This is a genomic window from Rhizobium halophilum (assembly GCF_021648825.1).
GTDB lineage: Bacteria > Pseudomonadota > Alphaproteobacteria > Rhizobiales > Rhizobiaceae > Neorhizobium > Neorhizobium halophilum.
The window spans coordinates 615230-671581 of record NZ_JAKJHS010000001.1 but is presented as its reverse complement, the minus strand read 5'-3'; the positions used below and the strand labels follow the sequence as shown (position 1 = coordinate 671581).

Here is a 56352-nt window from a genome sequence, read left to right as displayed (position 1 = left end):
GCCGGATGTCGCGCCCTACGAGCACATGAAGATCCGTATTCTCAACGGCGGACATGCAGCGATCGCCTATCCGGCAGCGCTCCTCGACATCCACTTCGTTCATGAGGCGATGGAGCATCCGCTGATCCGCGCCTTCCTGGAGAAGCTTGAGAAGGAAGAGATCATCCCGATCGTCCCGCCGGTGCCGGATACGGATCTCAACGAATACTACGATTTGATCGAGCGCCGCTTCTCCAACCCGAAGATCGGCGACACCATCCCGCGCCTGGCGCAGGACGGCTCCAACCGGCAGCCGAAGTTTATCCTACCGTCCACGGCGGACCGGCTGCGCGAAGGCAAGGACATCATCGGGCTTTCACTCGTCTCGGCGCTCTGGTGCCGCTATTTCGAAGGCACCAGCGACAGCGGCAAGCAGATCGTCTTCAACGATACGAGCGCCGACAAGCTTCATGCAGCGGCGAAGGAAGCACGGGACAACCCGGATGCCTTCCTTGTCTTCGATGAGATCTTCGGCGAGGTTGCCGGATCGGAACTCTTCCGCCAGCGGTTCTCGCATGCGCTGAAGACGCTCTGGGCCGAGGGGACGGCAAGGACGGTAGAGCTCTATCTCGAGGATGCTCTGGTCAAATGACTGGGTGAGGGTGGTGGAAGCGATGCGGCCGCTGGTGATTTTTGATTGCGACGGGGTGCTGGTCGACAGCGAGCCTCTATCGGTTCAGGTCCTGGTGGAGGCACTCAGCCGCCGCGGCGTCGTCATCAGCGAGGATGAGGCTTATGAACGGTTCCTCGGCCGAAGCCTTTCGACGGTGGCGCAGATCCTGCACGACGATTTCGACCACAGCATCGATGCGGCCTTCCTCGAGGATCTTCGCCATCATCTTTACGCACGCTTTCGCCGTGAGCTGCAGCCCGTGGCGGGTATCGCCGATGTGCTGGACGCCCTTGACTGCGAAAAATGCGTGGCATCCTCCAGCCAGCCCGAGCGCATCCGGCTTTCGCTTTCGCTGACGGGGCTCCTGCAGCGGTTCGAGCCGCACATCTTCAGCGCCTCCATGGTGGCACAGGGCAAGCCGGCACCGGACCTTTTCCTGCATGCGGCCAGTTCGATGAGCGCCGATCCTTCCGCCTGTATCGTGATCGAGGACAGCCCTGCCGGCATCGAGGCGGCGCAGCGGGCCGGCATGGCGGTGTTCGCCTTTGTCGGCGGATCCCATGCCGCAGCCCCTGGGTACAGCGAGCGCGTGACGGCGCTTGCGCCGGACGTCGTATTTGACGCCATGCCGGAATTGCTCCACCTTGTCCGCAAACACAGAGAGGGGCCCAAGGGGCGCCGCGCCCATCACGCCATTTAATGGCCGGCAGGAGCGGTCACAAGGGCACCCGGTCGGGCAGGGGAAACACGTCCTGATGCGAGATCACGTCGTTGCGGTCGATATCGGCACGGCCAGCGCCCGCGCCGGCGTGTTTGACCGCAGCGGTCGACTTCTTGCGCGCGCCAAGCACCCGATCATGATGCAGAGGCCCGCTGCAAATCATGCGGAGCATGACTCGGAAGACATCTGGCGATCCGCCTGCGAGGCCGTTCGTCAGGCGCTCTCGGATGCAAGGATTGCGGCGGAGCAGGTGGCTGCCATCGGCTTCGACGCCACCTGTTCGTTGGTTGCACGCGACCGGGAAGGGCGGCAGCTGACCGTGTCGACCACCGGTGAAGATCGGTTCGATACGGTGGTGTGGCTGGACCATCGTGCGATTGCCGAGGCCGGGGAGCTTTCGGCGCACGGACATCCTGTACTGGACTTCTCCGGTGGCTCGCTCTCTCCGGAAATGGAGATGCCGAAGCTGATGTGGCTGAAGCGCCACCTGCCGCAGACATGGGCGCGCGCCGGCTACTTCTTTGATCTTGCGGATTTCATGACGTGGAAGGCCACCGGCTCGTCCGCCCGCTCCCGCTGCACTGTAACCGCCAAATGGAATTATCTGGCGCATGAGACGCCGGGCTGGCAGCCGGATTATCTGGCACAGGCAGGGCTCGAAGACCTGCTGGAGCGGGCAAGCTTGCCTGCCGGCACAATCAACGCCGGCGACAGCATCGGGATGCTTTCGACCGAGGCGGCGCGTGACCTCGGCCTGGATACCGAGTGCCGGGTGTCCGCCGGGCTCATCGATGCCTATGCCGGTGCCTTCGGCGTTCTGGCCGGCGCCGGCGAGGGCACGTCTCTGGAGCGCTCCGTCGCGCTAATCGGCGGCACCTCCAGCTGCATTGTCTCCTTTTCGTCGGAGGCAAAGCCTGGCCGCAGCCTCTGGGGACCTTATTATGAGGCCGTTCTTCCGGGACACTGGCTCGTCGAAGGAGGTCAGTCCGCGACGGGTGCGCTTCTCGATTACATCGTCCGCATGCATGCGGCGGGCGGTGAACCCTCCGCCGACCTCCTCGCACGTGTCATCAAGCGTGTTCAGGAGTTGCGGGCGCAGCATGGCCCGAACCCGGCGTCCGACCTGCTCATCCTGCCGGATTTTCACGGCAACCGCTCGCCACTTGCCGATCCGCATGCCACGGGCGTTGTCAGCGGCCTGACGCTCGATACCTCCTTCGATGGTCTCTGCCACCTTTACTGGCGCACCTGCGTCGCCATTGCGCTCGGCATCCGGCATATTCTGGAAACCATGAGCGGCTACGGCTACAGATTCGAGACGCTGCACCTGACCGGTGGGCATGTGCACAATCCACTGCTCGTCGAACTCTATGCCGACGTGACCGGCTGCACCGTGGTGATTCCTGAAACGGAAGACGCCGTGCTGCTCGGCACGGCGATGACGGCCGCGGCCGCCGGCGGGCTCTACGACAGCGTTGCTGCTGCCGGCGAGGGAATGGCGGCGCATGGCCGGGAGCGGCAGGCCGATGCCGAGGCCGCGAAGCTCTATGAGCGGGACTATCGCCGCTTCCTGGCGATGATCCGCCATCGTGCAGAGCTGCAGGCGATCTGCTAGCGCTTGTTCCAGTGGGTTCCCGCCCCTACATCCTGCCCGCCCACAGGAGACGCCTATGATCATCGAAGCCGCACGACTTTCGCTTCTCAACCTTTTCGCCGCTGAAACGCGGGCCGTGTTCTGGAAGGTTTTGGGCCTGACGATCCTCGTACTCGTCGGTCTGTGGCTGGCGCTGCGCCAGACCTTCGTCGCGGTCGTCTGGCCCTGGTTTGCCATCTATCTGCCGGATGTGCCGGACTGGGCGGGATGGTTGACCTTTCTTACGGCGATCCTGGCGGGCGTGGGGCTGGCACTGGCGCTTGCGCTGCTGATCGCGCCCATCACCGCGCTGATCGCTGGATTGTTCCTCGACGATGTCGCCGAAGTGGTTGAAAAGCGCGATTATCCGACCGAGACGCCGGGCAAGGCGATGCCGCTCGGCCAGGCCATCATCGGCTCCCTCCAGTTTCTCGGCGTCGTTATCGTCGGTAACATCGTTGCGCTGCTGCTCCTCTTCATTCCCGGCATCAACCTCGTCGCCTTCTTCCTGGTGAATGGCTATCTCCTCGGGCGAGAATTCTTCGAATTCGCCGCCATGCGCTTCCGCCCGCCGCCGGAGGCGCGCGCTTTCCGCTTCAAGCATCGCTCTACGGTCTTTCTCGCAGGCCTGCTGATCGCGGGCTTCCTGGCGATCCCGATCGTCAACCTGCTGACGCCGCTCTTCGCCGCAGGGCTGATGGTGCATCTGCACAAGCTGATTTCTCGGCGCGATCCCGGCTTTCGCCTCGATGCGGTGAAGGCGCGGTAGCCGTGGGTCGATGATCTGTTGACGCCGGGCGCTGCGGCTCCCGCAACGGCCCAGGATGGGGTATGGATGAGAAAACCTCCCTCCCATGAAAGCGAAGCATGCCCTTATCCACGAACACCACCGCAGCCCTGTTCAATGGTGAGCAGCCGAAGGATCCGCGAGCGGTCCTGAAGCAGGTGTATGGCTATGACGGCTTCCGCGGCAAACAGGCGGCGGTGGTTGAGCGCGTCGTTGCCGGTGGCGACGCTGTTGTCCTCTTCCCGACGGGGGCTGGCAAGTCACTCTGCTATCAGATCCCGGCACTTTGCCGCGACGGCGTCGGTATCGTCGTTTCGCCCCTGATTGCGCTGATGCGCGACCAGGTGGAGGCCTTGAAGCAGCTCGGCGTGCAGGCGGCGGCGCTCAACTCGTCGCTGTCGACGGAAGAGTTTGCCGAGGTTCGTCAGTCGCTTCGGCAGGGCACGCTTGACCTTCTCTATGTAACGCCGGAGCGCATCGTTACACCGGGCTTCCGGGAGCTGATCGGCGGGGCAAAGATCGCGTTGTTCGCGATCGATGAGGCCCACTGCGTCAGCCAATGGGGCCACGACTTCCGCCCTGAATACCGGGAGCTCGGCCGGCTGGCGGAGCTTTATCCCGACGTGCCGCGCATGGCGCTGACGGCGACGGCCGATCCGCACACCCGCGACGACATCATCGATCGGCTGGCGCTCCATTCGGCGGAGGTGTTCACCACCTCCTTCGATCGTCCCAACATCGCCTACGAGATCGTCGAGCGTGACCAGCCGCGCCAGCAGCTGCTGCGGTTTCTCTCCCGTCACAAGGGATCGAGCGGCATCGTCTATTGCCTGTCGCGCGCTAAGGTGGAGGAAACTGCGGACTGGCTGGATGCTCAAGGCATCCGAGCGCTTGCCTATCATGCCGGCATGGATCGCGCGGCCCGCGATGCAAACCAGGATGCTTTCCTGAAGGAAGAGGATCTCTGCCTCGTCGCCACCGTGGCGTTCGGCATGGGCATCGACAAACCCAACGTCCGCTATGTCGCTCACCTCGACCTCCCGGGTTCCGTCGAGGCCTACTACCAGGAGACGGGGCGGGCGGGGCGCGACGGCCTGCCGTCGGAAGTCTGGATGGCCTATGGGATGACCGACGTCATCCAGCGCGGGCGAATGATCGATGGTGGCCAGTCGAGCGAGGAGGTGAAGCGCGTCGAGCGTGCCAAGCTGAATGTGCTGCTCGGTATCTGCGAAACCGCCGGCTGTCGGCGCCAGGCGATTCTCTCGCATTTTGGCGAGGCGCATCCCGGTAACTGCGGCAATTGCGACACTTGTCTGAAGCCGGTGGAGACGTGGGATGGAACGGAAGCGGCGATCAAGGCGCTCGCCGCGATCTATCGCACCGGCGAGCGGTTCGGCACCGGCCACCTGATCGACGTGCTGACCGGCAACGAAAACGAAAAGACCATTCGTTTTGGCCATGTCGACATGCCGGTCTTCGGCGCGGGCAAGGAGCATCCGCCGAAAACGTGGCAGTCCGTTTATCGCCAGCTGCTGGCAGCGGGCCTCGTCAGCATCGACAATGAAGCTTTTGGTGCCCTGAAGCTCGGGCCGGATGCGCGCTCGGTGTTCCGGCGCGAGCGGGAGGTTCGCTTCCGCAAGGATCGGCCCAAGGCGAGCAAGTCATCAAGAGGGGCGTCTTCCTCTGCCGGCGCAAGTCGCTCTGCATTGGAGGGGGCGGACGCGGAGCTTTTCGAGGCACTGCGACGGACGCGGCTGGAGATTGCGAATTCCCTGGAGGTTCCGCCTTACGTGGTCTTTCCCGACACCACGCTCGTGGCCTTCGCCACCAGCCGCCCGACGAGCCGCGACGCACTGCTCGGCATCTCCGGCGTCGGGCAGTCGAAGCTTGAGCGCTACGGCGACGATTTCCTTGAGGTCATCCGCTCATTCGAGCGCTGAAACGCCGGAAAGCTGTTCGACCACCTCGCCGATCCGCTGGGGTGGCAGTTCCACCAGCGGGGCCGGGATGTCGCAGGTCTTCTCCGGCGACTTGCACAGGTCGGCGATGACGCAGTGCTCGCATTCAGGCTTGCGCGCCTTACAGGTGTAGCGGCCGTGCAGGATCAGCCAGTGATGCGCATGGAAGAGGTAGGGCTTGGGAATAACCTTCAGAAACCGCTCCTCCACCTCGTCCGGTGTCTTGCCTGGCGCCATCAGAAGGCGGTTGCCGATGCGGAAGACGTGGGTGTCGACGGCAAGCGTTGGTATGCCGAAGGCCATGGACATCACCACGTTGGCGGTCTTGCGCCCCACACCCGGCAGCGTCACCAGTTCCTCTCGCGTCTTCGGAACCTCGCCGCCGAAATCGGAGATCAGCTTCTGCGACAGGGCGATGACGTTCTTTGCCTTGTTGCGGTAGAGCCCGATCGTCTTGATGTATTGGGTAACCCCTTCCTCCCCGAGCGCCAGCATCTTCTCCGGCGTGTCGGCGATCTTGAACAGCGCACGCGTCGCCTTGTTCACACCGGCATCGGTCGCCTGTGCGGAAAGCGCCACGGCAACAACGAGGGTGAAGGGATTGGTGTGCTCCAGCTCCCCCCTCGGCTCCGGCCGCTGGACGGAAAAGCGGCGGAAGATCTCCTCCATTTCCGCTTTTGTGTACCGGCTGCGGATGTGCCTGCGGGCAGAGCTGCGGACTGGATCGGACTTTTGTGAAGACGTCGTGCTGGACTTGGTTTTCGGAATGGCCATATCTTTCTATTGCCAGCGCACGCGAGGGAAGGCAACGTGCAGACAACCGATGATCAACCCGTTTTCGCCGCGGAATTGATGCCCTATCGATCGCTTGGCAGGAAGGGGTTCCACGTCCTGCTCGTCCTGACGGGCGGCATCAGCCTCATCTACGGCGTCTTCTTTCTTGTTACCGGCGCTTGGCCGATCGGGCTGTTCCTCGGCCTCGACTTCCTGGCCCTGTATGTCGCATTCAAGGTGAGCTACCGGTCGGGTCGCGCGCGCGAGGAAGTGACAGTGACACGCACCAAGCTCTCGATCCGCAAGTTCTCTCCTGCGGGGAAGATAGTGGAGCATCGCTTCAACCCATTCTGGGCCCGTTTCGGCGTCAACCGGCACGACGAGTTCGGTATCACTTCCATGTATGTTACGGGGGAGGGGCGCTGGACGGAGATCGGCTCCTTCCTCAACCCGGAGGATCGGGAAAGCTTCGCCAAGGCTTTCCGCGGCGCGCTGGCAACCGTCACGCAACGGCTTTGATCATCGCAAGAAACGGGTGGCGCGGCCGGCGCTTGCGTATCATCTTGTCGGGCAAAGGAGAGAAGCGATGAACGCACTTGCCCAGATCGCAGAACCTGCACTCGATGTGACGCCGGAAGGCGACGACTACGAGATCGTGCGCAAGGTGATCGAGCTGATCACGCTCGACTACCGGGCGCAGCCCTCACTAGACAGTATCGCAGCAGAACTCGGCCAGTCGCCGACACAGCTGCAGAAGGTCTTCACCCGCTGGGCGGGCCTGTCGCCCAAGGCGTTCCTGCAGGCGGTCACCATCGATCATGCAAAGCGACTTCTCGGCAAGGAAGGCCTGCCATTGCTCGAGACCTCCTATGAGGTCGGCCTGTCGGGTCCGGGGCGGTTGCACGATCTGTTCGTGACGCATGAGGCGATGTCTCCCGGCGAATGGAAGGCGCGCGGCGGCGGGCTCACCATCCGCTACGGCTTCCATCCGTCACCCTTCGGGATCGCGCTTGTCATGGCGACCGATCGAGGGCTCGCCGGTCTGGCCTTTGCCGATCTCGGCGGCGAGCGTGCCTCTCTCGACGACATGACCTGCCGCTGGCCGAATGCCGCCTATGTCGAGGATCTTGAGGCGACCGCACCTTATGTCCGCCGTATCTTCGATCGGGCTCAATGGTCATCTGATCAGCCGCTGAAGGTCGTGCTAATCGGCTCGGACTTCCAGGTGCGGGTCTGGCAGAGCCTGTTGAAGATCCCGTTCGGCAAGGCAGTGACTTACTCCGACGTCGCCCGCGAGATCGGTCAGCCAAGCGCCAGCCGCGCCGTCGGCGCCGCCATCGGTCGCAACCCTATCTCCTTCGTTGTCCCCTGTCACCGGGCGCTCGGAAAGAGCGGCGCACTGACGGGTTACCATTGGGGACTGACGCGCAAGCGGGCGATGCTGGGGTGGGAGTCGGGGGCTTAGCGAAAGAATTGGCATATATTGCCAACAGTGATAGGTTGTACGGGCTGATTCTCTGACAGGTGCTGCCATGCCAACTCGCAACGTCGTACTGACAGATCATCACCAGCAGATGATTGATCGCCTGATCAACGAAGGGCGTTATCAGAATGCTAGTGAGGTCTTGCGAGAAGGACTTCGCTTGGTCGAGCGGCGCGAAGAACTCGAGGCCGCAAAGCTGCACGCACTAAAGCAAGCCGCGACGGCAGGCTTTTCCGACATCGATTCCGGTCGCTATGTCGAGCTTCGCGCAGATGAGCTCGAAGAGCTTTTCGCGAACTTGGGGACGGCGGCAGAAGGCTCGTCCGATAGGCGTACCTCCGGCTGATGTGGGTCATCCGGCTTTCTGCTGCCGCGCAGAATGACATCGTCCAGATCCTCATCAAGTCCAGCGAGGACTTCGGGGCAGAGGCTCGATCGCGTTACGAGCGTCTGATCGTTGCCGCCCTTCGGGATATTGCCGAAGATCCCTTACGGAATGGATCAGTAGCCCGAGAAGAGCTTGGACGAGGCGTCCGAAGCTTTCATCTGCGCAACAGCAGAGAGCGAAGCCGGGACGAGACAGGAAGGGTCCGGGTGCCGCGCCATTTCATACTCTATCGGTGCAGCGAGCTGTCCATTATCGGCATTGGGCGCGTTCTTCACGATGCGATGGAGGTGCAGAGACACCTGCCTCGGCACTACGGCGACGAAGCCGGTTGAGCCGCCGGGCCCCCAGCCATCCGCAGCAATTCCCGCGCCGCCGTCTCGTCCGTGATCAGCGTGTTGCAGCCGACCCGGCGGATGGTGGCGCGGATCGCCACGGCGCGGTGGGCGCCGCCGGAGGAAAGCACGATGTGCTTTGCCTTCTTCAGCGTGTCCAGGTCGACGGACATGACACGCTCGTTGATCGGATGACGCACCGAGCGGCCCTCGGCGTCGAGGAAATTGAACATCGTGTCGCAGACGCAGCCGGCGGCGATTAATTCCTCCAGTTCCGCCTTCGAGATGAATCCTTCCGAAAGCGATGTGGAATGCGGGCCGATGTCGCCGCAGCTGACCACGGCAAGATCCATGGTTTCGGCCAGTTCATAGATGGTCTTCAGCCCGCATTCCTCGATCAGCGCCCGCTTCGTCTTGACGGAATCCACCAGCAGCGGTGCCAGGAACATGTAGCACTCTGCACCGAACTGGCTCGCCAGCCGCCAGGTGTAGTCGATGGGGTTGGTTTGGTGCACGGCGACGATGCCGCCCAGCAGCGAGACCACCTTGCAGCCCTGACGGCGTGGCGGGCGGAAGCTCGAAAGCGAAGCGGTCATCGTCCGCCCCCAGCCGACGCCGATCGTCATATTGTCCTGGATGACCTCCGACAGGAATTCGCCAAGCGCCAGCCCAACAGCGCCGGCAAGGGCCTCCGCGCTCGTGTCGCGCGTTTCGGGGACCACGATTGCCTCGTCCAGCCCGTAAGCCTCTTCCAGTTGCGTCGCGAGCGCCAGACAGTCGTCCACGCCGGCATTGATCCAGATCTGTACCTCCGAGCGCTTCATCGCCTCGTCGAGCATGCGGATCACCGTCGAGCGGCTGATCCCCAGCCGTTCCGCCACATCCTTCTGCGTCAGGCCCTGGTTGTAATAAAGCCAGGCCGCCCGCAGGCGGAGCGAGGATGCTTCGGAAATGCTCGGATGTGTTTCGCGTCTCAGTTTTGCCAATTGGATCTCGTTGCGTGCGCCATGCAATCGTCCGCCATGATACTTATGTCGATTGAAATGCGCAAATGTCTTGACTTCGCCATGATCGGCTGGTGATAGTCGGTCATCATTGAACGCCCGTTGCGGATGGACGTTGAACACTCGCCTCACCACTCTCTCAAGGGAAATGCCGGGATGACCTCCAAACTCGAACAGCTCCGTTCCATGACCACGGTTGTCGCCGACACCGGCGATATCGAAGCGGTCACTCGCTTGAAGCCGGTGGATTGCACCACCAACCCGACGATTGTGTTGAAAGCGCTCGGCACACCGATGTTTGCTGATGCGGTCAAGGAAGCGATCATCTGGGGCAAGACGCAGAATGGTGGGTCGGATGCAGTCATCGCGGCTGTTGCGGATCGTCTGGCGATCTCGGTCGGTGCAGCGCTCGCCAACATCGTTCCGGGCCGCGTTTCGACCGAAGTCGACGCCGATCTCTCCTTCGACACGGAAGCCTCGATCGCCAAGGCACGCGGGATCATCGCAGCCTACAAGGAGCGCGGCATCGATCGCGAGCGCATCCTGATCAAGCTGGCCTCCACCTGGGAAGGTATCAAGGCCGCGGAAGTTCTGCAGACAGAAGGCATCGATTGCAATCTGACGCTGCTCTTCTCAAAGGCACAGGCAATTGCCTGCGCGGATGCAAAGGTCTTCCTGATCTCGCCCTTCGTCGGCCGCATCCTCGACTGGTACAAGAAGTCGACCGGGCAGGAGTACACGGCAGAGACGGATCCGGGCGTCGTCTCGGTGCGCCAGATCTACAACTACTACAAGGCAAACGGAATCGATACGATCGTCATGGGTGCCTCCTTCCGCAACGCGGGCGAGATCGAAGCGCTGGCCGGCTGCGACCGCCTGACGATCAGCCCGGCGCTGCTCGACGAGCTTGACAAGGATCAGGGCACGCTGGAGCGCAAGCTCTCGCCAGACAACATCACCGAAGACGCCTTCCAGCCGATCGACGAGAAGAAGTTCCGCTGGATGCTGAACGAAGATGCCATGGCGACGGAGAAGCTTGCCGAAGGCATCCGCTCCTTCGCCAAGGACCTCGTGGCGCTGCGCGAGATGGTGAAGAAGGAACTGGCTGCCGCCTAGACCTTCAGCTTCGGCAACATGCAGGACGGCTCGCCCGCAGGCGGGCCGTTTTCGTGTTCGGGATCACGTTGCGGCCGGCTTCCCGCGGTTTTCCAGCATCGTCTTGACGAATGCGAAGATGAAGAGCGCCGTCATCAGAAGCACGATGGTGGGCGCCGGCGCACTGTCGAGAAAGAAGCTGATGTAGATGCCGAGGAGCGAGCTCCCCGCCGCGATGGCGACGGCGACCAGCAGCATTGGACCGAAGCGGCGGGTGAGAAGGAAGGCGATGGCGCCGGGCGCCACCACCATCGCCACCGACAGGATGATGCCGACGGCCTTCAGCGCGCCCACCACCGTCAGCGACAGCACCGTCAGCAGGCCGTAATGCAGCAACCGCGTCGGCAAGCCGATCGCCTTGGCGTGTTGTTCGTCGAAGGACTGTACCAGCAGATCCTTGCGCCGGACGACCAGGAAGAGGGTCGCGAAGAGAGCGATCAACCCCGTCTCGATCAGGTCGCGCGGCATGATGCCAAGCATGTCTCCGAACAGGATGTGGTCGAGATGGACGTCGCTCTGCACCTGGACGTAGAGCACCAGCCCCAAGCCGAACATGCCGGAAAAGACGATGCCGAGCACCGTATCCTCCTTAATCCGGCTGTTTTCCTGTAGAAACCCGGTCGCCACGGCGCAGAACATGCCAGCGGCGAAGGCACCGATCGCCAGCGGGATCGAAAAGATATAGGCCAGCACGATGCCAGGAAACACCGCGTGGGATACCGCGTCCCCCATCAGCGACCAGCCCTTCAGCACGAGGAAGCAGGAGAGGATCGCCATCGGGATCGCGATCAACTGCGTCACGATGAAGGCGCGCTGCATGAAGTCGATCTGGAAGGGGAACGTCGCGAGATCGACGAAATCGAGAAAACCGCTCATGCCGTTTCCTCAAGGTTCTGCCGCAGGCGCCGCCGGGAAGCCAACATCCCGTGCTTCGGCGCGAAGACGAAGGCAAGCAGGAAGATCAGTGTCTGCAGCACAACGATGATGCCGCCGGTTGCGCCATCAAGGTAATAGCTGAGATAGGCGCCGACGAAGCTCGTTCCGGCACCGATAACGAGACCAAGCAGAATCACCCGCTGGAAACGGTCCGTCAGCAGATAGCCGGTGGCACCTGGCGTCACGACCATGGCGATCACCAGAAAGGCGCCGACCGTCTGCAGTGCGGCAACCGTGGACGCGGCAAGCAGCGTGAAGAACAGCACCTTCAGGCGATCCGGCTTCAGCCCAATCGACCGGGCGTGGTTCTCGTCGAAGAAGGCGACCATCAGATCCTTCCACTTGGCGGCAAGGATGGCGAGGCTGACGCCGCCGATGATAACCAGCTGCAGTGTGTCTTCCGGCGTGATGGCGAGGATGTTGCCGAGCACGATGGTCTGGATGTTCACCGAGGTCGGCGACAGAGACACCATGAAGAGCCCCAGACCGAAGAAGGAGGTGAAGATCAGCCCGATGATGGCGTCCTCCTTCAGCCGGGTGCGCTGATTGAGGAACAGCATTGCACCGGCCGCAAGCCCGCCGGAGATGAAGGCGCCGAGGGCGAAGGGCAGACCGAGCATATAGGCGCCGGCAACGCCCGGCACGATCGAATGGGAGAGCGCGTCGCCGATCAGCGACCAGCCCTTCAGCATCAGATAAGCTGACAGGAAGCCGCAGACGCCGCCGACCAGCGCGCTCACCCAGATCGCGTTCAGCATATAGTCGTAGGTGAAGGGCTCAAGAAGCGTCTGGAGCACCGACCGTTTCCTTCTTCTGTGCGCCGTTGCCATAGGTCACGTAAGGCCGCTCGTCGTCGGTGATAACGCGGACATGGCGTGCGTCTTCATCGTCGTGCAGCTCGGGCCCGCCCAGAATGAAATGGCGCAGCACGCCGCCGAAGGCCATCTCCAGGTTCTGTTCGTTGAAGGTGTCTTCGGTCCTGCCATGGGCGAGCACGGTCCCCTTGACGAAGACGGTGCGGTCGCAGAAGTCCGGTACGCTGCCGAGATTATGGGTCGAGACCAGCATCACCCGCCCTTCGTCCCGCAGGCTGCGCAGAAGCGCGATGATCTGTTCCTCGGTGGTCACGTCAACCCCGGTGAAGGGCTCGTCGAGCAGGATGACCTGGCCTTCCTGCGCCAGCGCGCGCGCCAGGAACACCCGCTTGCGCTGGCCGCCGGAAAGCTCGCCGATCTGCCGCTTGCGGACCTCCTCCATGTTCACCCGCTTCAGCGCCTCGGTCACCATGTCGTGGTCGCGGCGGGAGGGAATGCGTAGGAAGTTCATGTGGCCGTAGCGGCCCATCATCACCACGTCCTCGACAAGGACCGGGAAGTTCCAGTCCACTTCCTCGGACTGCGGAACATAGGCGACAAGATTCTTCTTCAGTGCCTCGCGCGCCGGCATTCCCAGGATCTGCACGGTTCCTTCGGCAAGCGGGACGAAACCCATGATCGCCTTGAAGAGTGTCGACTTGCCGGCGCCGTTGACGCCGACGAGTGCGGTGATCGTCCCCCGCGGGACTGAGAAGCTCGCGTGGCGCAGAGCCGTCAATCCGCTTCGGTAGGCCACCGTGATATCGTCGACGACGAGACCGCCTTCCTGTGGCCGCTTCTTGCCCATGATCATCCGGCAAGACCTTCGGCAATCCTGCTGGCGGTGACGCGCAAGAGGTCAAGATATGTCGGCACCGGGCCGTCGGCATCGCTCAGCGAGTCGACGAAAAGAATGCCGCCGTAACGCGCACCGGTTTCGCGTGCCACCTGTTCGGCCGGGTCGGGAGAGACCGTGCTTTCGCTGAAGATCACCTCGATGTCGTGCTCGTTCATCGCGTCGATGACGGAGCGGACCTGCTGCGGGGTTCCCTGGCTGTCGGCGTTGACGGGCCAGAGATAGAGCTCCTTGAGGCTGAAATCACGAGCGAGATAGGAGAAGGCACCCTCGCTCGTCACGAGCCAGCGCTTCTCTTCCGGCAGCGCACCAAGTTCTGCGCGGATGGGGTCGACTGCGGCACGGATCTTGTCGGTATAGGCCTTGGCATTGGCTTCGTAGACGGCCGCATTCTCTGGATCGATCTCCGTCAGTCCCTTGCGAATGTTGTCAACGTAGATGATCGCGTTGTCCGGTGACATCCAGGCATGAGGATTGGGCTTGCCCTCATAGGCGCCCCCCGCAATTGCCACTGGCTCGACGCCGTCCGAAACCGTCACGCTCGGCACGTCGCCGAGATTGGCAAGGAACTTCTCGAACCACAGCTCGAGGTTCAGACCGTTGCGCAGCACCAGGTCAGCGTCGCGGGCGCGCAATAGGTCGCGGGGGGTGGGCTGGTAGTTGTGGATCTCGGCGCCCGGCTTGGTGATGCTCTCCACCTCGGCGGCGTCGCCTGCAACATTGCGGGCCATGTCGGCGATCACCGTGAAGGTGGTGACGACCTTTGGCTTCTCTTGTGCCCAGCTGGCAGCGGGCAGAGCGTAGAGAAGTGCACCGGCGATGATGATCAGCTTAGAGAGGCGTGGCACGGAGTGACGATCCTTCTTGCAATTCATTTGCAATCCAACTTAGCGACGGTTTCACGCCTGTCAACGCTATTGCAAATCATTCGCAGAAATGGGTGCAGTAAGCTCTCTTAAATGTTTCTAAAGACGATTGAGGGAAGCTCCGTTCCGAATTCCATCGGTATTGCGTGAAGTGGGGTTGGCATGTCGGAGTTCGGCGCGTGAAGGGTTTCAAGATCCGGCTGTCGCGGACATTTCTCCTCATCATCGGCGGTGTGACGGTGCTCGGCGGCGGCAGCGGCGCGGCTGCAGTCTACATCGGCGCCGACAAGCTGCTCGGCCCGTCCTACGCGGACATCAACGGCCTGGAATGCACCACCCTCGAAACGATCAAGATCAAGAAGGCGGACCGCTACTGGATCCGCAAATACGTCACCACCAATGAGCCGGGCGATGGCGTCGCACGCCTGAAGACTGCGTTGCGCGTTGCCCGCAAGGTGCAGGAGGCGGAGCATTCGGACCTTGTCCAGGTGACCGTGCTCGACAAGGCGGGGCCAACGGATCGGGCGAAGATGCGCGGTCGCGCGATCGGTGCCCAGGTGGTCTATATGCCGGATGTCAGCAAGGCACCGGAGGGCCTTTCGGTCCAGCCGCTGACTGCCTATTACGTCGACGGCATGCCGGACGATACCGGCGCGTTCTGGGGCCTGCGGATCGATCTGCCGCAGGAAGATGCCGAGCACCTGTCGGCCGCATTGACTGATACTGCCGATTGCCTCGAGCCGGTGGTTGAAGGCGCAGACGGTCACGGTTCTTCGGGCGGCCACGGTGCAGACAAGGGTCATGGTTCCGAGAAGGGCCATCATGCACCATCAGGTCACGGAGAAACTGTCAGCGACGGGGAAGAGAAGGCACACGGTGATGCCCATGGCGGGGGCGCTCATGGAAGCGAACCCGCGGCTGACGGCCACGGCACGCCCGCCGAAGGTCATGGCGAAGAGGTCCCGGTCGCCAAGCACGGCGGTGAAGAAAAGCCTGGGATGTTGGCTTCATTGATGGGTATGGTGGGGCTTGGTGCCGAGCCGGCTGCCGACGGTCACGGCGACACCGCATCCGCCGGTCACGAACCGCCGGGGGACGAACCCTTGGAGCCTGCACACGGAGCAGCGGCAGAGCCGGCACAACATGCCTCGGCTGAGCCGCATGCGGCGCAGGAAAAGGCCGCCGATGCCGCAGAAGCAGCTCCGGCGGACAAAGGCTGGCTTGATACCGTCAAGGGCTATGTCGGTCTCGGATCCAGCGAGCACCAGGCTAAGGAATCCAAAGCGCCCGAACATGCTGCTGACGCGGCTGAGCAGCCCGATATCGTCGGGCCGCCCCATGCAACTGAGGACGCCACTCCTGCTCCGGCCGCCGAGACGAAGGCCGATGATCATGGCGCCGCCTGGCTCGCCAAGATGCGCGCCCAGCCGCTGAAGCTGAAAGATGACACTGAAACGAGCGCGGACTCCAGCCGTAGCGGCGAGGAAGCGAAGGCAGAAGAGGCCCATGGCGTCGCAGCCGCCCATGCGAAGCCCGCTCATGCGGAGCCAGCCCAGGCAGAACCAGCCCACGCGCCCGCCGTTGCCGAAGAGGACGATCCCGAGCAGCACCGCCGTAGGCCCGAGGCCCATGCGGAAACGCATTGATCGCTGGCAGCGGCAAGTGGAAACGGCTCATAATTTGGTTCGTGGTTTCTTTTGCTAGATACGGCGGGGAAGGACACACCGGTAGGGGGCACCTAAGGTCCACAATCGGCGGAAGACGTGTTCTTAACTCGCCAAGGCCTGCGAATCCTGTAGTCTTCTTGCGCGAAAGCTTCGACGCGCACCGGGGAACATATGGAACGCACAAGTCTGCTTCAGCACGCATCGGATTATGCTTCAGGCGGCGGACTTGCTGCCGACCTTGCGCGGCTCGTCGCGCGCCCGTCGGTCAGTCAGTCAGAGGGACGGCTGGAGGACCTGATCGCTTATCTCGATCAGGACATGCGGCCGATGCTCGAAGACATCGGCTTTGACTGCCGCATCTTCGACAATCCGTTGCCCGGCGGTGCGCCCTTTCTTGTCGGCTCGCGCACCGAGGACTCAGTTTTGCCGACCGTCCTGATCTACGGGCACGGCGATGTGTGCAACGGCGAGGTGGCTCGCTGGCGTGAGGGGCTGCATCCGTTCCAACTGACCCAAGAGGGTGACCGGCTTTATGGTCGCGGAACAGCCGACAACAAGATCCAGCATCTCATCAACATCAAAGCCCTCCAGACGGTGATCGCTGCCAATGGCAGTCTCGGCTTCAACGTCAAGATCGTGCTCGAAATGGCCGAGGAGACGGGCTCGTACGGACTGCGAGAGTTCTTCCAGGCTCAGCGGGACCTGCTTTCGGCGGATGTCCTGATTGCCTCCGACGGGCCACGCCTCACGCCCGAGGTGCCAACCATGTTCATGGGCTCGCGCGGCGGGCTCAGCTTCGATCTCATCGTGAACTTGCGGCCGGACGATCATCATTCGGGTAATTTCGGCGGCTTGCTCGCCGATCCCGTCATCCTGCTCAGTCACGCGATCGCCTCGATCGTTGACCGGCGCGGCCAACTTCAGGTGCCGGAATGGCGACCAACGAGCCTCACACCAGACATTCGGGACGCCCTTCGCGACCTGCCACCCCGTCGGCATGACCCGGATTGGGGTGAAGCAACGCTTACCCCCTCAGAGAGGGCCTTTGGCTGGAATGCACTGACGGTGCTCGCGATTTCGGCAGGCAACATCGACGCGCCGCAGAACGCCATCTCGGGATCGGCGCGAGCGACCTGCCAACTACGTTTCGTGGTTGGCACTGCAATGGACGAGATCCTGCCGGCGCTGAGGCGCCATCTCGATGCCTCCGGCTTCTCGATGGTCGATGTCCTGCAGAAGGGCGAGCCCTTCAGGGCAACACGCTTTCCACCTGATCATCCATGGGTGCGTTTCGTGGAGCAATCGATCGAAGCAACAACAGGCAAGTCGCCGCATCTCCTGCCCAATCTCGCAGGATCACTGCCCAATGACGTCTTCACCGACATACTCGGCCTGCCGACGATCTGGATCCCGCATGCCCATGCAGAATGTGGTCAGCATGGGCCGAACGAACATGCGCTGCTCTCGATTGCCGAAGAGGGCATGCGGATCATGACGGGTCTCTTCCTCGATATCGGAGAAAGGGGTGCTCCCGGCGTTGGCAAGTGATGAAGCCGGCTACAGAGAAATAGATCCCGGACCTCGTCCAAGATCCGGGATCTGATTTTCTGGCTTTCGCCGTCGCTCTTCTCAGTCCGCCTTGTTGCGGCGGGCGGGGAAGAGGATCACGTCGCGGATGGAGGGCGCGTCGGTTAGCAGCATGATTAGGCGGTCGACACCGATGCCGAGGCCGCCGGCGGGCGGCATACCCTGGTCGATCGCATCGAGGAATTCCTCGTCGAGCTGCTTGTCCTTCTCGCCACGCGCATGCGCCTGTTCAAGCTGCTCGACCATGCGGGCGCGCTGCTCTTCCGGATCGTTCAATTCGGAGAAGGCGTTGCCGATTTCCCAGGTGTTGCAATAGGTCTCGAAGCGCTCAACGAGGCGCGGCTCTCCTGGCACTTCCTTGGCAAAGGGCGAAATATCCTTCGGGAAATGGGTGACGTGGGACGGCTGGATCAGCGTCGCCTCGACCTTTTCCTCGAAGATGAAGGCAAGACACTCCCCCCAGGTCCAATCCTTCTCGACCTCGAAACCGGCGGCCTTGGCGGCGGCGCGCGCCTCTTCGTCGGTCTTGATCGCGAGGAAGTCGATGCCGGTGACTTCCTTGACGGCGTCGGGCATGGGAACGCGGCGGAACGGGCCCTTGAAGGAGATCTCCGTGTCGCCGTACTTGAACTCCGTGGAGCCATGGATGGTCATCGCCAGGCGCGCGAACAGGCGCTCGACGAGGTCCATGATGTCCTCGTAATCGGCATAGGCCCAGTAGCACTCCATCATCGTGAATTCAGGATTGTGCCGGGTAGAAACGCCTTCGTTGCGGAAGTTGCGATTGATCTCGAAGACCTTGTCCGAAAGGCCGGAGACCAGCGTGCGCTTGAGGAACAGTTCTGGCGCAATGCGCAGGTACATGTCCATCTTCAGCGTGTTGTGATGGGTCTTGAACGGATCAGCCGAAGCGCCGCCGTAAACGGTCTGCAGCATCGGCGTCTCGACTTCCATGAAGCCGTCATCTTCCATGAAGCGGCGGATGCCCGACACGATGCGCGAGCGTTGCTGGAAGCGGAGCTTGGATTCCTCGTTGGTCAGGATGTCGAGGTGACGCTTGCGGTAGCGCAGCTCGATGTCGGAAAGACCGTGATACTTCTCCGGCATCGGCAGGAGCGTCTTGGTTAGCATCGTGATTTCTTGCGCATTGATCGTCAGTTCGCCGCGCTTGGTGCGGCGCACGACACCTGTGACGCCGATAATGTCACCAAGATCGATCATCGGCAGCATGTCCCGGGCTTCTTCGGGCGTCGTGTCCTTGTGGCTGAAGATCTGGATCTTGCCTGAGGCGTCGCGCAGGTCGATAAACATGCCGGAGTTGCGCGAGGAGTAGACGCGGCCGGCAACCGTCACCACGTCCTGCGTCTCGACGTCCGCTTCGAGGTTCTTGTACTTCTCGGCGAGCTCGGCATTCGTCATCGTCCGATGGAAATGCGCCGGATAGACGTCGCCGATCTTTTCGCGCAGGAGCTTCAGCTTCTGGGCCCGGACTTCCGTGGCGTCGGAGGAGAGGGCGGTTTCGTTCTGTTTGTCGGCCATTCTGCGGGACCCTTCTTCTTTATTCGCTGCCGACCATGGACGCCACGACCGTAGCTGCGATCTTCAGGCGCTGGCGTACGACCGAACGGCCGAGCAAGGCCATTGAATCAAATAGCGGCAGCGAGCGCGACGATCCGGACATGGCAACGAAGAGCGGCGGCGTAACGACGCGCAGCTTCTTGCCGAGCTTGTCGGCAACCGCACGCAGTTCCTGGTCGATTGCCTCGACATTCCACTCGACGAGCTTCTCTAGGTCAGCCTGAACGGTGTTGATGATCTCCAGCGTTTCCGCCGGGGTCGTCTTCAGGCCGGAGAAGGAAGCAGGCGCCAGCCCGACGTCGTTGGCCAGCAGGAAGCCTGCCAGCTGCGGCAGTTCGCCAAGCTTGGAGATGCGGCTCTGCGACAGCTTCAGGCCTTCCGTCAGCCGCTCGTTTTCCGACGCCCATTCGAGCGTCCGGGCGATGAAGTCCTCCGGCGTCAGCTTCTCGCGGATCCAGCGGCCGTTCAGCCAGTCGAGCTTCTGGATGTCGAAAATCGCACCGGCCTTGGACAGGTTGTCCGGATCGAACTTTTCCGCCAGCTCGTCCATGCTGAGCAGCTCTTCGCCCTCGGCGATCTGGATGAAGAACAGGCCGAGGAAGTTCATCAGCGCTTCCGGCAGGTAGCCGAGCGCCGAGTAGTAGGAGATCGAGGTCGGGTTCTTGCGCTTCGACAGCTTCGACTTGTCAGCGTTGCGCATTAGCGACAGGTGCATCCACACCGGCTCCTGCCAGCCGAAATACCGGTAGAGCAGGATGTGCTTCGGCACCGAGGCGAGCCATTCCTCGCCGCGCGCCACGTGGGTGATCTTCATCAGGTGGTCGTCGATGACGTTTGCCATGTGATAGGTCGGCATGCCGTCGCCCTTGATCAGCACCTGCATGTCGACTGAATCCCACGGGATCGAAACGTCGCCATAGACGCCGTCGTGGAAGTCGCAGGAGCCTTCGGTCGGGATCTTCATGCGGATCACGGAGGCTTCGCCGGCTTCCATCCGCGCCGTCACTTCCTCGGCCTTCAGGTTGAGGCAGTGCCCGTCATACTTCGGCGGCTTGCCGGCGGCACGCTGCGCCTCGCGCATCTGCTCCAGGCGCTCAGGCGTGCAGAAGCAGCGGAAGGCGTGGCCCTTGTCTAGAAGTTCCTGGCCGTAGGGCTGGTACATCGCCTTGCGGTCGGACTGGCGATACGGGCCGTAAGGTCCGCCGACGTCCGGGCCTTCCGCCCAGGCGAGGCCGGTCCACTTCAGCGCATCCAGCACCTTCTGCTCGAATTCCGGTGTCGAGCGCGTCGCATCGGTGTCCTCGATGCGCAGGATGAACTCGCCGCCCATCTTCTTGGCGAAGAGGTAGTTGAACAGCGCGATGTAGACGGTGCCGACATGCGGCTCGCCGGTCGGCGAGGGGGCGATGCGGACGCGGGGGCCGGAAGTGCTCATGGATAATGCTCGATTTGGCGCCTGCAGCGGCGCGGGACCTACGTGTCTTGGGATCGCAGGCCTTAGCGCATATTCAGCGTCGAGCGTCAAGACTTTGGGGTAGAGCGCCGGCTACGACACCGGCCATATCCAGAGCAGTGTTGGCACACTGACTAGGACGATGATGAAGGAGAGCGGCAGGCCAAGTCGCGGGTAGTCTGAGAACTTGTAGCCGCCCGGACCCAGCACCAGCGTGTTGCACTGGTGGCCTACAGGGGTGAGGAAGTCGCAGCCGGCGCCGATCGCGACGGCCATCAGAAAAGCTTCCGGCCGATAGCTCAATGCCGTCGCGAAGCTGGCCGCAATCGGCCCCATCACCAGAACCGTGGCTGCGTTGTTCAAGAACGGCGTCACGGCCATGGCGGTCAGCAGAATCATTCCCAAGGCCGCATAGGCGGGAAGCCCGCTCGCAATTCCGCCTAGCCAGTCGGCAATCAGCTCGCTTGCCCCGGAGGTCCGCAAGGTATCGGAGACAGGGATGAGAGCAGCCAGCATGATGAGGATCGGGCCATCGACTGCCTTATAGACGTCGGTGAGGGGGATCGCCCGGAAGACGGCCATGCCGAGGGCGGCGGCAAAGAAGGCGACGGCGACCGGAACCCAACCGACGGCAGTCGCAATCATCGCGGCCGCGAGGATGACGAGCGGGATGAAGGCCCGGCGCTGCGTGCCCAGCATCACTTCCCGCTGGGCCAGCGGCAGGAGGGCAAAATCCTGCATCACCCCGGGCAAGGCATTGCGGTTGCCCTGCAGCACGATCACATCACCCGCCATCAGCGTCAGGTCCCGCAGGCGCTCGCTCAGGCGCTGCCCGCGCCGACTGACCGCCAGGAGATTGACGCCGCGCGTATAGGAGAGCGCGAGTTCTCGTGCTGAAAGGCCCGAGAGCGGCGATTCCCGCGAGATGATCGCTTCGATGGAGACGAGATCGTCGCGCTGCTGCCCCTTGCCCTTCAGCGGCTTGCCCGACAACTGGAGCTTGGCGCTGGAAACCACACGGTCGATCGCCGCCGAGCGGCCTTCGAGGATCAGCGTGTCGAACTCGCGCAGCGAAAGATCCGGAAACGGCGACATGCGGGTCGTGCCGCGCAGGACCGCAGTCGCAAGAACCTCGCCATCGCCCAGCTTCAACAGTTCACTCAGTGGGCTTCCTGCAATGGGGGACTGGGCTGGAACCGTCGCCTCGGACGTGTAGTTGGCGATCTCGACGGCGTCCTCAATGGAGGTGTTCTGTTTTGTGCGGGACGGCACGAGCCAATGGAAGAACATGAGGAACGTCACGCCGACCAGGGTCAGGATCAAGCCGACCGGGGTGAAATCGAACATGGTGAAAGGCGTGCCGGTAAGGTCGGCACGAAGCTGCGAGACGACGATGTTGGGCGAGGTGCCGATCTGCGTCATCAGGCCGCCGAGCAGCGCAGAGAAGGCCATCGGCATGAGGTATTTGGACGGAGAGACGCCCGATCGCCGAGAGAACTGGAACGCAACCGGCATCATTATGGCCAAGGCGCCTATGTTCTTGATGAAGGCAGACATGACGGCGACGACGATCATCAGGAGCGCCAGTTGAGCGCGCACCGAGTTCAGGTTCGGGAAGAACTTCTTGATGGCGATATCGACGATGCCAGAACGTGCCACGGCTGCGCTGACGACGAGAGCGCTGCCGACTATGATCACGATGTCGTCGGAAAAGCCGGAGAAGGCTTCCTCTACCGGGACAATACCGACCGCCACGGCGGCCACAAGCGCGCAGCAGGCAACGATGTCATAGCGGAACCGATCCCAGATGAAGACGGCCATCATCACGCCGATGACGGTAAAGGCGAGGATCTGTTCTGTCGACATTTGGCCCCAAGAGAAGGTGGAGTGCATCGCCAATCCGTGCGCCGCACTGCAGGATATGCATAACACGGTGGTGCCGGGAAGCTATCCCGAACCAGGAAAATAAAAGTGGCCCGTTTCCGGGCCACCTCAAGGTCCTCAATGAAGGGCCGTTTCCGGCTTCTTCTTTCGTCGCGCATTGCGAGCAAACATGTTGAGAACTTCCACGAGCGCCGAGAAGGCCATGGCGGCGTAGATGTATCCCTTCGGGACATGGAAACCCATGCCTTCTGCGATCAGGGTGGTGCCGATCATCAGCAGGAAGCCCAGCGCCAGCATGACGATCGTCGGGTTCTTCTCGATGAAGTTGGCAAGCGGCGTTGCTGCCAGCAGCATGACTGTGACCGCAGCAACAACCGCGATGATCATGATCGGGAGATGTGGCGTCATGCCGACGGCGGTGATGATGCTGTCGATCGAAAACACCAGGTCGAGAAGAAGGATCTGCGTGATGGCGGAGCCAAAGGTAATGGCCGCTGCGCCGCCGACCATGTCCTCCTTGTGATCCACCGGATCTACCGAATGGTGGATCTCCCGCGTCGCTTTCCAGACCAGGAAGAGGCCACCTGCGATGAGGATGAGGTCCTTCCAGGAGAACGGGTGGCCAAAGGCCTCGAAGAGCGGATTGGTCAACTGCACGATCCAGGCCACCGTGCCGAGAAGACCTAGCCGCATCACCAGCGCAAGCCCGATACCGATCTTGCGTGCCTTTTCACGGTTCTCCGGGGGCAGCTTGTTGGTGAGGATCGAGATGAAGATCAGGTTGTCGATACCAAGCACGACCTCCATGACAACCAGCGTCGCCAGCGCCACCCAGGCCGTCGGATCCTGTATAAGCACCATTAAATCTTGCACGATAAGCCCCTCGAAATCGGCGTGAAATTTCCATCCGATTTAAGCTGTCAGGGTACAAAGGCAAGAGCAGCAGCAGCAGCAGTGTGCGCAATGACCATCAAATTGTGCTCGCGGAGCCGTTCGAGCCCCCATACGCTGCCATGAAGACGCGGATAGCGCTCTTTACCACGTGATTTAGTTCGTCTTGCGAAGGCACGTCGTCCAGTTCTCCGAACAGTCGGAACTTGAAGAAGGTGCCGCTGGCGAGCTCTATGAACTGGCGTGCGGCAAGATCGGTATCCTCTACGCTCAAGTTGCCCAGGGCGACGTGGCGCTTGATGAAGTCATCAAGAACGGTCCGGACATTGGCAGGCGAATGAAAGAAGCGGCTGCACAGCTTCGGCATCCGCGTGGTCACGCCGATGAGGGTACGCATGGCGTTGATCGTTTGCGGCGAGGTGATATGCGTCGCAAAGCCGATGCCGAAGCGATAGAGGCCTTCCTCCACTTCTTCGCTGCCCGCGAGGATATCCTTCAGCATCAGCGTGATGCGCTGGCGCTCCTGTTCGATGATCGCGCTGAACAGATCTTCCTTGTTCTCGAAGTAGACGTAGATCGTGCCCTTCGAGACGCCAGCCTCGCGGGTGATGTCGTTCATGCTCGCGGCGTCAAAGCCCAGCCTCATGAAGACACGTTTTGCGCCTTCGATGATTTGCCCGCGTTTCGCCGGGTCTTCTCCCGCGGCGAAACGACCTTGCTGGGGGGTGGGCAGGGAGAGATCCTCCGTTTTTTCCTCGGTCATCATTTCTTCTTAACTTTGCGAACCAGACGGTTCGATTAGATCTTGATATGCGCAGCGACACGCTCTATGTCAAGCGAACTGAACCGATCGGTTCGATTTATCATGCGACGGTGGTATCTCCCATGACTGGATCATCTCCTGCAGGCGCGCTGCGCGCCCTGACCAACGATGGCGACGCCGATCAAGGCAAGACGAACGATGCTCAATTGGGATCGCCGCAAGCCGAACACGTAGAGGCTCCGGAAAAGAAGAAGCGGCGCAGTCCAGTTCTTACTGTGATCATTGCGGCAATGCTCGCCGGAGCCGGGTGGTACGGCTATGACTGGTGGACGGATGGCCGTTTTCTGATCTCGACGGACGACGCGTATATTGAAGCGGACATAGCGATCATCTCGCCTAAAGTCGCGGGCTACGTCGAAAAGGTGAATATTGTTGGAAACCAGCACGTCAAGGCGGGTGATCCGCTCGTTACGCTTGATGGACGAGACTACCAGATCGCCTTGGAACGAGCCACGAACGCGATCGAAAGCGCGCAACTGGCGGTCAAGCGCATCGACGCGCAGATCGTTGGCGCTGAAGCGGCGTTGAAACAGGCAGAGGCGCAGCGCGGTGCCCTGGACGCTGCGTTGCGCGGTGCGGAGATCAACGAGCGGCGGGCTGGTGAGCTGGCGTCGAAGTCGATCGGTACGGCAGCGGACCTAGACAATGCGCGGGTGTCCCTCGACCAGGCACGCGCCAATCTCGTGGCAGGAGAGGCCAGTGTCGCTTCGGCGAAAGCCAATGTCGGGCTCTTGCGGGCGCAACGGGACGAAGCCCTGAACGGCATTCGGTCCCAGGAACTGGCGCGCGATCAGGCCCAACGCGATCTCGACTTCACGATCCTGAGGGCACCCTATGATGGCGTGATCGGCAATCTTGCGGTCCAGACCGGCGATCTCGTATCGGCCGGCAAGCGGCTCGCTGCTCTTGTCCCGCTCACCGAACTCTATATCGAGGCAAACTTCAAGGAAACGCAGATCGCTGGACTGGAGCTCGGTTCCAAGGTGCGCGTCCATGTCGATGCCTTCGAGGAGCACGATATCGAGGGGGCGGTGACTTCGATCGCGCCTGCTTCCGGGTCGGTCTTTTCCATGCTGCCGGCTGAAAACGCCACCGGCAACTTCACCAAGGTCGTGCAGCGGGTTCCGGTCCGCATCGCCCTTCCACAGGAGGTGTTGGCGCAAGGCCACCTGCGGGCGGGGCTCAGTGTTGTGGTCGATGTGGATACGCGGACAGCACCCTCCGATCATTCCGTAGCCCAGGTCAACTGACGACGACCTTTCAAGGAGAGCGGCCATGGCGACAGCGGCCGTCGCGGGAACGCTTCCCGCCGATCAACCCATGGATAAGCGCAAACTCGTCGCATTCTTTGCGATGGTCTTCGGCATGTTCATGTCGATCCTCGACATCCAGATCGTATCCGCTTCGCTGGCCGAAATCCAGGCGGGCCTCGGGGCCGGGTCGGATGAGGTCGCGTGGGTTCAGACATCGTATCTGATTGCCGAGGTGATCATGATCCCGCTTTCTGGCACGCTCGCGCGGATCCTGTCGACGCGCGTCCTGTTCAGCATCTGCGCGGCGGGCTTCACCATCGCGAGCGCGCTCTGCGCCACCGCCACCAATATCGAGCAGATGATCGTCTACAGGGCGATCCAGGGCTTCATCGGCGGCGGCATGATCCCTTCCGTCTTCGCCGCGGCCTTCACCATCTTCCCGCCCTCCAAGCGTGCTGTGGTTTCGCCAATCATAGGACTTGTTGCGACGCTGGCGCCGACGATTGGTCCGACCGTCGGCGGCTACCTCAGTCACGCCTTCTCCTGGCACTGGCTCTTCCTTGTCAACATCGTTCCAGGGATCCTCGTCACGGCTGTTGCCTGGAGCATGATTGATTTCGACGAGCCGGAGATGAGCCTGTGGAAGAAGTTCGACTGGTGGGGACTTCTTTCCATGGGGCTGTTTCTGGGATCACTCGAATACGTTCTTGAAGAAGGCAACAACAAGGACTGGTTCAACGACGAGCATATCCTCATGGGTTCGCTTGTTATGATTGGCGGGGCCGTCGTCTTCTTCTGGCGTGCCTTCCGGGTCGACTTCCCTGTTGTCGATTTGCGGGCATTCGCCAACCGCAACTTCGCCTTCGGCTCGCTGTTCTCCTTTGTCATGGGCATAGGGCTCTACGGCCTGACCTATTTGTATCCGCTCTACCTGGGGCGCATCCGTGGCTATGATTCGCTGATGATCGGCGAGACGATGTTCGTCTCCGGCCTTGCCATGTTCTTGACCGCGCCCGTCGCTGGCATGCTTTCCAACCGCCTCGACCCGCGGCTGATGATGGCGGTCGGGTTCTTTGGCTTTGCCTTGGGCACCTACCTGATGACGGGGCTGACGGGCGATTGGGACTTCTACGAGTTGCTGATCCCGCAGGTCCTCCGCGGCTGCTCGATGATGCTGTGCATGGTGCCGATCAACAACATCGCGCTCGGCACTCTGCCGCCCGCGCGGATACGCAATGCCTCGGGGCTCTTCAATCTCACCCGAAATCTTGGCGGTGCCGTGGGATTGGCCATCATCAACACCATGCTGACCCAACGATCCGACGAGCATTACGCACGGCTTTCGGAACAGTTGAGCTACGCAAATCCCGCTGCGTTGAACTGGCTGGACAGCGTCGGAGCGAACTTTGAAAGATTCGGGTTGGATGGCAGCGCGGTTGCGCTGCAGAAACTGTCGGGGATCGTCACCCAGCAGTCTTGGCTCCTGTCCTTCATCGATGTGTTCATGGCGCTGACTGCGCTTTTCGCAAGCCTGATCCTGCTGGTCCTGCTGATCGCAAAACCTGCGGCGCAAGCAGGTGCAGGTGGCGGGCACTAAGTCCAGAACCACGCTCCGAAGTGGCTGCCGCCGCCGCGGCAGACCTCCCCTATCCACCAATCACTATTTTTGATTTACGTACCTCAAAAATTCCGCTACCACGAACCGGGGAGGATTCATGAAGCCGACGGTTCACGACATCGCGCGTCACGCGGGCGTCAGTCTCGCGACGGTGGACCGCGTGCTGAACGGTCGGGCGGGTGTGCGTGGGATTACGCGCCAGAAGGTCGAGGAGGCCATCGCTTCCCTCGGCTACGTCCGCGATCTTGCCGCGGCCAATCTGGCCAAGGGGCGTACCTACAGGTTTTCTTTCGTTCTTCCGGTAAACGACAATTCCTTCATGATCGGCTTGAAGCGCGAGGTGGAGGCGGCGATCGGTCGTTCGGCGGCTGAGCGAACCCACATGGACATCATTGAAGTTCCTGCCTTTGACGCCGGCGCGCTGGTAGCGGCGCTTGAGGCCGTAATGGCGGATAAGCCGGATGGCGTTGCGCTCGTGGCCATAGACGAGCCGCGTGTGCGCGCGTGCGTGGAACGGCTTGCCGATGCTGGCATCGCCATCGTGACACTTGTTTCCGACCTGGGCGCTTCTAGCCGCCATCACTATGCTGGTATCGACAATATCGCCGCCGGTCGTACGGCAGGAAACCTCATGGGCCGCTTCCTCAGCAAGGTGGACGATCGGGTGGGGGTGCTGGCAGGGTCGATGATGGTGCGCGACCACCGAGAGCGCCTCGAGGGGTTTTTGTCGGTGCTGTCGGAGGATTTTCCGCAGGTGGCGATCCTGCCGGTGATGGAAGCGCGTGACGACGCGGGCGTCGCGGAAGCGATGGTACGGGAGGCGTTACGCCGTCATGTCGGATTGAACGGCATCTATAGTCTCGGCGCCGGCAACCGCGGTCTCATCCGTGCACTACGCGATTTGGCAGCGGAGACAAGGCCGGTCGTGATCGCCCATGAATTGACTACTTCTACGCGTGAGGCGCTCGTCGATGGTACGATCGACGCGGTGCTCAACCAGGATGCCGGTCACGAGGTCCGTAGCGCCATCCGCGTCTTGAAGGCCAAGGCGGATGGGCTGCCAGTGCTGGCCGCCCAAGAGCGTATCCGTATCGATATCTTCTTGAAGGACAACCTGCCCTGAGGGCGGAAGGAAGGATTACCATGTATCTCGGTCTCGACCTCGGAACCTCAGGCGTGAAGGCCATGCTAATCGACGGCGATCAGCAGATCATCGGTTCGGCCAGCGGTGCCCTCGATGTCTCGCGTTCCCGTCCGGGCTGGTCGGAGCAGGATCCGGCGCACTGGATCAGGGCGACGGAAGAGGCCGTGGGGACGCTCGGCCAGAGGTTTCCAACGGAGATGGCGGCGGTAAAGGGCATCGGGCTGTCGGGCCACATGCACGGAGCAACCCTCATCGACGGTGAGGACAAGGCGCTGCGGCCCTGCATCCTGTGGAACGACACCCGCTCGTTCAAAGAGGCGGCAGAGCTCGATGCCGATCCGCGCTTTCGCGCCATCACCGGCAACATCGTCTTCCCCGGTTTCACCGCCCCCAAGCTCGTCTGGGTCAAGAACAACGAACCGGAGATCTTCGCCAAGGTGGCCAAGGTGCTGCTGCCAAAAGATTATCTGCGTCTGTGGCTGACCGGCGAACATATCTCCGAAATGTCGGACTCGGCCGGTACTTCCTGGCTTGATACCGGAGCCCGGAAATGGTCGTCGGAGCTTCTGGCCGCAACGGATCTCTCCGAGAGCCAGATGCCGTCGCTCGTGGAGGGCACGGAACAAGGCGGGGCGCTTCGCAAAGAGTTGTCGTCCAAATGGGGCATGGGAGGCGGCGTCGTCGTTGCCGGCGGTGCTGGCGACAATGCAGCCTCCGCCTGTGGCATGGGCACCGTCGCCGAAGGCCATGCCTTCGTCTCGCTCGGCACCTCTGGGGTTCTCTTTGCCGCCAATGGTTCCTATCTGCCGAAGCCGGAAAGCGCCGTGCATGCCTTCTGCCATGCGCTGCCGAACACCTGGCACCAGATGGGCGTCATCCTGTCGGCGACCGATGCGCTGAACTGGCATGCACATGTCACCGGCAAATCCGCTGCCGAACTGACCGGCGAACTCGGCGAGGAGTTGAAGGCGCCAACCGGCGTCACCTTCCTTCCCTACCTTTCCGGCGAGCGGACACCGCACAATGACGCGCAGATCCGCGGCGCCTTTATCGGCCTCGGCCACGAGTCGAGCCGGGCTGTACTGACGCAGGCGGTGATGGAGGGCGTCACCTTCGCCATCCGCGACAATCTGGAGGCTCTCAGATCCGCCGGCACCTCGATCTCCCGCGTCACCGCCATCGGCGGCGGCTCGCGCTCGCGTTATTGGCTTGCCTCCATAGCCACGGCGCTTGGGGTTCCTGTGGATATTCCGGCTGATGGCGATTTTGGGGCGGCCTTCGGTGCGGCGCGGTTGGGGCTGATTGCCGCCACCGGCGCGGATCCCGTTTCCGTATGTACGGCACCTGAAACGGAGGCGACGATAGAACCGGTATCATCCCTCTCACAGGCTTACGAAACTGCCTATGGCCGCTACCGAGCAGCCTACCCGGCAATTCAATCCATCAACTACTAAGATCAGATCCGTCATTCCAGGAGGAACCACAATGAGCACAGGCTTTTTCGGAGACATCCAGAAGATCAAGTACGAAGGGCCGGAGAGCACCAATCCGCTCGCCTTCCGCTACTACAACCCGGATGAAATCGTGGCCGGGAAGCGTATGGAGGACCATCTGCGGTTTGCAATCGCCTATTGGCACACATTTGCCTGGGAGGGCGGCGATCCCTTCGGTGGACGCACCTTCGACCGGCCCTGGTACGGGGACGACATGGGTAAGGCCAAGCTCAAGGCGGATGTGGCCTTCGAGATGTTCAGCTTGATCGGCGCGCCCTACTATTGCTTTCATGACGCGGACGTGCGGCCTGAGGGAAATTCCTTCGCCGAGAACACGAAGAACCTGAACGAGATCGTCGATTATTTTGCGCAGAAGCAGCAGGAGACGGGCGTCAAGCTGCTGTGGGGCACGGCGAACCTGTTCTCGCACCGCCGCTTCATGTCCGGTGCATCGACCAATCCCGATCCGGACGTGTTTGCGTTTTCGGCCGCCACCATCAAGACCTGCATGGACGCAACCATGAAGCTCGGCGGGGAAAACTACGTTCTTTGGGGCGGTCGCGAGGGCTACGAGACCCTGCTGAATACCGACCTCTCGCGCGAACTCGACCAGATGGCGCGCATGCTCACCATGGTCGTCGAGTACAAGCACAAGATCGGCTTCAAGGGCACGATTCTGGTGGAGCCGAAGCCGCAGGAGCCGACGAAGCACCAGTACGACTATGATGTCGGCACGGTCTACGGCTTCCTGAAGAAGTACGGCCTCGAGAACGAGGTGAAGATGAACATCGAGCAGGGCCACGCGATCCTGGCCGGACACACGTTCGAGCACGAATTGGCGCTTGCCGGTGCGCTCGGCATCCTTGGCTCCATCGACATGAACCGCAACGATTACCAGTCCGGCTGGGATACCGACCAGTTCCCCAACAATGTGCCGGAAATGGCGCTGGCCTACTACCAGGTGCTGCAGAACGGTGGCTTCACGACGGGCGGCACCAACTTTGACGCCAAGCTGCGCCGCCAGTCGCTCGATCCGGAAGACCTGCTGCACGGCCACATCGGCGGCATGGATTGCTGCGCCCGTGGCCTGAAGGCTGCGGCGAAGATGATAGAGGACGGGGCTCTTTCGAAGCCGCTTGCGGAACGTTATGCCGGCTGGGACAGCGCCGAGGCGCAGAAGATGCTGCGTGGCGAATACACGCTGGAGGACATCACCGCCCGCGTCGAGCGCGACAACATCAATCCGGAGCCCCGCTCGGGACGCCAGGAATACCTGGAAAACGTGGTCAACCGCTACGTCTGAGGTTGCTTTGCAGACCGGAACCGGGGTGCAGAGGCGCCCTGGTTTTGATTTCCATCGTCGAGCTATGCCGAGCCGTCGGCTTGCCTCCGGTGCTACCAGCCGTCCGCAAAGGATCAAGGAGTTTAGCTCCTAGAACCTGAGCAGCAATGATGCCTGGCCACTGCAAAGAGGTCTTTTTCGCTACGCAAGCTGCTTTACGTACCTCAGAAACTTGTTTAGCCTGAAATCGGGAGGAAGTTCAGGTGCATCGATCACAGGTAAAGGAGACCTGCGTCCTTGGCGCAGGCATGGCTTCAACGGCTTCATTGGATTCGGCGACAGGTGGTTGTCGATGATTGGCACTGCTTCCGACACAGCATCTGGCGACGCGGCGGCTGCAGTTCTTGAGGCCCGCGGCCTCTCGAAGAGTTTTGGTCCCGTCGAGGTCCTGCACAATGTCGGCCTGGCGGTACTGCCGGGCGAGGTGCATGCCATCATTGGCGAGAACGGCGCTGGCAAGTCGACGCTGATGAAGATCCTCGCCGGCAACCACGCTCCCACGCGCGGCGAAATCCGTATCGATGGGCAGCCGGTGCAGTTTTCCGGTCCCGTTGACGCGGAGCATCGCGGCATCGTCCTCGTTCATCAGGAGATCTTGCTCGCTCCTGACCTCACCGTCGCGCAGAACATCTACCTCGGTCGCGAACTGCCGAAGGGCATCTCCGTCGACGACAAGGCCATGAACGAAGGTGCTGCCAATGCGCTTCACGATCTTGGCGCCGATATCGATCCCAAGACGGTGGTTCGCAGCCTCTCGATCGCGCAGCGCCAGCTGGTGCAGATCGCCCGCGTGCTGCTCGTGCCCCACCGGATCGTCATCTTCGACGAGCCGACCGCCTCGCTCACGCCGTTCGAGACGGACGCCCTGCTCAAGGTCATCACCGATATCCGCGCCAAGGGCGTCGGCGTGCTCTACATTTCCCACCGCCTGCCGGAGGTGAAGGAGATCGCCGACCGCGTCACCGTGCTGCGTGACGGGCATGTTGTCGCCAGCCATAACGTCGCGGAACTGGAGCCCGCGGACATGGCGCGCCTGATGGTGGGCCGCGACGTGACCAAGCTTTACCCGGACCGCCATGCCACCGGCCAGGCCCGGGAGACGGTGCTGGAGGTCAAGGACTTCACCGTTCCCGGCTATGCACGCAACGCGAGCTTCGAACTGCGCAAAGGCGAGATCCTTGGCTTTGCCGGTCTTGTCGGCGCCGGTCGCACTGAATTGATGGAAGGCGTAGTGGGGCTGAGGCGCGGCCATGGCTCCGTCCGCCACAACGGCAGTGACGTCACCTTTGCCGATGCACAGGCGAGCCTGAAGGCCGGGATCGCTTATCTGTCCGAAGACCGCAAGGGCAAGGGCCTGCTGCTGCTCAAGGATCTTGCGACGAACCTGACGCTTGCATCGATTGGCAAGTTCCTGCGCGGCGGGCAGATCGATCGCAAAAAGGAGGATGCCGCGCTCAACGAGGCCATCACCGAATTCGACATCCGCACCGGGCGCAAGGATCTTCTGGCGGGCCAGCTGTCGGGTGGCAACCAGCAGAAGCTGCTGATCGCCAAGATGATGTTGCTCGATCCTTCGATCGTCATCATCGACGAACCGACGCGCGGCATCGATATCGGCACTAAGGAACAGATCTATAAGTTTATCGCCCGGCTGGCGGAAGAGGGGCGCTCGATCATCGTCGTTTCATCCGAGATGCCGGAGTTGATCGGCATCTGCGACCGCATCCTTGTCATGCGGTCGGGCGAGATTGTCGGCGGAGTCACGGGGGAACACATGAACGAGAACGAAATCGTGGTGCTTGCCACCGGCGTGAAGACCGGGGAGGCAGCCTGAAGCCATGAGCACTGCTGCAACCGAAACGAAAGCAAAAACGTCGCGCGACTGGGACCTGAGAGCGGTGGCGCCCTTCGTGGCGCTCGCCCTGCTGCTTGTGCTGGGTGCGCTCGCCAACGATAATTTCATCTCCGTCGCCAATCTCTCCAACGTCATCACCCGCAGCGCCTTCATCGCCATCATTGCGCTTGGGGCAACCTATGTCATTTCGTCGGGCGGGCTGGATCTGTCCGTCGGCGCCATGGTCGCTTTCGTGGCCAGCCTGATGATCCTGTTCCTGAATTCCGGGGTAATCGCTGATCCGCTGCTGCTGCTGATCACCGGCATGGTGGTGGCGGTGTTGATCGGCGCCGCCTGCGGCCTGTTCAATGGCCTCATCACTACGGTTGGCCAGATCGAACCTTTCATCGCCACGCTCGGCACCATGGGCATCTATCGCGGTCTTACCACCTGGCTATCGCAGGGCGGTGCGATCACGCTGCGGGACCGCGAGCTTCAATCGCTCTACCGCCCCGTTTACTTCGGCGAGGTCCTGGGCGTCCCGGTGCCGATCATCGTGATCTTCGTCACCGCCGCCATCGCCGCCTTCGTGCTCTACCGCACGCGCTACGGCCGTCACCTGATTGCGGTCGGCTCGAACGAGGATGTCGCCCGCTATTCTGGCATCTCGGTCAAGCGTGTGCGCACCATCGCCTATGTGGTTCAAGGGCTTTGCGTTGCCATTGCCGTTCTGCTCTACGTGCCGCGCCTTGGGTCGACGTCGGCCACCACTGGCATCCTGTGGGAGCTGCAGGCGATCACGGCCGTGGTCGTCGGCGGAACGGCCCTGCGCGGTGGCGTCGGGCGCATCTGGGGTACGCTCTGCGGCGCCTTCATCCTGGAGATCGTCGGCAACATCATGATCCTGTCGAACTTCGTCAGCGAATACCTTATCGGCGCCATCCAGGGTGCCATCATCATCATCGCCATGCTCGTGCAGCGTTCGCTGTCACGACGGTCATGAGAACCGCCCGGGCGTCAAGGGTCGCGCCCGGGCGGACGACAAGACCCGAACTTGGGAGAGAAAAACATGCGTAGAAGAACATTCGGCCTTGCCGTTGCAGCACTTGCGGCGTCGGTTGCCATCGGTCCCAGCCTTGGCTGGGCACAGGAAGAGAAGAAGGTCACCATCGGCGTGTCGATTCCGGCAGCCGACCACGGCTGGACCGCTGGCGTCGTCTACCACGCCGAGCGCGTGGCCAAGCTCCTGATGGAAGAGCACCCGGGCCTCAACGTCATCGTCAAGACGTCGCCGGATCCGGCAACGCAGGCGAATGCCGTGCAGGACCTTGCCGTTCAGGGTATCGATGCGCTGGTGATCCTGCCGACCGACCCAGATCCGCTCGTCAACGCCATCCAGCAGGTCAAGGACGCCGGCACCTTCGTTGCCCTCGTCGACCGGGCCCCGTCCAACAACGATAACGGCGTGCGCGACCTGTATGTTGCCGGCAACAACCCAGCCCTCGGCCGTGTCGCTGGCGAGTACATCGCCAAGACAACGCCTGACGCGAAGGTCGCCGTCATTCGCGGTCTTCCGATCCCGATCGACCAGCAGCGCCAGGACGGCTTTGACCAGGGCATCGAAGGCTCCAATGTCGAGATCCTGGAGCGTCAGTACGGCAACTGGAACCGCGACGACGCGTTCCGCGTGACGCAGGACTACCTGACAAAGTACCCGGAGATCGACGTGATCTGGGCTCAGGACGATGACATGGTCGTCGGCGTTCTGGAAGCGATCGAACAGGCCGGCCGCACGGACATCCAGTATGTCGTCGGCGGGGCCGGTTCCAAGGACATGGTCAAGCGCGTCATGGACGGCGACAAGATGGTGCCGGTCGACGTGCTCTATCCGCCGGCGATGATCGCTACCGCTATGCAGCTGACGGCAGATGGCCTTTATGACCAGGTTCCGGTGAGCGGCGAGTACATCCTTGATGCGACGCTCGTCACCAAGGACAACGCCGAGCAGTTCTACTTCCCCGACTCCCCGTTCTGATCATCGACGAGCGCGCGCGATCCCTCGCGCGCGCTTTTTCATGTCCGCCACACACAGAGACCATCGAAGGAGCAAGCTCATGAAGACGATCAAGGGACCGGCCATCTTTCTCGGCCAGTTCGCGGGCGACGAAGCGCCGTTCAACTCCTGGGACGGGATCACCAAATGGGCGGCGGAGAAGGGCTATATCGGCGTACAGGTGCCGACCTGGGCCGCACAGCTGATCGATCTGAAAAAGGCTGCTGAATCCAAGGACTACTGCGACGAGTTCGCAGGCGTCGCGCGCCAGAACGGCATCGAGGTCACTGAGCTTTCCACCCACCTGCAGGGTCAGCTTGTCGCTGTCCATCCGGCCTATGACGAAGCCTTTGACGGTTTTGCGGCGCCGGAAGTGCGCGGCAATCCGAAGGCGCGCCAGGAATGGGCCGTCGAGCAGGTGAAGATGGCGCTGTCGGCGTCCAAGAACCTCGGCATCAAGGCGCATGCGACCTTCTCCGGCGCGCTTGCCTGGCCCTACATTTACCCCTGGCCGCAGCGTCCAGCTGGCCTCGTTGAGACCGCTTTCGACGAACTGGCGCGCCGCTGGACGCCTATCCTCGACCATGCAGATAGCTGCGGCGTCGATGTCTGCTACGAGATCCATCCCGGCGAGGACCTGCATGACGGCGTCACCTTCGAGATGTTCCTGGAGCGGGTGAAGAACCACAGCCGAGCCAACATGCTCTACGATCCGTCGCACTACGTGCTGCAGTGCCTCGACTACCTGGACAACATCGACATCTACAAGGACCGGATCAAGATGTTCCACGTCAAGGACGCGGAGTTCAATCCGACCGGTCGCCAAGGCGTCTATGGCGGTTATCAAGGCTGGGTGCAGCGTGCCGGCCGCTTCCGTTCGCTGGGCGATGGTCAGGTCGATTTCGGCGCTGTTTTCTCCAAGCTCACCGCCAACGACTTCGACGGCTGGGCGGTCGTGGAGTGGGAATGCGCGCTGAAGAATTCCGAAGACGGCGCGCGTGAAGGCGCCGAGTTCGTCAGGCACCATATTATCCATGTGACGGAAAAGGCCTTCGACGATTTCGCCGCCGGCGGAACGGACGAAGCCGCCAATCGCCGGATGTTGGGACTGTAAGGAGAAATCTCTATGGCTATCGAAGGCAAGGACGAACAGGCGCGCGAGCCGCGCATTCGCCTCGGCATGGTGGGCGGCGGAGCAGGGGCCTTCATCGGCGCCGTCCACCGCATGGCGGCGCGCCTCGACGACCAGTTCGAGCTGGTGGCCGGCGCGCTCTCCTCGACTCCCGAAAAGGCGATGCAGTCGGGCCGCGATCTCGGGCTCGATCCGGCTCGCACCTACGGCTCCTACAAGGAGATGGCGATCCGCGAGGCACGGCTGAAGAACGGCATCGAGGCGGTCTCGATCGTGACACCGAACCACGTCCACTACGAGGCCGCCAAGGAGTTCCTGCGCCGCGGCATCCATGTCATTTGCGACAAGCCCCTGACGTCGAACCTTTCGGATGCCAAGAAGCTGAAGAAGGTGGCGGACGAAAGCGATGCTCTGTTCATCCTGACCCACAACTACACCGGCTATCCGATGGTGCGGCAGGCACGCGAGATGGTCCAGAACGGCGATCTCGGCACGTTGCGCATCGTGCAGGTGGAGTATCCGCAGGACTGGCTGACGGAGGCGGTCGAGCAGACCGGCGCCAAGCAGGCGGTCTGGCGTACGGATCCGGCGCAATCGGGTGCCGGCGGTTCGACCGGCGATATCGGGACCCATGCCTACAACCTTGCCTGCTTCATCACCGGTCTGACGCTGGAAAGCCTTGCGGCCGACCTCGACAGCTTCGTCGAAGGTCGGCGGCTCGATGACAACGCCCATGTCATGATGCGCTTCGAGGGCGGTGCCAAGGGCATGTTGTGGTGCAGCCAGGTGGCGCCGGGCCATGAGAACGGATTGAAGATCCGCGTTTATGGCACAAAGGGTGGCATCGAATGGGTGCAGGCGGACCCGAACTACCTGTGGTTCACGCCCTTCGGTGAGCCGAAGCGTTTGATCACCCGCAATGGCGCTGGCGCCGGTGCTGCGGCTGGCCGCGTCAGCCGTATCCCGTCGGGTCACCCGGAAGGCTATCTCGAGGCCTTCGCGACCATCTACACGGAGGCGGCGCGTGCGATCAACGCCGCCAAGAACGGTGCAAAGGTCGACAAGGACGTTATCTACCCGACCGTCGACGACGGCGTGAAAGGCGTCGCCTTCGTGGAAGCCTGCGTGGCCTCCTCGAAGAAGAACGGCGCCTGGGTGAAGCTGTAGAAATCACAACGGGGGACGTTACCGTCCCCCGTTACCGTGTCTGCAGCGCTTTCGTGAAGTTTCTACAACGTTGCAGTTTGTGCCTATACATCAGCGCCTGCCTTCACTAAACCGCCGCCAATAGCCCAGTGTCTGTTGAGCGACGAGGCTCCCATGACTGATCCCAAGACCCTTGCAGCCCGCTTTCCCGCCGACTTCATCTTCGGCGTTGCCACCGCCTCCTTCCAGATCGAAGGAGCGACGAAGGAGGACGGCCGCAAGCCTTCCATCTGGGACGCCTTCTCCAACATGCCCGGCCGCGTCTATGGCCGTCACAACGGCGATGTCGCCTGCGACCATTATCATCGGCTGGACGAGGATCTCGACCTGATCAAGACGATGGGCGTCTCCGCCTATCGCTTCTCCATCGCCTGGCCGCGGATCATTCCCGAAGGGGTCGGGCGGGTGAACGAGAAGGGCCTCGATTTCTACGACCGGCTGGTCGACGGCTGCAAGGCGCGGGGCATCAAGACCTTCGCGACGCTCTACCACTGGGACCTGCCGCTTGCCTTGATGGGCGATGGAGGCTGGACGGCCCGCTCCACGGCCTATGCCTTCCAGCGCTATGCCAAGGTCGTGATATCTCGGCTCGGCGACCGGCTGGATGCCGTCGCTACGTTCAATGAGCCCTGGTGCTCCGTCTGGCTCAGCCATCTGTACGGCGAACACGCGCCGGGCGAGCGCAACATGGAAGCAGCCCTTCACGCCATGCACTACACCAACCTCGCCCATGGCCTCGGCGTCGAAGCCATCCGCGAGGTCAGCCCGAATGTGCCCGTCGGGCTGGTGCTCAACGCGCATTCCGTCATTGCCGGCTCGGAAAGCGCTGAGGATAGATCCGCCGCCGAGCGAGCCTTCGATTTCCACAACGGTGCCTTCTTCGGTCCCGTGTTCAAGGGAGAATACCCGCCGGCGCTTCTCGAAGCGTTGGGGGACCGCATGCCAAAGATCGAGGAGGGCGATCTCGCGACGATCAGCGGCAAGCTCGATTGGTGGGGCCTCAACTACTACACCCCAATGCGGGTGGCCGATGATGCGGCGCGAAGCGGTGACTTCCCCTGGACGAAGGACGCGCCTCCGAAAAGCGACGAAAAGACCGACATCGGTTGGGAGATCTATGCGCCGGCGCTGAAGCTGCTCGTCGGAGACCTCTACCGCCGCTACGACCTCCCCGAGATGTACATCACCGAGAACGGCGCTGCCTACAACATGGGCGTCGGCGCTGATGGCGAGGTGGATGACCAGCCCCGGCTTGACTACTACGCCAACCACCTTTCGGTATGCGCAGATCTGATCGCTGACGGCTTTCCCCTCCGCGGCTACTTCGCCTGGAGCCTGATGGACAACTTTGAATGGGCAAAGGGCTACCAGATGCGCTTCGGCCTCGTGCACGTCGATTACGAGACGCAGGTGCGCACCATCAAGAAAAGCGGCAAGTGGTATCGGGAACTGGCCTCGGAGTTTCCGCGCGGCAACCACCGACCTCCGCTCAAATAGACGACCTTTTAACCGGTCTCCTGTAGCCTGCACGCCTTGTTCAACGGGGGTTGACGGAATGACCTGTGCAGGTTGCAGAGACGGCGAGGGATTTGAACTTCCTTTTTCCATGGCTTTCCAGCCGATCGTCGACGTGGGAAGCGGAGAGGTATTCGCCTATGAAGCCCTCGTTCGAGGAATCAACGGTGAAGGCGCGGGCACCGTTCTTTCCGCGGTCACTGATGCCAACCGCTATGCCTTCGACCAGCGCTGCCGCCAAAAGGCAATCGAGCTGGCGGCCAGCCTGAGACAGGATTCGCAGGCCGGCCTCTCCATCAACTTCATGCCCAATGCGGTCTACGAGCCGCGGGCCTGCATTCGGGTGACGCTGGCAACCGCATCGCGCGTGGCCTTTCCGCTGAACCGCATCATCTTCGAGTTCACCGAAAGCGAGAAGGTGGACACCAATCATCTGCTCAACATCCTGCGGACCTACAAGGGGATGGGCTTCAGAACCGCGATCGACGACTTTGGCGCGGGTCATTCCGGCCTCAACTTGCTCGCAAAGTTCCAGCCCGACATCGTCAAGCTGGACATGGACCTGATCCGCGGTATCGATACGGAGCACGCCAAGCGGGTCGCAGTGAAGCATACCTTGGCGATGCTGGCGGATCTCGGGGTAACGGCTGTCTGCGAGGGAATCGAAACCGCTCCGGAAATGTCGGTGCTGCGGGACATGGGGGTCACATTGATGCAAGGCTATCTTCTAGGTCGTCCGGCGTTCGAGGCTTTCTCGCCGCCGGTGCTGGACGCCGCAGCATAGATCCATCCAAGATGGGGATATTTTTCCCTGACCGAGCGAATGATGGAAAATTCAGCCTCGGCACCCGCGGTGCTGTAGTGCCATAAGCTTTGCGTGGGGGCCGAAAGCGCATCCCCGCGACGGATTTGATAAGGTGAAAGCAAAGATGCTAGAGGGACGCTCAACCGTCCGAATGTGTATACGGAGCTGATGCATCGGTTCACCCTCGTCTTTGCCGCTGCGGCGGCATTCACCAATAGAGAAGTCCATGAACCACCCTCACAGTCCCTGTGACGCCTCCTCCGGAGGCTCCCGATGAGCCATGCCGCCTCCCAAGGTGCTTCCACGGCCGACAGCATGGTGGCTTTCGAAAATGTCACCAAGCGCTTCGGCGGCAGCAAGGGCCAGCCAGCCTTCACCGCGCTCGACGGCGTCGACCTGACGGTCGTCCGCGGCGGAATCACCGGGATCATCGGCCGCTCGGGCGCTGGCAAGTCGACGCTCATTCGGCTCGTCAACGGTCTGGAGAAGGCAAGTTCCGGTCAGGTCGTTGTCGATGGTATCCACGTTGGCACGCTTGGTGAGTCCGGTCTGCGGGACCTCCGCCGCCAGGTCGGCATGATCTTCCAGCACTTCAACCTCCTGTCGTCGCGCACCGCGTTTGACAACATCGCACTGCCGCTCGAGATCGCCGGGATGGATCGCAAGGCAATCCGCGACCGCATCGGTCCATTGATCGATCTGGTCGGCCTCGGCGACAAGGCTGGTCGCTATCCGGCTGAACTCTCCGGGGGGCAGAAACAACGCATCGGCATCGCCCGTGCGCTTGCCACGGAGCCCAAGCTGCTGCTCTCCGACGAGGCGACATCGGCCCTTGATCCGGAAACGACGCAGTCGATTCTCGAACTTCTGAAGGACATCAACCGCGATCTTGGCCTGACCGTCCTCCTTATTACCCACGAGATGGAGGTAGTGAAGACCATTGCCTCGCAGGTGGCGGTGATCGACAAGGGCAGGATCGTCGAGAACGGCCGGACCTTTGACGTCTTCACGGCCCCGCAGCACGAAACGACGCAATCGCTGCTGTCTGCGGCCATCGGTGCCAAGCTGCCGGAATGGATCCGCTCGGACCTGAAGCCGGTGCCCGCACCGGGGGATCGGGCGCTGGTGCGCCTGGTCTTCTTCGGCGAGACGGCCTTTCAGCCCCTGACAGCCCGCCTCGTTGCCGAGATCGGCTCGGACGTGAACATCCTTGCGGGCGCGATCGACGAGATCGCCGGCGAACCCTTCGGCTCGCTCGTGGTTTCCTATGCAGCCGACCCGCAGACCCTGGAGCGGGCTGCCCGCTTCTATCGCGATACCGGATTAACGACGGAGGTGCTTGGCTATGGCGCCTGACATGCTTTTTTTGCTGCTCTGGAAAGCACTGCTGCAGACGGTGCATATGGTTGCCGTCGCTGGTGTCATTGGCTCGCTGATCGGCCTGCCGATCGGGATCTTCCTTGCCACCAGCGGTCGCGGCGAACTCTTTCCGGCGCCGACCGTCAACAAGATCGTCGGAGCCATCGTCAACGCAACACGCTCTACGCCTTTCATCATCCTCGTCGTGGCCATCATCCCGTTCACGCGGTTGGTGACGGGCACCTCCATCGGAACCGCTGCAGCGATCGTGCCGTTGACGATCGCGACCATTCCCTTCGTCGCGCGGCTGGCGGAATCGGCCATCCGCGAGGTCGACAGGGGCCTGATCGAGGCTGCTCGGGCCATGGGTGCGACGCCGCTGCAGATCGTCTTCAAGGTGCTGCTCGCCGAGGCCAAGCCTGGCCTGACGCTGGCGCTCACCCTGACGCTCGTCAGCCTCGTCGGCTATTCCGCCATGGTCGGTGCCGTCGGCGGCGGCGGGCTGGGCGATCTCGGCATCCGCTACGGCTACCAGCGCTTCATGCCGGAGGTGATGCTGGCCGTCGTCGTCGTGCTGATCGTGCTGGTGCAGGCCGTCCAGAGCAGCGGCGATGCGCTGGCGCGCCGCTTCGACAAGAAAACCCGCAAGAACTAAAACACCAACATCTGAAAGGGAGATATCCATGAAGAAGTTCATCCTGGCGGCTGCCATAGCCGCCTTCGCCGCAGGTTCCGCGGCTGCCGAAACCATCAAGGTCGGCGTCACCCCCGGTCCGCACGCGCAGATCATGGAGAAGGTCAAGGAAGTTGCCGCGACCAAGGGCCTCGACATCGAGATCCTCGAGTTTTCCGACTATGTCGTGCCGAATCAGGCGCTTAACGATGGTGAGCTGAACGCCAACTCGTTCCAGCACCAGCCCTATCTCGACAACCAGGTTGCTGATCGTGGCTTCGACCTCGTCAGCGTTGCCAAGAACGTCAACTTCCCGATGGGCGTCTATTCCAAGAAGGTGAAGAGCCTCGACGAACTGGAAGACGGCGCGACGGTCTCGATCCCCAACGATCCCACCAATGGTGGCCGGGCATTGCTGGTGCTCGCCGACCAGGGACTGATCAAGGTCGATTCGGAAAAGGGCCTGAAGATCGGTCCGGCTGACGTCACCGAGAACCCGAAGAACATCCAGTTCGTCGAACTCGATGCCGCACAGCTGCCGCGCTCGCTCGATGACGTTGCCGCCGCCGTCATCAACACGAACTATGCACTCGAAGCCGGTCTCAACCCGAAGACGGATTCGATCGCCATCGAAGGCGAGAAGGCTCCCTACGTCAACGTCATCGCCGTGCGTTCCGCCGACAAGGACGCGCCGTGGGTGAAGACGCTGGTTGAATCCTACCAGAACGACGAGGTAAAGGCCTTCGTCAACGAAGAGTTCAAGGGCGCCGTCGTCACCGGCTGGTAAGGTCACGATCAGTCTCTCCCTGTCCGCAGGGAGAGGCGTTACCCGCAGTGCAACGCAAAGATCCGGCGCGAAGTCTGCTAGCGAACCGTCTGCCGAACAAGCTCCTGCCTGACGAGGTCGGCAATACGCTTACGGATCTCTTCAAAGAACACCCTTGGTACCATGCCGTAGTGAACGCGGCCGGGATCGCCTGGCAGCGGTCGTAGATGATCTCCCGGCCATCGGAACCTGTTCACTTCGCTCAGCCTCACGTAGTTGACATCGAGGTCAAGGCCGATTTGTCTGGCGACTTCGGGTGGAACCTCTAGTGATAGGTGATGCTCGCCAGGCTCCGGGTAGGAGTGTGTGATTGGGACGACGGTAACACGGCCGGTTCCTTTCGACACGATGACGATCGCGCAGGGCCTGTCCTTCTCTCCTTCGGACAGACCCTTCAGCCTGTCCTCATACCAGAGGTAGTTGTAGCGTACCACGAGACCCGGAACAGGCTCCGGAAGGTTCACTTGCCAATCACGCCATATTCGGAAGATCCAAGCTCCGCCAGCATCTCCTCGTCGAAGTCAGCGATGCGGATGACCTCGCGCTCCTTCTCCTTAAGACGTTGATAGTGCGCAAGCTCCTTCGCACCTAGATACCCGCCGATCACGCGGCCATGAGAGGTGACTTCGATGACTTCTGCCGACAGCGCTTCGTCTCGATATTTCCCGAAGCTTCGGGTAAACTCGGTTGCGGTGACGCGACGTGCCTGTGCCATATGGCCTCCTGCTCTTTGCGTAAATTACGCAAAATGCGGAAGTTGGTAAAGGGCGAAATGCTTCCGAGAATAGGCGGGCCTTCCAAAATCCTTCTGATTAGCTGCCGATGTGCTTTAGGCCACGCTTCTTCGCCAGTGCGATCTGCTGCTGGCGCTGGCGGTAGCGATCGCGATCCGCTTCAGTCCGCGTGTCGTAACAGTGGCTGCAGGAAACGCCTTCCTCATAGTAGGGCGAGGTGACCTCTTCGGCGGTGATCGGGTTGCGGCAGGCGTGGCAAAGCTTGTGATTGCCTTCCTTCAGGCCGTGCTCGACCGACACGCGCTCGTCGAAGACGAAGCAGGCGCCCTCCCAGAGGCTCTCCTCCGCCGGCACTTCCTCCAGGTATTTTAGGATGCCGCCCTTGAGGTGGTAGACCTCGTCAAAGCCCTGCTCCTTCATGAAGGCGGTCGCCTTCTCGCAGCGGATTCCGCCGGTGCAATACATGGCGATCTTCGGCTTATTGTGCAGGCCGGTGTTGTTCTTCACCCAGTCAGGAAATTCACGGAAGGTCTTCGTCTTCGGGTCGACCGCGCCCTTGAAGATGCCGATCGCCGTCTCGTAGTCGTTGCGGGTGTCGATGACGATAGTCTCCGGATCGGAGATCAGGGCGTTCCAGTCCTTCGGGTCCACATAGGTGCCGACGATCTTGTTGGGGTCGATGTCCTCGACACCCATCGTCACGATTTCCTTCTTCAGCCGCACCTTCATGCGCAGGAACGGCATCTTGGATGCGCGGCTTTCCTTGTGCTCCAGCGCCGCAAATTCCGGCTGTGCCCGCAGATGCGCCAGCACCGCAGCGATCCCCGCGTCAGAACCGGCGATCGTGCCGTTGATGCCTTCATGCGCAAGCAGCAGCGTGCCCTTTACGCCGTTTGCCTCGCAGAGCGCCTGCAGCGGCTCGCGGAACTCGGCAAAGCGCGGGAAGCTGGCGAAGTGGTAGAGCGCCGCCACGCAAGTGGAGCCGGACTGGTTCGGCGTCTGAAGTACAGGGTTTTCGGTCATGGCGGGGAAATACTACCAGACGCGATACCGCGCAACGCGCTTTCTGTCGCTGGTGTGTGCAATACTCACTTGCGCGAAGCCGCTTCCTTCCAGAGCAGTGCGATCCGTGCCGCTTCGGTGTCTGCATCATCGGCAAAGACGAGCTTCGCCTGCTCAAGCGCTTCCCGTCGCAGCTCCTGCTGGTGGGTGATGATCGCGCCGATGACGCGAGCGAGCGTCTCGCTGTCGCCAAAGAGGTCGGGATTTTCGTTCACGACCTGCGTCAGCACTGAAAGATCGTGCTCGTGGCCAAGCAGGTCCACAAGTGCCTTCGCCTCGCGCTGCTTGGCCCGCATCGCCGAGGACCAGAGATCGGAGAGCAGCGCCAGGTGCATCCAGTAGGTCTGGCCGACCTTGCGCAGGTCGTGGAAATGCTCGGCATCGCCACCTTCCCCGCAGACGACCAGGTCCGCCGCCGCCCGCGACAGCTGCTTGCGCCACGCTTTGGCGAGACGGCTGGCGGTGCGGCGCGGGCTGTCGTCCAGGTGGAGCTCCTGCAAGGCGCCGATCGCCTCATGGCAGGATTGCACCGCAGCCGCCATCTTGGCAGGAAGATCGCTTTCCTCATGGGCGATGCGATCGCGCCGCTCGATCAGCGCCTTGGACGCGAATTCCAGCGCCGCCGATTCTTCCGGGGAACCAGCCTGGGCAGCGAGATAATCCACCGTCTCCACCAACGCCGTCGCGTCACGCACCACAGACAGCGTCTTCGCCGTATCACGAACGCGCGCGTTCTCCCGCGCCCTGAACTCCTTGGCGTCCGACTGGATCAGACGGTACAGGGCACGCACCCGCTTGAACTTCTTGCGCGCGTCGTGAACCGCCTCGTGCGGTCCCTCCGGCTGGTCTTCCAAAAAGTGTATGGCCTGCCGGAGCTGATGCTCGGCGACGGACCGAAACTCTTGCGTGAACGGCCGGTCAGGCCGGATGCGAAACGCCATCACAAAGCTCCGCGCTCAAATCTTCGGTCGCCATCACCTGGTTGGAATAGCGCCGGTCTCCCGTCACTTCCGTTCCAAGCCAGGGCGGCAAAGGGGGATCCTGATCCTCGTCCTCCATCTCCACCTCGGCCACAACCAGACCCTCATAGGTGCCGGCATAGACATCCACTTCCCAGGTAAAGCCCTCGTGCTCGACCTCGTGACGGGTCTTTTCCAGCACGATGCCGAGGGCGCTGGTCACCAGCTCCTTGGCATCGGCGACGGGGATGGAGTACTCAAACTCGTCGCGGCTGATCAACTGGCGGCCGATCTTCAGCGTCAGGGTCGCGCGCTCGTCATCCATGATACGGATACGCAGCGAGCGATCGTCCATTGTGACGATATAGGCCTGGACGAAATCGGAAGAGGACGTGGCTTCGGGTCGCCAGCCGTCATCCTTCACCAGAAACTTCCGTTCGATTTCCTTGGCCATGATTATTCCACCCGTCCCTGTCGAGAGCCTACGGCAACGGCAGTCTCCCGCAAAGGTTCCGGAATGCCACAGGCTTCATTTTTCCTCGACAATCCAAGGCGAGGGGGCTATTTCCACATCACTTCAATCGTTTGAAAAACGGGAGCGTCCCATGGCTGGCAAGACTGAAAACCTTCTCGCGATCCTTCGGGCGCAGCCGGTGGTGCCGGTGCTGATTGTGGAAGACGCGAAGTCTGCCGTACCGCTGGCGCGGGCGCTCGTGGAAGGCGGCCTGAAGGCGATCGAGATCACCATGCGCACACCCGCTGCCCTCGATGCGGTGAAGGCAGTGGCAGCCGAGGTCGAAGGCGCCAATGTCGGTGCCGGCACCATCCTCAGCGCAAAGGACTTCGATGCGGCGGTGGCAGCAGGATCCACCTTCATCGTCAGCCCCGGCGCGACACGCGGCATTCTGGAAGCTGCGAAGAACTCGAGCGTGCCGCTCCTTCCCGGTGCTGCAACGGCAAGCGAAGTGATGGCGCTGCGCGAGGAAGGGCTTGAAGTGCTCAAGTTCTTCCCGGCGGAACAGGCTGGCGGTGCTGCCCACCTCAAATCGCTCTCGTCGCCGCTTGCCGGCACGCTGTTCTGCCCGACCGGCGGCATTTCGCTGAAGAACGCCAAGGACTACCTGTCGCTGCCGAACGTCGTGTGCGTCGGCGGCTCCTGGGTGGCGCCGAAGGAGATGGTGGCAGCAGGCGATTGGGCCGGCATCACCAAGCTTGCCCGCGAGGCGGCAGCGCTGAAGGGATGACATCCTGGTGAACGGCCTGCGCCGTCCGATAACCTTTGTATTCCGCCGCAGGCTTCCTATCTCCTGGTTTGATTTCATCAACGGGAGAGCACGATGTTCGACGCCAAGAAGCTTCTAGACCAGTTCCTCGGGCCGCAGATGGGCGGCAAGGCCGGAGGCATGCTTGGCTCCAGCGGAATGCTGGGCAAGGCTGGCCAGCTCGGCGATATGGCGAAGAACAACCCGCTGAAGTCTGCAGGCATCGCGGCGGCCCTGCTCGGCACGAAGACAGGGCGCAAGCTCGTCGGCAACGTCGCGACGGTCGGTGGCATCGCCGCCATCGCAGGTCTTGGCTACATGGCCTACAAGAACTACCAGTCCGGCCAGTCGCCGCAGACGGTGGCGCAGAAGGAGCCGGAGATCCTGCCGCCACCCAGCAATTCGGGCTTCGACCTCGCATCGCCGACGCTCAGCAACGATTTTGCTTTGACGCTCGTGCGCGCGATGATTGCCGCCGCCAAGGCGGATGGGCATATCGACGCCAACGAGCGCGCCAACATCATGGACAAGGTGCATGCGGTTGATCTCGGATCGGAAGCGGAGGCGTTCATTGCCAACGAGCTCGCCAATCCGGTCGATATCGACGATCTCGTTGCCGCGGCGCGGACGGAAGAGCAGAAGGTCGAGCTTTATACCGCCACCCGCATCACCATCGATCCGGACACGCGCGCGGAGCGGGGCTATCTCGACCTGCTCGCCGGCCGCCTCGGTCTCCCCGATGCCCTGATCGACCACATCGACGCAACGGTCTCCGCGGCAAAAGTGCAGGCGTGAAGAGAACACGGCCAGTTGCCTTTGCCGGGCGGCTGGCCTAAGCCTCGGCTCGACTGCTAGAGGCTGACCGATGCGCGATCTCAAGAACTACAAGGTACCGGCACCTGCTCCTGTCACGCTGACGGGGCGCTATGTGACGCTGGAGCCTTACGACCGCGCCAAGCATCTGGAGCCGCTGTGGCAGGCGCTCGGCGGTGCGGCTGCGGTCAATGAGCTGCTTCGCTATTTCCCTCAGGACGCATTTTCCGAAGCCGGGCCGTTCGGAGACTGGCTCGAGGCCGCCGGACGCGATTTCGGCTGGGTGACTCTCGTCTTCCGCGAGAATGAGAGCGGCAAGATCGTCGGGATGGCGAGCTACATGCGGCCGGACCCGAAGAATGGCGTGGTCGAGGTGGGGTCGGTGGCCCACGGTCCCGACATCCAGCGCTCGCCGCTGACGACCGAGGTGCACTACCTCATGGCCCGGCACGTCTTCGAAGACCTGGGCTACCGTCGCTACGAGTGGAAGTGCCACAACGAGAACGAGCCGAGCAAACGGTCTGCCGTCCGCTACGGCTTCACCTTCGAAGGCGTCTTTCGCCAGCACATGATCTCCAAAGGTGCCAACCGCGATACGGCATGGTTCTCGATGATCGATGGTGAATGGCCGGTGCTGGAACAGGCGTTCGAGGCCTGGCTCGCGCCGGAGAATTTTGACGAACAGGGCCGGCAGCGCCGGCGGCTGGAGGATATCCGTGCAGAGATCAATCAGGGAGCAGCAGCATGAGCGGTGACAGCAGGCGAGGCCCGATCATGGCGGCAGGGCTCATCCTTCTCGGTTTCCTCGCGCTGTTCTTCGTGATGCCACCGATCATGCTGTGGCTGGCGGAGCGCTTTTCGCCCTATGCCGCAGCTGTGTTCGCAGTCCTGGCCGTCCTGTCCTTCTTCCTGATCTTCTGGCTGCGGGCGCGACACCAGCGCAAGCGCGACGGCCAGCGCTGATCCGTCAGGCTTGAAGTGAGGCGCCCAGCAGGGACAGGCCAATCAGCAGGATGAACAATGCTCCGCCGATTTCGAAAGCCGAGGTGACACGGCGGCCGGTCGTCGTGCCGGGGCCGGCGAAACGCAAGGCGACGTCCTTGGCGGTGACGGCGAGGATCGCCAGGAGCGAGACCGTGATGGCGGTGCCGAGCGACATCGCCAGCACCGATAGCATGCCGCCGAGATAGAGGCCGTTCAGCAGCGAGAAGCTCATCACCAGAATGGCGCCGGAGCAGGGGCGCAGGCCCACCGCGACGATTGCCGACCAGCCTTCCTTCGCACGGAAGCGGCTGCCGCCGAGAAGGCGGGGATCCGGTGCATGGCTCACACCGCAGGTCTCGCAATAGTCGCCGCTGCCAGAATGCTCGTGGTCCGTCACCTCGACGGCCTGAAATCGCGAAGTAGTGGGTGCGGCTGAAGCAGCGCTCAGCGTTCGAGGTGAGGGTAGGGGTGCTGCGGCTGCGGACAGGATGCTGGGGTGCGCGCGAAGTGAGATCACCTTGCGCACCAGGAGCCACGCACCGAACAGGGCAATCAGCGCGAAGCTTGCCACCTCCATTGCCCAGGTTGCAGCCGTCATCGTGATGCCGCTGCCGCGCAGGAGGTAGAAGGCCATGCCGACGAGCAGGATCGCCGTCACACCCTGCAGCAGGGCGGACACGAAGGAGATGACGACGCCGCGCCGCAACTCCACCTCATTAGCGATCATGTAAGACGATATCACAGCCTTGCCGTGGCCGGGTCCGGCAGCGTGGAAGATGCCGTATGCAAAGGAGAGCGCCACCAGGCCGGACAAGGCGTAGGGATCCTCGCGCATCGCCTTCAAGGCGGTCGTCAAGGACCGATAGAAAGCCTGCTGGTGGCTGTTGATCCAGGCAAAGAAGCTGCCGAGCGGGCCGCCGACGTCGAAGGCGGGTTCCGCTGCGCCCACGCCGAACGGCGATTGTGCATGGGCAGCCGCGGCGAATGCGACGGCGAACACGAGGACCAGGAAGGCGACGACTTTCGCCTGCATCAGCAGGTTAGCTCCAGGCGGGTGGCAAACAGTTTCGTCATGTCCGTGCCGGACGGGTCATTGAAAAAGGCCTCCGTCAGGGTTGCGTTGTTTTCGGCAATGATCTGGTCTGGGTCCGGGCGCACCACCTCTCGCTTGCAGGCTGCGACTGTCTTGCCCTGCGCCACCAGGTCTTCGTCCGTCGGGAAGTCTATCGCCGTGTACATCGACGGGTCATAGATCCCGAAGGTCAGCTTGCCCTTCAGGGGCAGCGTCTTCTCCGGCTTCACCGCAAAGAAGATCATAACCTGGTTCTGATCGAAGGAAACGTGAATGGCATCCGGCTTCTGAACATTCTCGGGCTTCCCATCCACGCTGAGCGTCGTGAAATAGTCGAAATCGGCAAGCGACGCCCGCATGACCTCTCCCAGTTCGGCCAGTTCCTTCTCGTCCAGCTTCAGGTCGGTATTCGTATCGAAATCAAGGAGGACGCTGGAGGAAAACATCTCGTCGAACCGCCAGACATTTCGCAACTCCTGAACATTGCCCTCATCGTCGGCGATGACCTCCAGCCGCGCCTCGGCGAAGATGTGCGGGTGAGCAAGCGCAAGGCTCGGCGTCAGGGCCACGAGGGCGGTCAACAGGGGTAGGGCATGCTTCATTTAGTGGCCGCGGCTCTCATTGCACTCATCCTGCGCGTTCTGCTGGCAAAATGGGTCGGAATTTCGGCTTCACGTCAATGCCGTCGACGGAACCATACCACGAGATAATCCACAAAGCTGCGGACCTTGGCGGGGAGGTAGCGTCGGTGCGGGTAGACGGCATAGATGCCTCGGTCTTTGGCAATGAAGTCGTCCAGCAGTGTCACGAGGTCGCCCGAGTGGATTGACGGACCGGCGATGAAGTCGGGGATGATGGCGACGCCCAAACCGGCCTTGGCGGCGCGCAACGTGGCTTGTGGACTGTTCACCTCGAGGGGCCCGCTCACGGAAACGGAAATAGTCGTACCCTCGGGGCTCGAAAACCGGACGTTGTTGTGCCAGCGGGAGTTGGTGTCGATGATGAACGGGATGCGTGAAAGATCCTGCGGCGTCTCGATCGGTCCATGACGGGCGACGAAATCCGGGGATGCGCAGGCATAGACGCGAAAATCAGAAACCTTGCGGGCAATCAGGCCGGAATCCTCAAGCTTCGTGATGCGGATGGCCAGATCGAAGTTTTCCTCGATCAGGTCGACAAAGCGGTCTTCGGCGACGATTTCCAGCGAAACGTCGGGATGATCCTTGGCGAAGTCGATAAGTGACTGACCGACCTCGGCGTCCATGAAAGTGCGTGGTACCGAGACCTTCAATCGACCCTTGGGGTCGGAATTGTTCTCCCGGACCAGGTCGGAAAGATTGTCGATCTCCTTCAGGATATCGGCGGCGGTGCGATAGTAGGTATGGCCGGCCTCCGTCATTGAGAACTGGCGGGTCGTGCGGTTGAGCAGCAAGGCGCCCAGATCGTCTTCCAGTTCCTTGACATACTTGGAAAGCAGGGCCTTGGAGCGGCCGGTGCGACGTGCGGCAGCCGAGAAACCTTCGGCCTCCACCACGTCGATAAAGGCGCGCATGCGCGTCAATGTATCCAAAGTTATCGTCCCTTCCTAAGCCCCGTCGCCTAGTTGGGAGTTCCCCTGTTCCGGCGCAATGTGAAATTTATGAGATGGGCTAAAAAATCTCTTGATTGTGAAGGCGAATATTCTTATCTCCCGTGCTGCCCAAAGTCGCACGTGCCTGTGGGTGTCCGCCGACCCTCGAATTGAGATCCGTCTCTAAGGTGAGGTCATCGGTAAGGTACCTGGAACTAACCCCTCCAGTCGCTATTCCGGCCAACCGGGAAATGCGAGGACATCTTGAAGCAACGACGGTGCGGGCCTTTCTGGTCTCTGTAGGCTTTCCATCAGCCTGCAATACTGAAGAGGCACACCATCATTGCCGGAAGTGCGGTTGGGTTATCCCCCTCCAATCCATGGCAGACAAAGCCGGATCTTTGCTCTTGGCAGGGCGCTGATCTAAACCACGCGCGTATGAGCGTATTGCGGTACCGGGTCTCCACCGGCTGGTGCCTATGCGTACTCTCACCCGCCCTTTGTCCTCCGGTTCGCCGGAGCCACGATCATGAGGGACTGCAAGATGACCACCGCTCGTATTCTCGACTTCATCAAGACCCGACGTCCCGATGGCCCTTGCCTCGTCGTCGACCTCGATGTCGTGCGCGACAATTTTCATGCTTTCCGTCACGCCCTGCCGGACAGCGCGATCTACTATGCCGTCAAGGCAAACCCGGCTCCGGAGATCCTGAAGCTGCTGGCGTCCCTCGGCTCGAACTTCGACTGCGCATCGGTTGCCGAAATCCAGATGGCGCTCGATGCCGGCGCGTCGCCGGAGCGGATCTCCTACGGCAACACGATCAAGAAGGAGCGTGACATTGCCCGTGCGCACGCGCTCGGCATCGCACTCTTCGCCGTCGACAGCCATGAGGAAGTCGAGAAGATTTCCCGTGCCGCTCCCGGCGCCCGCGTGTTCTGCCGCGTCCTGACGGATGGCGAAGGTGCCGAATGGCCGCTCAGCCGCAAGTTTGGCTGCGTGCCGCAGATGGCCGTCGACGTGCTCGTCTATGCACACCAGCTCGGCCTTCAATCCTACGGCGTGTCGTTCCACGTCGGCTCGCAGATGACCAAAGTCGATGCTTGGGACTCGGCGCTCGCCGATGCCAAGCGCGTCTTCGCACAGCTGGCCAAGCAGGGCATCCACCTGCAGATGGTCAACATGGGCGGCGGCTTCCCGACCAAGTACCTGCGCGACATCCCGTCGGCGGAAGCCTACGGTCAGGCTATCTTCGCGGCACTTCGTGCGCACTTCGGCAACAACCTGCCGAAGACGATCATTGAGCCGGGCCGCGGCATGGTCGGCAATGCGGGTGTGATCAAGGCGGAAGTCGTCCTCGTGTCGAAGAAGTCCGACAACGACAACCACCGCTGGGTCTATCTCGACATCGGCAAGTTCGGCGGTCTCGCCGAGACCATGGACGAGGCCATCCGCTATCCGATCCGCACCGAGCGCGATGCGGACGAGATGGAGCCCTGCGTGCTCGCCGGCCCTACCTGCGATTCGGCCGACGTCATGTATGAGAAGAACATGTACCCGCTGCCCGTGTCGCTCACGATCGGCGATGAGGTTCTGATCGAAGGTACCGGCGCCTACACGACGACCTATTCGGCGGTTGCCTTCAACGGCTTCGACCCGCTGAAGAGCTACGTCATCTGATCCGATCCGCGGTTCCCGTTCCTCCAGGCGGGAACCGCACCTTCACAATTCTCTTTCACCGCCGCTGATAACGGTATTGGGTACGGGAGGCCGCCATGGCCGCTGTTCTTGACACTGTGCGCGCATTCTTTGCGCCCTCCACCTACGCCATCGACTCCGAAACGCCGGCAGATGTCGTCGCGCGCGAAAACCTGCTCGACCGCGTCATGGGGCCTGAGCGCCGCAACAAGTCGTCGGAGAAGATCCGCCGCGGTCGGCTTCCTGCCGAAGGCCTTGCGCTGGTCGCACGCGACGAAGACGGCCATGTGATCGGCACCGTCCGGCTGTGGAACATCGAGGCGGGTGTTAGCCAGCAGGGCACGCCGGTCGAGGCGCTGCTGCTCGGGCCGCTTGCCGTCGACTGCACCCAGGAAGGCCGCGGTATCGGTGGTGCCCTCATGCGCGCCGCGATCGCCGAAGCCGCACAGCGTGGCCATGGTGCCGTGCTGCTGGTCGGCGATACGGCTTACTACGAGCGGTTCGGCTTCTTTGCCGACAAGACCCAGCACCTCGTCATGCCTGGCCCGTTTGAGCGTTCACGCTTCCTGGCGCTGGAGCTCAAGGACGGCTGGCTGAACGGTGCAGCGGGCATGATCGTTGCGAGCGGACGCAAGCTCGGCTGATCGGCAAATCCGGTAGGGCATCGGTGAGATACGATCTGGCCCGCCCCACTGGAGCGGAGCGGGCCAGATCGCGAGAGTGTTCAGACCCGCTGCTCTGGTCGCGACGGTGACGGAGGGGAAAGGGCCTTGACGGGCTCCTCGTCCTCGTGTCGCCCCTCACGACGTGCAGCATCGACACCTTGGGGAAAGCCGCTGCGGTCGCTGTAGTCCCTCAGGTCATCTTCGTCGCGCGCACTCTGTTGCCGCGTGCCAAGAGCGGCAGCCACGTCGAGTAATGTCACCCCTGCCACCATGGCAAGTGCCATGGCAGCATTTCCTCGCTTGGGGTTGTCATCACGAACCGCCGTGCTGAGGACGGCAAGGTCCAATGCATCGCCGGCGACACGACTGTAAAGACCGGCCTTCTTGTCCAGCGAAAGCGTCAGCATTCCGCTGGCGATCTCGCGCGCGCCGAAAGCTCGGATCAGGTTCTCGGATCCGTCCATGCCGATGGCGCGGCTGATGCTGCGTGCCGCAAAAAGCTCGGCCACGCCAAGCCCGATGCTGAACCAACCAAGATTGCGGGCGAGGCGGTCGGTGGCGGTGAGGGAACTCGAGCCGGTTGAAAGAACCCTCGGGTTGTCCTTCCGTTCGACGGTATTCGCTATCAAGCTCATGATCGATCTCCGTTCCTGTTATGGCTTCAATACGACTTTGATGCAGCCGTCCTGTTTGTTGCGGAAGACCTTGTACATTTCCGGCCCGTCTTCGAGCTTCGCCGTATGCGTGATGACAAACGATGGATCGATCTGGCCTTCCTCGATTCGGCGCAGAAGGTCGTCGGTCCACCTATTGACGTGGGTCTGGCCCATGCGGAAGGTGAGGCTCTTGTTCATCGCCGGACCCATCGGGATCTTGTCGACCAGCCCGCCATAGACGCCGGCAATCGAGATGATGCCGCCGGGGCGGCAGACATAGATCATCTCGCGCAGAACATGCGGACGATCGCTTTCCATCATCACCATCTGCTTGGCACGGTCGAGGATCGTGTCCGGCTGGCCCATGGAGACATGCGACTCCAGACCGACGGCATCAATGCATTTTTCCGGGCCCTTGCCCGACGTCAGGTCGTTGAGGCGTTCGACCACGCTCTCCGTCTCGAAGTTGATGGTGATCGCGCCACCTGCTTCCGCCATGGATAGCCGCTCCGGAATGCAGTCGATCGCAACCACCTGCTTGGCGCCGAGAAGTACGGCACTGCGGATCGCCATCTGGCCGACCGGACCGCAGCCCCAGATCGCCACCGTGTCGGTCGGTTCGATGTCGCAGTGCACAGCCGCCTGCCAACCGGTGGGGAAGATGTCGCCGAGAAAGAGGACCTGCTCGTCCGTCAGGCTGTCCGGAACCTTGATGTGCGTCTTGTCGGCAAAGGGAACGCGCATGTACTCCGCCTGTCCGCCCGGATAGCCACCCGTCAGGTGCGTGTAGCCGAACAGACCAGCTGTGGTGTGGCCAAACACCTTATCCGCCATGGCCTTGTTGCGGTTGGACCGTTCGCAGACCGACATGTTGCCGCGCTTGCACTGGTCGCATTCGCCGCAGAAAATCGTAAAGGGCACGACGATCCGGTCGCCCTTCTTCAGCGTGCTCTTGGCGGAAGAGCCCACCTCGACGACCTCGCCCATCATTTCGTGACCAACAATGTCGCCCGGCTCCATGGCCGGGATGAAATTGTGGAAGAGGTGGAGGTCGGAGCCGCAAATCGCGCAGCTGGAAACCTTGATGATCGCATCGCGTGCATCTTCGATTTCGGGATCGGTGACCGTATCGCAGCGAATGTCTTCCTTTCCGTGCCAAACCAGCGCTTTCACAGGCTTCTCCTTCTTTACCGGGCAGTGTCTGCCGCGTGTCTTGTGACCAAAGTTCGGAGCTACAACCTGCGAGAGGGCGGGAGGTTTCAGATTTACTTGCTCCAATAGGATCGGCCGGCTGTGAGCCGGCCGATCTCTGTCCGAAGACACGCAACTTTTGCTGGAAAGCCGTCCGCCAGAACCGGGTGGAACGGTGTTAGGTGTCAGGCTTGGCGCGGTACTCATCCGGAACAGCGCAAATTTCGTCAGCCCGGCCGTAGCCGCCATCCTTCACCTCCTCGATCAGCACCATGGTATGCGGGCGTGACGTTTCGCTGAAGTAACCGACCAGCAGGTCTGTCGTGCGGTGCACGATCTCCTCCTTCTGGGCCCGCGTCAGCGCGCCCTCCGGGGTCTTGATGTTGACGAATGGCATGGGTTCTTTCCTTTTCGCTGTCTCGTCCCGTCAGAGCATGCCGCCATTGGCGCGGAGCACCTGGCCGTTCACCCATCCGCCCTCGGGGCTTGCGAGGAAGGACACGACGGGGGAGATGTCGTCCGGCTGGCCGAGCCGCCCGAGCGGAATGCCTCGGACGATGCTCTGCACCAGTTCTTCCGATTTGCCGTGCATGAACATCTCGGTTTCCACCGGCCCCGGCGCGACGGCGTTGACCGTAATCCCCCGGCTTCCGAGCTCCTTCGAAGCCACATGAGTCATGGCTTCGACACCGCCCTTGCTGGCCGCGTATCCTCCGTAGCGCGGGCCGTATGCCCCGATGACGCTGGAGGAGAAGTTGATGATGCGGCCACCGTCGCGCAGCCGGCGGCCTGCCTCGCGGATACCGTAGAAGGTACCGGTGAGGTTGACGGCGATGTGTCGTTCGAAGGTGGCATCATCCATCTCCGTCAACGGGATGAGCGTCATCACCCCGGCATTGTTGACGAGGACGTCGGTGCCGCCGAAATGCTGTTCCGCAGCGTCGAACAGCGCGGCGATGCCGGGCGATGTGCTGACGTCCGCCCGCACGGCGAGCGCCTTGCCGCCGGCCGCTTCAATCTGCGCGACCACCTCGTCGGCGGCGGCCGGGCTTGAGGAATAGTTGACGATCACTGCGAAACCGTCGGCTGCAAGGCGGATGGCAGCAGCGCGGCCAATGCCGTTCGAGGCTCCGGTGACGATGGCGACGCGTTG

Annotated in this window: 56 protein-coding genes (2 of these 56 only partly in view); 33 read left to right on the top strand and 23 right to left on the bottom strand. The window is 62.0% G+C overall.

Annotation, left to right across the window (positions count from 1 at the left end; all coding sequences use genetic code 11):
* The 5 genes from LXM96_RS03410 to recQ all read left to right on the top strand — a co-directional run.
* On the top strand, positions 1-631 hold the final stretch of the coding sequence (locus tag LXM96_RS03410) for a mannitol dehydrogenase family protein (protein WP_239996936.1). The gene continues 851 nt to the left of window position 1, outside the view; 631 of the gene's 1482 nt are visible here — the last part of the coding sequence; the start codon falls outside the window, past its left edge; its stop codon occupies positions 629-631.
* A gap of 10 nt (positions 632-641) precedes the next feature.
* On the top strand, positions 642-1352 hold the full coding sequence (locus LXM96_RS03405; protein WP_394801882.1) for an HAD family hydrolase: 711 nt from the start codon (positions 642-644) through the stop codon (positions 1350-1352).
* 55 nt (positions 1353-1407) lie between these two features.
* Positions 1408-2988 (top strand): FGGY-family carbohydrate kinase, encoded by a 1581-nt coding sequence (locus LXM96_RS03400; RefSeq protein WP_239996934.1) that lies wholly within the window; start codon positions 1408-1410, stop codon positions 2986-2988.
* Positions 2989-3043: 55 nt separating this feature from the next.
* A complete protein-coding gene (locus LXM96_RS03395) occupies positions 3044-3775 on the top strand; it encodes a sulfate transporter family protein (protein WP_239996933.1) in 732 nt (243 codons plus the stop codon).
* Between the two features lie 98 nt (positions 3776-3873).
* On the top strand, positions 3874-5733 hold the full coding sequence (recQ, locus tag LXM96_RS03390; protein ID WP_239996932.1) for a DNA helicase RecQ: 1860 nt from the start codon (positions 3874-3876) through the stop codon (positions 5731-5733).
* Here the strand turns inward: recQ and nth are convergent.
* Positions 5719-6525 carry an endonuclease III gene (nth, locus tag LXM96_RS03385; protein WP_239996931.1) on the bottom strand — a complete coding sequence of 269 codons (807 nt, stop codon included), beginning with the start codon at positions 6523-6525 and terminating at the stop codon, positions 5719-5721. The two genes, recQ and nth, sit on opposite strands and share 15 nt — an antisense overlap.
* 78 nt (positions 6526-6603) lie before the next feature.
* On the opposite strand from nth, the gene LXM96_RS03380 reads away from it, so the two are divergent.
* The 4 genes from LXM96_RS03380 to LXM96_RS03365 all read left to right on the top strand — a co-directional run bounded on the left by LXM96_RS03380 (position 6604) and on the right by LXM96_RS03365 (position 8728).
* Complete coding sequence (locus tag LXM96_RS03380; RefSeq protein WP_239997199.1) at positions 6604-7044, top strand: DUF2244 domain-containing protein; 441 nt, start codon at positions 6604-6606, stop codon at positions 7042-7044.
* Between the two features lie 67 nt (positions 7045-7111).
* Positions 7112-7990, top strand: a complete 879-nt coding sequence (locus LXM96_RS03375; protein WP_239996930.1) for a methylated-DNA--[protein]-cysteine S-methyltransferase — start codon at positions 7112-7114, stop codon at positions 7988-7990.
* Between the two features lie 67 nt (positions 7991-8057).
* A complete protein-coding gene (locus LXM96_RS03370) occupies positions 8058-8354 on the top strand; it encodes a type II toxin-antitoxin system ParD family antitoxin (RefSeq protein WP_239996929.1) in 297 nt (98 codons plus the stop codon).
* On the top strand, positions 8354-8728 hold the full coding sequence (locus LXM96_RS03365) for a type II toxin-antitoxin system RelE/ParE family toxin (RefSeq protein WP_239996928.1): 375 nt from the start codon (positions 8354-8356) through the stop codon (positions 8726-8728). Before LXM96_RS03370 ends, LXM96_RS03365 begins: the two co-directional genes overlap by 1 nt.
* On the opposite strand, the gene LXM96_RS03360 is transcribed toward LXM96_RS03365, so the two are convergent.
* Positions 8707-9714 carry a sugar-binding transcriptional regulator gene (locus tag LXM96_RS03360; protein WP_239996927.1) on the bottom strand — a complete coding sequence of 336 codons (1008 nt, stop codon included), beginning with the start codon at positions 9712-9714 and terminating at the stop codon, positions 8707-8709. The genes LXM96_RS03365 and LXM96_RS03360 overlap by 22 nt on opposite strands.
* Before the next feature lie 174 nt (positions 9715-9888).
* On the opposite strand from LXM96_RS03360, the gene tal reads away from it, so the two are divergent.
* Complete coding sequence (tal, locus tag LXM96_RS03355; protein ID WP_239996926.1) at positions 9889-10848, top strand: transaldolase; 960 nt, start codon at positions 9889-9891, stop codon at positions 10846-10848.
* Between the two features lie 63 nt (positions 10849-10911).
* Here the strand turns inward: tal and LXM96_RS03350 are convergent, their stop codons facing one another.
* The 4 genes from LXM96_RS03350 to LXM96_RS03335 are packed head-to-tail and all read right to left on the bottom strand — an operon-like array spanning position 10912 to position 14408.
* Entirely contained in the window at positions 10912-11763 is an 852-nt protein-coding gene (locus LXM96_RS03350; protein ID WP_239996925.1) for a metal ABC transporter permease, read from the bottom strand.
* Positions 11760-12620, bottom strand: coding sequence for a metal ABC transporter permease (locus LXM96_RS03345; protein ID WP_317208187.1), 861 nt, complete (start codon positions 12618-12620; stop codon positions 11760-11762). The genes LXM96_RS03350 and LXM96_RS03345 overlap by 4 nt, the downstream gene beginning before the upstream one ends.
* A complete protein-coding gene (locus LXM96_RS03340; RefSeq protein WP_239996924.1) occupies positions 12601-13491 on the bottom strand; it encodes a manganese/iron ABC transporter ATP-binding protein in 891 nt (296 codons plus the stop codon). The genes LXM96_RS03345 and LXM96_RS03340 overlap by 20 nt, the downstream gene beginning before the upstream one ends.
* Positions 13488-14408, bottom strand: a complete 921-nt coding sequence (locus LXM96_RS03335) for a metal ABC transporter substrate-binding protein (protein ID WP_239996923.1) — start codon at positions 14406-14408, stop codon at positions 13488-13490. The genes LXM96_RS03340 and LXM96_RS03335 overlap by 4 nt, the downstream gene beginning before the upstream one ends.
* Before the next feature lie 170 nt (positions 14409-14578).
* On the opposite strand from LXM96_RS03335, the gene LXM96_RS03330 reads away from it, so the two are divergent.
* Both LXM96_RS03330 and LXM96_RS03325 read left to right on the top strand, forming a co-directional pair.
* Positions 14579-16045: a hypothetical protein gene (locus LXM96_RS03330; RefSeq protein ID WP_239996922.1), complete on the top strand. Its 1467-nt coding sequence runs from the start codon at positions 14579-14581 to the stop codon at positions 16043-16045.
* Between the two features lie 192 nt (positions 16046-16237).
* Entirely contained in the window at positions 16238-17614 is a 1377-nt protein-coding gene (locus LXM96_RS03325; protein ID WP_239996921.1) for a M20 family metallopeptidase, read from the top strand.
* Between the two features lie 81 nt (positions 17615-17695).
* On the opposite strand, the gene lysS is transcribed toward LXM96_RS03325, so the two are convergent.
* From lysS to LXM96_RS03300, 5 genes are all read right to left on the bottom strand, one after another.
* Positions 17696-19192 (bottom strand): lysine--tRNA ligase, encoded by a 1497-nt coding sequence (gene lysS, locus LXM96_RS03320; RefSeq protein ID WP_239996920.1) that lies wholly within the window; start codon positions 19190-19192, stop codon positions 17696-17698.
* Between the two features lie 19 nt (positions 19193-19211).
* Positions 19212-20666: a glutamate--tRNA ligase gene (gene gltX / locus LXM96_RS03315; RefSeq protein ID WP_239996919.1), complete on the bottom strand. Its 1455-nt coding sequence runs from the start codon at positions 20664-20666 to the stop codon at positions 19212-19214.
* 111 nt (positions 20667-20777) lie between these two features.
* Positions 20778-22550 carry an SLC13 family permease gene (locus LXM96_RS03310; protein WP_239996918.1) on the bottom strand — a complete coding sequence of 591 codons (1773 nt, stop codon included), beginning with the start codon at positions 22548-22550 and terminating at the stop codon, positions 20778-20780.
* 135 nt (positions 22551-22685) lie between these two features.
* Positions 22686-23441, bottom strand: a complete 756-nt coding sequence (locus LXM96_RS03305; RefSeq protein ID WP_239996917.1) for a TerC family protein — start codon at positions 23439-23441, stop codon at positions 22686-22688.
* Positions 23442-23538: 97 nt separating this feature from the next.
* Positions 23539-24225, bottom strand: a complete 687-nt coding sequence (locus LXM96_RS03300) for a TetR/AcrR family transcriptional regulator (protein WP_394801873.1) — start codon at positions 24223-24225, stop codon at positions 23539-23541.
* Between the two features lie 119 nt (positions 24226-24344).
* Between LXM96_RS03300 and LXM96_RS03295 the strand changes: the two genes are divergently transcribed.
* From LXM96_RS03295 to LXM96_RS03225, 15 genes are all read left to right on the top strand, one after another.
* On the top strand, positions 24345-25532 hold the full coding sequence (locus LXM96_RS03295; RefSeq protein WP_239996915.1) for an HlyD family secretion protein: 1188 nt from the start codon (positions 24345-24347) through the stop codon (positions 25530-25532).
* Between the two features lie 25 nt (positions 25533-25557).
* Positions 25558-27132 (top strand): DHA2 family efflux MFS transporter permease subunit, encoded by a 1575-nt coding sequence (locus LXM96_RS03290; protein ID WP_239996914.1) that lies wholly within the window; start codon positions 25558-25560, stop codon positions 27130-27132.
* A 118-nt stretch (positions 27133-27250) separates the two neighbouring features.
* Complete coding sequence (locus LXM96_RS03285) at positions 27251-28276, top strand: LacI family DNA-binding transcriptional regulator (protein WP_239996913.1); 1026 nt, start codon at positions 27251-27253, stop codon at positions 28274-28276.
* Positions 28277-28296: 20 nt separating this feature from the next.
* A complete protein-coding gene (xylB, locus tag LXM96_RS03280) occupies positions 28297-29751 on the top strand; it encodes a xylulokinase (RefSeq protein ID WP_239996912.1) in 1455 nt (484 codons plus the stop codon).
* Positions 29752-29782: 31 nt separating this feature from the next.
* Positions 29783-31093, top strand: coding sequence for a xylose isomerase (gene xylA, locus LXM96_RS03275; protein ID WP_239996911.1), 1311 nt, complete (start codon positions 29783-29785; stop codon positions 31091-31093).
* 331 nt (positions 31094-31424) lie between these two features.
* Entirely contained in the window at positions 31425-32966 is a 1542-nt protein-coding gene (locus tag LXM96_RS03270) for a sugar ABC transporter ATP-binding protein (RefSeq protein ID WP_239996910.1), read from the top strand.
* Between the two features lie 4 nt (positions 32967-32970).
* Positions 32971-33969, top strand: a complete 999-nt coding sequence (locus tag LXM96_RS03265; RefSeq protein WP_239996909.1) for an ABC transporter permease — start codon at positions 32971-32973, stop codon at positions 33967-33969.
* A gap of 66 nt (positions 33970-34035) precedes the next feature.
* On the top strand, positions 34036-35001 hold the full coding sequence (locus LXM96_RS03260) for a substrate-binding domain-containing protein (RefSeq protein WP_239996908.1): 966 nt from the start codon (positions 34036-34038) through the stop codon (positions 34999-35001).
* Between the two features lie 79 nt (positions 35002-35080).
* Entirely contained in the window at positions 35081-36133 is a 1053-nt protein-coding gene (locus LXM96_RS03255; protein WP_239996907.1) for a sugar phosphate isomerase/epimerase family protein, read from the top strand.
* 12 nt (positions 36134-36145) lie between these two features.
* Positions 36146-37318: a Gfo/Idh/MocA family protein gene (locus LXM96_RS03250; protein WP_239996906.1), complete on the top strand. Its 1173-nt coding sequence runs from the start codon at positions 36146-36148 to the stop codon at positions 37316-37318.
* Between the two features lie 153 nt (positions 37319-37471).
* Complete coding sequence (locus LXM96_RS03245; RefSeq protein ID WP_239996905.1) at positions 37472-38854, top strand: GH1 family beta-glucosidase; 1383 nt, start codon at positions 37472-37474, stop codon at positions 38852-38854.
* 58 nt (positions 38855-38912) lie between these two features.
* Positions 38913-39656, top strand: a complete 744-nt coding sequence (locus LXM96_RS03240; RefSeq protein WP_239996904.1) for an EAL domain-containing protein — start codon at positions 38913-38915, stop codon at positions 39654-39656.
* A gap of 336 nt (positions 39657-39992) precedes the next feature.
* Positions 39993-41033, top strand: coding sequence for a methionine ABC transporter ATP-binding protein (locus LXM96_RS03235; RefSeq protein WP_239997197.1), 1041 nt, complete (start codon positions 39993-39995; stop codon positions 41031-41033).
* Entirely contained in the window at positions 41023-41691 is a 669-nt protein-coding gene (locus LXM96_RS03230; RefSeq protein WP_239996903.1) for a methionine ABC transporter permease, read from the top strand. Before LXM96_RS03235 ends, LXM96_RS03230 begins: the two co-directional genes overlap by 11 nt.
* Positions 41692-41719: 28 nt before the next feature.
* Positions 41720-42496 carry a MetQ/NlpA family ABC transporter substrate-binding protein gene (locus LXM96_RS03225; RefSeq protein ID WP_239996902.1) on the top strand — a complete coding sequence of 259 codons (777 nt, stop codon included), beginning with the start codon at positions 41720-41722 and terminating at the stop codon, positions 42494-42496.
* A 77-nt stretch (positions 42497-42573) separates the two neighbouring features.
* Here the strand turns inward: LXM96_RS03225 and LXM96_RS03220 are convergent, their stop codons facing one another.
* The 5 genes from LXM96_RS03220 to LXM96_RS03200 form a co-directional block, all read right to left on the bottom strand.
* Positions 42574-42999, bottom strand: a complete 426-nt coding sequence (locus tag LXM96_RS03220; protein ID WP_239996901.1) for a hypothetical protein — start codon at positions 42997-42999, stop codon at positions 42574-42576.
* Positions 42996-43250, bottom strand: a complete 255-nt coding sequence (locus tag LXM96_RS03215; protein WP_239996900.1) for a type II toxin-antitoxin system Phd/YefM family antitoxin — start codon at positions 43248-43250, stop codon at positions 42996-42998. Before LXM96_RS03215 ends, LXM96_RS03220 begins: the two co-directional genes overlap by 4 nt.
* A 97-nt stretch (positions 43251-43347) precedes the next feature.
* On the bottom strand, positions 43348-44292 hold the full coding sequence (gene trhO, locus LXM96_RS03210; protein ID WP_239996899.1) for an oxygen-dependent tRNA uridine(34) hydroxylase TrhO: 945 nt from the start codon (positions 44290-44292) through the stop codon (positions 43348-43350).
* A 65-nt stretch (positions 44293-44357) separates the two neighbouring features.
* Complete coding sequence (locus tag LXM96_RS03205; protein WP_239996898.1) at positions 44358-45272, bottom strand: CHAD domain-containing protein; 915 nt, start codon at positions 45270-45272, stop codon at positions 44358-44360.
* Positions 45250-45744, bottom strand: coding sequence for a CYTH domain-containing protein (locus tag LXM96_RS03200; protein WP_239996897.1), 495 nt, complete (start codon positions 45742-45744; stop codon positions 45250-45252). The genes LXM96_RS03205 and LXM96_RS03200 overlap by 23 nt, the downstream gene beginning before the upstream one ends.
* A gap of 151 nt (positions 45745-45895) precedes the next feature.
* On the opposite strand from LXM96_RS03200, the gene LXM96_RS03195 reads away from it, so the two are divergent.
* From LXM96_RS03195 to LXM96_RS03180, 4 genes are all read left to right on the top strand, one after another.
* Positions 45896-46534, top strand: coding sequence for a 2-dehydro-3-deoxy-phosphogluconate aldolase (locus LXM96_RS03195; RefSeq protein ID WP_239996896.1), 639 nt, complete (start codon positions 45896-45898; stop codon positions 46532-46534).
* Positions 46535-46627: 93 nt separating this feature from the next.
* Entirely contained in the window at positions 46628-47347 is a 720-nt protein-coding gene (locus LXM96_RS03190; RefSeq protein WP_239996895.1) for a tellurite resistance TerB family protein, read from the top strand.
* A gap of 70 nt (positions 47348-47417) precedes the next feature.
* Complete coding sequence (locus LXM96_RS03185; RefSeq protein WP_239996894.1) at positions 47418-48113, top strand: GNAT family N-acetyltransferase; 696 nt, start codon at positions 47418-47420, stop codon at positions 48111-48113.
* The gene (locus LXM96_RS03180) at positions 48110-48328 is read left to right on the top strand and encodes a hypothetical protein (RefSeq protein WP_239996893.1); all 219 of its coding nucleotides are present in this window, start codon (positions 48110-48112) and stop codon (positions 48326-48328) included. Before LXM96_RS03185 ends, LXM96_RS03180 begins: the two co-directional genes overlap by 4 nt.
* Before the next feature lie 4 nt (positions 48329-48332).
* Here LXM96_RS03180 and LXM96_RS03175 read toward each other — a convergent pair whose 3' ends face one another.
* The 3 genes from LXM96_RS03175 to LXM96_RS03165 all read right to left on the bottom strand — a co-directional run bounded on the left by LXM96_RS03175 (position 48333) and on the right by LXM96_RS03165 (position 50991).
* The gene (locus tag LXM96_RS03175) at positions 48333-49382 is read right to left on the bottom strand and encodes a nickel/cobalt transporter (RefSeq protein ID WP_239996892.1); all 1050 of its coding nucleotides are present in this window, start codon (positions 49380-49382) and stop codon (positions 48333-48335) included.
* Positions 49382-50023 (bottom strand): DUF1007 family protein, encoded by a 642-nt coding sequence (locus LXM96_RS03170; RefSeq protein ID WP_239996891.1) that lies wholly within the window; start codon positions 50021-50023, stop codon positions 49382-49384. Before LXM96_RS03170 ends, LXM96_RS03175 begins: the two co-directional genes overlap by 1 nt.
* 74 nt (positions 50024-50097) lie before the next feature.
* Positions 50098-50991 carry a LysR family transcriptional regulator gene (locus LXM96_RS03165; protein ID WP_239996890.1) on the bottom strand — a complete coding sequence of 298 codons (894 nt, stop codon included), beginning with the start codon at positions 50989-50991 and terminating at the stop codon, positions 50098-50100.
* Between the two features lie 544 nt (positions 50992-51535).
* Here LXM96_RS03165 and odc2 point away from each other — a divergent pair.
* Both odc2 and LXM96_RS03155 read left to right on the top strand, forming a co-directional pair.
* A complete protein-coding gene (gene odc2 / locus LXM96_RS03160; RefSeq protein WP_239997196.1) occupies positions 51536-52669 on the top strand; it encodes an ornithine/lysine decarboxylase in 1134 nt (377 codons plus the stop codon).
* Positions 52670-52764: 95 nt separating this feature from the next.
* Entirely contained in the window at positions 52765-53331 is a 567-nt protein-coding gene (locus LXM96_RS03155; RefSeq protein WP_239996889.1) for a GNAT family N-acetyltransferase, read from the top strand.
* 80 nt (positions 53332-53411) lie between these two features.
* On the opposite strand, the gene LXM96_RS03150 is transcribed toward LXM96_RS03155, so the two are convergent.
* The 4 genes from LXM96_RS03150 to LXM96_RS03135 form a co-directional block, all read right to left on the bottom strand.
* Positions 53412-53987 (bottom strand): hypothetical protein, encoded by a 576-nt coding sequence (locus tag LXM96_RS03150; RefSeq protein ID WP_239996888.1) that lies wholly within the window; start codon positions 53985-53987, stop codon positions 53412-53414.
* A gap of 18 nt (positions 53988-54005) precedes the next feature.
* The gene (locus tag LXM96_RS03145) at positions 54006-55181 is read right to left on the bottom strand and encodes a zinc-dependent alcohol dehydrogenase (protein ID WP_239996887.1); all 1176 of its coding nucleotides are present in this window, start codon (positions 55179-55181) and stop codon (positions 54006-54008) included.
* Positions 55182-55377: 196 nt separating this feature from the next.
* Positions 55378-55596 carry a tautomerase family protein gene (locus LXM96_RS03140; RefSeq protein ID WP_239996886.1) on the bottom strand — a complete coding sequence of 73 codons (219 nt, stop codon included), beginning with the start codon at positions 55594-55596 and terminating at the stop codon, positions 55378-55380.
* A 30-nt stretch (positions 55597-55626) separates the two neighbouring features.
* Positions 55627-56352: the 3' portion of an SDR family oxidoreductase gene (locus LXM96_RS03135; protein WP_239996885.1), read on the bottom strand. Its footprint extends 15 nt past the window's final position; the window shows 726 of its 741 coding nt (coding positions 16-741); its start codon lies off the right edge, out of view — the gene reads right to left on this strand; the stop codon is at positions 55627-55629.

What these genes read in the sequence shown, in the direction of transcription:
- LXM96_RS03285 (WP_239996913.1), top strand. Translation starts at nt 27,251, where the DNA reads ATGAAGCCGACGGTTCACGACATCGCGCGTCACGCGGGCGTCAGTCTC.
- LXM96_RS03240 (WP_239996904.1), top strand. Translation starts at nt 38,913, where the DNA reads ATGACCTGTGCAGGTTGCAGAGACGGCGAGGGATTTGAACTTCCTTTT.
- LXM96_RS03325 (WP_239996921.1), top strand. Translation starts at nt 16,238, where the DNA reads ATGGAACGCACAAGTCTGCTTCAGCACGCATCGGATTATGCTTCAGGC.
- trhO (WP_239996899.1), bottom strand. Translation starts at nt 44,292, where the DNA reads ATGACCGAAAACCCTGTACTTCAGACGCCGAACCAGTCCGGCTCCACT.
- gltX (WP_239996919.1), bottom strand. Translation starts at nt 20,666, where the DNA reads ATGAGCACTTCCGGCCCCCGCGTCCGCATCGCCCCCTCGCCGACCGGC.
- LXM96_RS03170 (WP_239996891.1), bottom strand. Translation starts at nt 50,023, where the DNA reads ATGAAGCATGCCCTACCCCTGTTGACCGCCCTCGTGGCCCTGACGCCG.
- LXM96_RS03310 (WP_239996918.1), bottom strand. Translation starts at nt 22,550, where the DNA reads ATGTCGACAGAACAGATCCTCGCCTTTACCGTCATCGGCGTGATGATG.
- LXM96_RS03270 (WP_239996910.1), top strand. Translation starts at nt 31,425, where the DNA reads ATGATTGGCACTGCTTCCGACACAGCATCTGGCGACGCGGCGGCTGCA.
- LXM96_RS03375 (WP_239996930.1), top strand. Translation starts at nt 7,112, where the DNA reads ATGAACGCACTTGCCCAGATCGCAGAACCTGCACTCGATGTGACGCCG.
- LXM96_RS03395 (WP_239996933.1), top strand. Translation starts at nt 3,044, where the DNA reads ATGATCATCGAAGCCGCACGACTTTCGCTTCTCAACCTTTTCGCCGCT.
- LXM96_RS03155 (WP_239996889.1), top strand. Translation starts at nt 52,765, where the DNA reads ATGGCCGCTGTTCTTGACACTGTGCGCGCATTCTTTGCGCCCTCCACC.
- LXM96_RS03350 (WP_239996925.1), bottom strand. Translation starts at nt 11,763, where the DNA reads ATGAGCGGTTTTCTCGATTTCGTCGATCTCGCGACGTTCCCCTTCCAG.
- LXM96_RS03235 (WP_239997197.1), top strand. Translation starts at nt 39,993, where the DNA reads ATGGTGGCTTTCGAAAATGTCACCAAGCGCTTCGGCGGCAGCAAGGGC.
- nth (WP_239996931.1), bottom strand. Translation starts at nt 6,525, where the DNA reads ATGGCCATTCCGAAAACCAAGTCCAGCACGACGTCTTCACAAAAGTCC.
- LXM96_RS03245 (WP_239996905.1), top strand. Translation starts at nt 37,472, where the DNA reads ATGACTGATCCCAAGACCCTTGCAGCCCGCTTTCCCGCCGACTTCATC.
- LXM96_RS03335 (WP_239996923.1), bottom strand. Translation starts at nt 14,408, where the DNA reads ATGAATTGCAAGAAGGATCGTCACTCCGTGCCACGCCTCTCTAAGCTG.
- LXM96_RS03175 (WP_239996892.1), bottom strand. Translation starts at nt 49,382, where the DNA reads ATGCAGGCGAAAGTCGTCGCCTTCCTGGTCCTCGTGTTCGCCGTCGCA.
- LXM96_RS03195 (WP_239996896.1), top strand. Translation starts at nt 45,896, where the DNA reads ATGGCTGGCAAGACTGAAAACCTTCTCGCGATCCTTCGGGCGCAGCCG.
- LXM96_RS03190 (WP_239996895.1), top strand. Translation starts at nt 46,628, where the DNA reads ATGTTCGACGCCAAGAAGCTTCTAGACCAGTTCCTCGGGCCGCAGATG.
- tal (WP_239996926.1), top strand. Translation starts at nt 9,889, where the DNA reads ATGACCTCCAAACTCGAACAGCTCCGTTCCATGACCACGGTTGTCGCC.
- LXM96_RS03200 (WP_239996897.1), bottom strand. Translation starts at nt 45,744, where the DNA reads ATGGCCAAGGAAATCGAACGGAAGTTTCTGGTGAAGGATGACGGCTGG.
- odc2 (WP_239997196.1), top strand. Translation starts at nt 51,536, where the DNA reads ATGACCACCGCTCGTATTCTCGACTTCATCAAGACCCGACGTCCCGAT.
- LXM96_RS03265 (WP_239996909.1), top strand. Translation starts at nt 32,971, where the DNA reads ATGAGCACTGCTGCAACCGAAACGAAAGCAAAAACGTCGCGCGACTGG.
- LXM96_RS03295 (WP_239996915.1), top strand. Translation starts at nt 24,345, where the DNA reads ATGACTGGATCATCTCCTGCAGGCGCGCTGCGCGCCCTGACCAACGAT.
- LXM96_RS03140 (WP_239996886.1), bottom strand. Translation starts at nt 55,596, where the DNA reads ATGCCATTCGTCAACATCAAGACCCCGGAGGGCGCGCTGACGCGGGCC.
- LXM96_RS03340 (WP_239996924.1), bottom strand. Translation starts at nt 13,491, where the DNA reads ATGATCATGGGCAAGAAGCGGCCACAGGAAGGCGGTCTCGTCGTCGAC.
- LXM96_RS03205 (WP_239996898.1), bottom strand. Translation starts at nt 45,272, where the DNA reads ATGGCGTTTCGCATCCGGCCTGACCGGCCGTTCACGCAAGAGTTTCGG.
- LXM96_RS03230 (WP_239996903.1), top strand. Translation starts at nt 41,023, where the DNA reads ATGGCGCCTGACATGCTTTTTTTGCTGCTCTGGAAAGCACTGCTGCAG.
- xylB (WP_239996912.1), top strand. Translation starts at nt 28,297, where the DNA reads ATGTATCTCGGTCTCGACCTCGGAACCTCAGGCGTGAAGGCCATGCTA.
- LXM96_RS03365 (WP_239996928.1), top strand. Translation starts at nt 8,354, where the DNA reads ATGTGGGTCATCCGGCTTTCTGCTGCCGCGCAGAATGACATCGTCCAG.
- LXM96_RS03180 (WP_239996893.1), top strand. Translation starts at nt 48,110, where the DNA reads ATGAGCGGTGACAGCAGGCGAGGCCCGATCATGGCGGCAGGGCTCATC.
- LXM96_RS03250 (WP_239996906.1), top strand. Translation starts at nt 36,146, where the DNA reads ATGGCTATCGAAGGCAAGGACGAACAGGCGCGCGAGCCGCGCATTCGC.
- LXM96_RS03185 (WP_239996894.1), top strand. Translation starts at nt 47,418, where the DNA reads ATGCGCGATCTCAAGAACTACAAGGTACCGGCACCTGCTCCTGTCACG.
- LXM96_RS03400 (WP_239996934.1), top strand. Translation starts at nt 1,408, where the DNA reads ATGCGAGATCACGTCGTTGCGGTCGATATCGGCACGGCCAGCGCCCGC.
- lysS (WP_239996920.1), bottom strand. Translation starts at nt 19,192, where the DNA reads ATGGCCGACAAACAGAACGAAACCGCCCTCTCCTCCGACGCCACGGAA.
- LXM96_RS03290 (WP_239996914.1), top strand. Translation starts at nt 25,558, where the DNA reads ATGGCGACAGCGGCCGTCGCGGGAACGCTTCCCGCCGATCAACCCATG.
- LXM96_RS03370 (WP_239996929.1), top strand. Translation starts at nt 8,058, where the DNA reads ATGCCAACTCGCAACGTCGTACTGACAGATCATCACCAGCAGATGATT.
- LXM96_RS03150 (WP_239996888.1), bottom strand. Translation starts at nt 53,987, where the DNA reads ATGAGCTTGATAGCGAATACCGTCGAACGGAAGGACAACCCGAGGGTT.
- LXM96_RS03380 (WP_239997199.1), top strand. Translation starts at nt 6,604, where the DNA reads ATGCCCTATCGATCGCTTGGCAGGAAGGGGTTCCACGTCCTGCTCGTC.
- LXM96_RS03300 (WP_394801873.1), bottom strand. Translation starts at nt 24,225, where the DNA reads ATGATGACCGAGGAAAAAACGGAGGATCTCTCCCTGCCCACCCCCCAG.
- recQ (WP_239996932.1), top strand. Translation starts at nt 3,874, where the DNA reads ATGCCCTTATCCACGAACACCACCGCAGCCCTGTTCAATGGTGAGCAG.
- LXM96_RS03225 (WP_239996902.1), top strand. Translation starts at nt 41,720, where the DNA reads ATGAAGAAGTTCATCCTGGCGGCTGCCATAGCCGCCTTCGCCGCAGGT.
- LXM96_RS03215 (WP_239996900.1), bottom strand. Translation starts at nt 43,250, where the DNA reads ATGGCACAGGCACGTCGCGTCACCGCAACCGAGTTTACCCGAAGCTTC.
- xylA (WP_239996911.1), top strand. Translation starts at nt 29,783, where the DNA reads ATGAGCACAGGCTTTTTCGGAGACATCCAGAAGATCAAGTACGAAGGG.
- LXM96_RS03260 (WP_239996908.1), top strand. Translation starts at nt 34,036, where the DNA reads ATGCGTAGAAGAACATTCGGCCTTGCCGTTGCAGCACTTGCGGCGTCG.
- LXM96_RS03255 (WP_239996907.1), top strand. Translation starts at nt 35,081, where the DNA reads ATGAAGACGATCAAGGGACCGGCCATCTTTCTCGGCCAGTTCGCGGGC.